Here is a 55,454-nt window from a genome sequence, read left to right as displayed (position 1 = left end):
CGCCCGCGCGCTGCACGTGGGCCGCAGCACCCAGCTGTGGGAGATCCGCATCGAGGACGAGCAGGGGCGGCTGGTGTGCATCTCGCGGCTGACCCTGGCGGTGGTGGCCGCCGGCCACGGTTGAGCCCCACGAGGGCGTGTTGACGGCAGCGGAACCCAGCGTTCCCCGCCGATTGCCCCGGCCAATGGCTGTTATGGCCTAAATCGGCTGGCAGCTGCTGCGGCGCTCCGGTATCGTGCGCGGATGACTTCCCCCACTCCGGCCCCCCGTGGCGGCGTGGCGCGTGTGTGCCGTTACCTGTACCGCGTACCGCTGCTGTTGGTCCACATCACCGTGTTCCTGCCGCTGATCCTGATCGGCATGCTGCCGCCGTGGGGCGAGCTGCGGGTGGGCGAGGATACGTTCGGAGCCAAAGTGGTGAACTGGTGGCAGGGCGGGCTGATGTGGATCTTCGGCTTCCGCCTGTCGCAGGTCGGCAGGCCGCTGCCGGGCGCGGTGCTGTTCGTTGCCAACCACGTCAGCTGGGTCGACATCTCCATCCTGCACAGCCAGCGCATGATGGGCTTCGTTGCCAAGCGCGAGATCGCCAGCTGGCCGCTGGTCGGTTGGCTGGCCGCGCGTGGGCAGACCATCTTCCACCAGCGTGGCAACACCGAATCGCTCGGTGGGGTGATGCAGGTGATGGCCGACCGGCTGCGTGCCGGCAAGGCGGTGGGCGTGTTCCCTGAAGGGCGCACCCGCGGAGGCCACGAGGTGGGCCCGTTCCATGCCCGCATCTTCCAGGCTGCCGTTGAAACCGGCGTGCCGGTGCAGCCGGTGGCGCTGGTGTACGGGCTGAAGGGCGACGCGCAGACCATTGTCGCGTTCGGTCCAGGCGAGAGTTTCTTCGCCAATTTCCTGCGCCTGCTCGGTGAGCCGGCGCGGCATACCGAAGTGCATTTCCTGGAGCCGATCGGTGCCCATGACCTGGAAGGCCGTCGGCGCATCGCGGAAACCTCGCGCGCGCGCATCGTGGCGGCCATGAGCACGCAGTGAGGGTGCGGTGGCTCTGATCCCGCCACCTGTCCTGGACGCCGGTACGCCGACGCTGCATGCGGCCGACTACCAGCCGCCACGCTGGCTGCGCAATCCGCACCTGCAGTCGATGCTCAGCTCCAGCCGCATGCGCCTGCAGCGCGGCCTGCTGCTGCTGGCGGCCACCGGTGCGGTCAGCGAAGAACTGATCCTGGATGGCGGCGACGGCGTGCGCCTGCAGGGCTGGCACAGCCATGTCGAAGGTCGCGAGCCCAAGGGCATCGCGCTGCTGCTGCACGGCTGGGAGGGCAGTGCCGAATCCAGCTACATGCGCATGGCGGCTGCGCGCATGATCGAACAGGGTTTCGATGTGGTGCGCCTGAACTTCCGCGATCACGGCAACACCCATCACCTCAACCCCGGCATCTTCCATTCCAACCTGATCGACGAAGTGGTGCATGCCGCAGGCGATATCGCCCAGCGCTGGCCGCAGCTGCCGCTGGTGGCTGCCGGCTATTCGCTGGGTGGCAACTTCGTGCTGCGGCTGGCCCTGCGCGCGCCGGCCGCCGGCGTGCCGCTGCTGCGGGTGGCGTCGGTGTGCCCGGTGCTGGACCCGGCGCTGACCATGGACAGCATCGAGAGCGGCCCGGCGATGTACGACTGGTACTTCCGCCGCAAGTGGGCCGGTTCGCTGCGGCGCAAGCGCGACCTGTTCCCCGAGCTGAGCGACTGCGACGACCGCGTGCTGAAGCTGGACATCCGCGCGCTGACCGCATGGCTGGTCGAACGGCATACCAGCTTCGGCTCGTTGCAGGCCTATTTCGACGGTTATTCGATTGCCGGTGACCGCCTGGCCACGCTGCAGGTGCCGGCCGACATCCTGATGGCGAAGGATGACCCGGTGATCCCGTACGTGACTTTCAGCGACTGGCAGCTGCCGCGCCAGGCGCACCTGGAAACGGCCTGCTGGGGAGGCCACTGCGGCTTCCTCGAAAACTGGCGGGGTGATGGCTTCTCCGAGCGCTGGGTGGCGCAGCGCCTGCAGCGGGTGCTGCAGGCCTGAACCGGCACCGGTGCGCAGGCCGCTACAATGCGGGTTTGCACTTGAACCGGACTGTCATGCAAGACCAGATCATCCAAGCGTTGCGCCAGAACCAGGCCGACCAGGCCGTGCAGCTGGCCCAGGCGTGGACCCGTGATGAACCCGGCCAGGCCGAGGCCCACCGCTGGCTGGCGCTTGCGCTGCAGCAGCAGGGCAACGCCGGGGCCGCGATGGAGGCCCTGCAGCAGGCGCTGCAGCTGGCTCCGGACGATGCCCAGCTGCACCTGCAGCACGCCGGCCTGCTGCTGGCGCTGCGCCAGTTCGAAGGTGCTGACGAAGCGCTGGCGCGTACTACCGGCCTCGATCCCAATTCCTTCTCCGCCTACCTGATGCAGGCGCACCTGGCGATCGGCCGCAACGATTTCGACGAAGCCCAGCGCCTGTCCACTCTTGCCTCGCGCGTCGAGCCGGACCATCCGGAACTGCTGACCATCGACGGCATGATCGCGCTGCGCCGTGACGACCCGGATCGTGCACTGACGCTGCTGTCGGCCGCCAACCAGGCACAGCCCAACGATACCCGCGTGCTCTACGCACTGGGCTTCGCCTATCTGGGCAAGGACATGCTGGCCTTCGCCGAACAGGCCTTCCGCCGTGTGCTGGAGCTGAACCCGGCGATCACCTCGCTGCACGGCCTGGTGGTGCAGCTGGCGCTGCGCCAGGGCAACCTGGAGGCGGCGGCCGAAGCAATGCAGATCGCCCTGCAGCAGGAAGGCCTGGATACACCGTCGATGCGCCGCCTGGCCGGTGAGCTGGCCCTGCGCAGCGGGCAGCCGCTGCAGGCGCTGGAGCATCTGCTGCCGTTGCTGGAATCGCTGCCCGACGACCGTCAGGTACTGCAGCTGCTGCTGATGTCCTGGCAGCGCCTGGGCCGCGAGGACGAGGCGCGCGCACGCCTCGACGCCGCGCTGGAACAGTATCCGCAGCTGCACGACCTGTGGCTGGCACGGCTGGCCGTGGAAGACGTGGGAAGCCCCACCGCCGCCGCGACGGTCGAGCGCTGGATGGACACGATGCCGGGCCACCTGCCGGCGCTGGAAGCACGCCTTCGCCTTCATGACATGCTGGGCGAGCATGCGCAGGCCGAAGCAATCGCCGAGCGCATCGTCAGCCTCGAGCCGGGCCGCGTAAGCGGCGAAACCCGCCTGGTCGAAGGCCTGCTGCAGCGCGACCCGGCCGCCGCCGTCGCCCGCGTGCAGGCGCTGATCGACATGGCACCGGAAGGCCATCGCGCCGACCTGCGCACCTGGCTGGGTGAAATCCAGGATCGCGCCGGCCAGCCGGAAGAAGCACTGAACACGTGGCTGGCGCTGCAGGCCGAGCAGGCACCACAGCGCCTGCCGCTGCCGCCGCAGGCCAAGGCACCGCCGAGCTGGCCGGACAAGGGCGAGATCGACGGTGATGCCACCTCTGCGCCGATTTTCCTGTGGGGCGCACCGGGTTCGGGCGTGGAACGCGTGGCGACCGGCCTGGCCGCCGCCAGCCCGGTGCTGCGCAGCGACCGCTATACCTCCAATGCGCCTGACGATGCCTTCCAGAACTACCACACGCTGCAGGACCTCGCGTCCGGCGTGCTGACCCCGGAGCGGCTGGTGCAGCGCTGGCGCGAGCAGTTGCCGTCGCGTGGGATCCAGGACGACGCCGTCATCGACTGGCTGCTGTGGTGGGACAACGCGCTGCTGTGGGCGCTGCGCCCGCAGTTGCCGCAGGGCCGCCTGCTGGTGGTGGTGCGCGATCCGCGCGACATGCTGCTGGACTGGGTGGCCTATGGCGCCGCCGCACCGCTGGCGATGACCTCGCTGGCCGAAGCCAGCGAATGGCTGGCACGCGCACTGGCCCAGGTCGCCACCCTGCACGAGGAAGACCTGTATCCGCAGGTGCTGCTGCGCATCGACCAGATCGGCAACGATCCGCAGGCGATGGCCGATCTGCTGGGCCGCCTGTTCGAGCGGCCGATGCCGCCGGCCGCCCAGCTGGGTGCACCGCGCTTCCCGCCGGGCCACTGGCGCACCTACCGCGACGTGATGAGCGCCGCCTTCGCCAAGCTCACCCCGATCGCGGTGCGCCTGGGTTACCCGGAAGAGTGAGGAGACACCGATGCAACTGAGCAGCCACAGCCTGACCAACGGTGCACCGATCGGCCGCGAGTTCGCCGCCGGCGATGCCGCCGGCTTCGCGCCGGACCGCAATCCGCACCTGGCCTGGAGCGGCGTGCCGGAAGGCACCCGTTCGTACCTGCTGGTATGCGTGGACCCGGACGTGCCGACCGTGCCGGAAACGGTCGGCCGCGCGGACATGACCGTGCCGCGCGACCAGCCGCGCTGCGATTTCGTGCATTGGGTGATGGCCGATATCCCGGCCTCGGTGCAGGAGATCGCCGCAGGCAGCTGCAGCGACGGGTTCGTGGTGAAGGGCAGGACCGCGCCGGCTGGCCCGGCCGGCAGCCGCCAGGGCCTGAACGATTTCACCGGCTGGTTCGCCGGCAACCCGGACATGGCCGGTGATTACCTTGGCTACGACGGCCCGTATCCGCCGTTCAACGACGAGCGTATGCATCGCTACTTCTTCCGCGTGTTCGCGCTGGACGTGGCTTCGTTGGATCTGCCGGTGCGCTTCACCGCCGCCGATGCGTACCGCGCCATGCACGGCCACGTACTGGCCGAAGCGGCGCTGCACGGCACCTACACGCTGAACCCGGCGCTGGGCTGAGGCTGTATATCGGGTAGTGCCGGCCGCTGGCCGGCATGTCCCATGTCCGCCGGCGGTGCCTGTGGCAGCCGGCCAGCGGCCGGCTCTACCGCCAACGAAGAAGGGCGGCCTTTCGGCCGCCCTTCCATCGTTTTATTTCTTCTCGATGGCCGACTCGACCACCATGTCCAGCACGTACGCCTGCGACGGCGCATCGGCCGGCGGGTTCTTCACCTCGTAGCGCTTCACGCGCACCACGTTGCGCACGCCGTCTTCGTGGGTGTAACCCTCGATGCTGCCGTAGAAGTTCTCGAACTTGCCCGGCTCGCCCTGCTTCAGGCCCTTGTCGTCGAACTTGACCTCACGCACCTGCAGGCACTGGTAGTCCGGGATCAGCGGGTGCGAGCACTTCTGGGTCTTGGCGGCCACTTCCAGGAACACGGTTTCGCCGGCGCCGCCGTAGCGGGTTTCAGCGGTCGGCTCCGGGTTGAAGACCAGCACATCGCCCTTGGCGGTGGTCAGGGTCAGCTTGCCGTCGGCATCCTGTTCGGCCTTCAGCTCGCCCTGCAGGCGGCTCGACACGGCTTCGTCCAGCGCCATCAGCGCCTTGTCGGTGCAGGCCATCATGGTCGAGGCCATCGCGCTGACGCTCAGCTTGCCGTCGGCCAGGGTGTAACCGCCACCCATGTGGTTGCAGGCGTTGCTGACCGACAGGCGGCCATCAGCGAAGTCCAGGGTGACCGGCTTGTCTTCGCGGGCGAACAGCGCGTCGATGCGCTTGCCGTCGGCGGCGGTGGCCTGCTGCAGCAGCCAGTGCTGGCTCTGCAGTCGCTGCGCATCCAGGTGCGCCAGCGTCTGCTGGTCTGCTGCCTTGGCCGCCGCCGGGGCAACGTCGTCGCCGCCGGTGCCGGCCGGTGCCGGGGTCTGGCTGCAGGCGGCCATCAGGGCCAGCGGGAGGAGCAGTGTGAGCTTGCGGTTCATGGTGATTCTCCTTGGGGAACCGTGGGGGAAACGGGGTGGGGCCGGCAACGGGGTTACCCTGCCCCGGCGCTGTTCAGCTGCCGGAGGGCAACCACAGCAGCAGCGCGGCGCCCAGCGCGATGCGGTAAAGCGCGAACGCGGTGAACCTGTGCGACTTGATGTAGCCCATCAGCCACTTCACTACGACGAAGCCGGTGATGGCCGCGGCAATGAAGGCCACACCCACCTCGGTCCAGTTCTCGCTGGCCAGGTTTCCTTCCTTGGCCAGTTCCAGGAAGGTGTACGCACTGGCCGCGAACATGGTCGGAATGCCGACCAGGAACACGAATTCGGCGGCCGCCGCGCGACGGCTCAGGCCCAGCAGCATGGCCAGGAAGATCGCCGAGGCCGAGCGCGAGGTGCCGGGAAACACACCGGCCACCACCTGTGCCAGGCCGACACCAATGGCCACCGTCCAGGTCACCTGGTCGCGGTCGGGCAGGCGTGCGGTATAGGCCTCCACCAGCAGCATCCAGATGCCGCCGATGATCAATGCCCAGGCCACCGGGCTGACCGTTTCCGGTAGGGACCAGCCGGCCTTGCGCACCACCAGGCCAACCACCGCGGTTACCAGGAAGGCGGCACCGAGCTTGAACACGTACTCGCGGTTCTCGCGCTGGCCGAAGCCGGTGGCCAGCTGCAGCAGGCGCTGGCGGAACACCAGCACCACGGCCAGGATCGCACCGGCCTGGATGATGATGTTGAAGAAGTCCGATCGCGCGCCCAGCCAGTGCTGGGCGATCAGCAGGTGGCCGGTGCTGGAGATCGGCAGGAATTCGGTCAAGCCTTCGAGGATGCCCAGCAGCAGGGCGGAGAGCAGGTCGGACATGGACAGTGCGGGTGTGGGCGGCAGAAGAAGGTCGAAAGAATAGACGATCCATGCCGCACCAAACGGGTGCGTCTGGTTCCAGTTGCACCCGTTTGGTGCGCGCTGTTCTGCACCGATCCGGAGCGCCCTTTTTGAAATCAATGACTTGCGGGCGGCCAAAAGTTGGCACGGTCGTTGCTGTACCTCAGCAGGCATTCATCCCCATCCGAGGTCGTACCGATGTCCGTGGAAAACGTAGAAAAGCTGATCAAGGACAACCAGATCGAGTTCGTCGACCTGCGTTTCGTCGACATGCGCGGTGTCGAGCAGCACGTGACCTTCCCGGTCAGCATCGTCGAGCCGTCGCTGTTTGAAGAAGGCAAGATGTTCGATGGCAGCTCGATCGCTGGCTGGAAGGGCATCGCCGAATCGGACATGGTGCTGCTGCCGGACACCGCCAGCGCCTACGTTGATCCGTTCTACGCCGATCCGACCATCGTGATCAGCTGCGACATCCTCGACCCGGCCACCATGCAGCCCTACGGCCGTTGCCCGCGCGGCATCGCCAAGCGCGCCGAGTCGTACCTGAAGTCCTCGGGCATTGCCGAAACCGCCTTCTTCGGCCCGGAGCCGGAATTCTTCATCTTCGATTCGGTCCGCTTCGCCAATGAAATGGGCCACACCTTCTTCCAGGTCGATTCGGAAGAAGCGGCGTGGAACAGCGGCGCCAAGTACGACGGCGCCAACAGCGGCTACCGTCCGGGCGTGAAGGGCGGTTACTTCCCGGTGCCGCCGACCGACACCCTGCACGACCTGCGCGCCGAAATGTGCAAGACCCTGGAACAGGTCGGCATCGAAGTGGAAGTGCAGCACCACGAAGTGGCCACCGCCGGCCAGTGCGAGATCGGCACCAAGTTCAGCACCCTGGTGCAGAAGGCCGACGAACTGCTGCGCATGAAGTACGTGATCAAGAACGTGGCGCACCGCAACGGCAAGACCGTTACCTTCATGCCCAAGCCGATCGTCGGCGACAACGGCAGCGGCATGCACGTGCACCAGTCGCTGTCCAAGGGCGGCACCAACCTGTTCTCCGGTGACGGCTACGGCGGCCTGAGCCAGATGGCGCTGTGGTACATCGGCGGCATCTTCAAGCACGCCAAGGCCATCAACGCCTTCGCCAACTCGGGCACCAACAGCTACAAGCGCCTGGTGCCGGGCTACGAAGCGCCGGTGATGCTGGCCTACTCGGCCCGCAACCGTTCGGCATCGTGCCGCATTCCGTGGGTGTCCAACCCGAAGGCACGCCGCATCGAAATGCGTTTCCCGGATCCGATCCAGTCCGGCTACCTGACCTTCACCGCGCTGATGATGGCCGGCCTGGACGGCATCAAGAACCAGATCGACCCGGGCGCACCGAGCGACAAGGACCTGTACGACCTGCCGCCGGAAGAAGAGAAGCTGATCCCGCAGGTCTGCTCCTCGCTGGACCAGGCGCTGGAAGCACTGGACAAGGACCGCGAGTTCCTGAAGGCCGGTGGCGTGATGAGCGATGACTTCATCGACGGCTACATCGCGCTGAAGATGCAGGAAGTGACCAAGTTCCGCGCGGCCACCCACCCGCTGGAATACCAGCTGTACTACGCCAGCTGATCGGTGGCGATGGCGGTGGGCTTCCCCCTCCCACCCGCCGCCATCGCTTCCGTCTTCGCGGCTGGGGAGCCGCAGGGCGGGCCCCGGCCCGCCGTGGTAGAGCGGACCATTGGTCCGCTGCATTGGAAACGCGGGCCCTTGGCCCGCTGATCCAGGGGTAAGAGAGACCGGATACGCGACATGGGCCGCCCTCCCTCCCGCGTCGGCCGTGCAAGGAGAGAGGCACGGCTGTCCCGGCCCGGTTCGTGTCCGGTGCAACAGCCACGGCCATCAACACGATGGCCCGTGGTTGCCTGATGCCATCGCGCGCTGGCGCGCTGGCCCCATCCACCATCGGGACATGCGCATGAAACTGATCTCCGCCATCATCCGACCGTTCAAGCTCGACGAGGTCCGCGAGGCCTTGTCCGATGCCGGCGTGTCGGGCATCACCGTGACCGAAGTGAAAGGCTTCGGTCGCCAGAAGGGCCACACCGAGCTGTATCGCGGTGCCGAGTACGTGGTCGACTTCCTGCCCAAGATCAAGATCGAAACCGTGGTCACCGACGAACGTGCCGACGCAGTGATCGAAGCGATCCAGTCGTCTGCAGGCACCGGCAAGATCGGTGACGGCAAGATCTTCGTCACCGCCGTCGAACAGGTCATCCGCATCCGCACCGGCGAAATCGGTGCCGACGCGCTGTAACCCCCTTCCGGAGACTCCCCCATGAAGATGCGCCTTCTCACCGGGTGGCAAGCCCGGTTCCATCTGGTGTGCCTGTTGATGCTGCTCAGTGCGCTGGCTGCTGGCGCCTGGCCGGGAACTGCCCATGCGCAGGCCCAGGTGTCGCCGCTGCCAAGCGAAACCGTAGCGGTCGAACCGCTGCAGGACCCGGTCGCCGCGGCTGCCGCACCTGCCGTCGCCGAAGCCGCCGCGGCCTACGACCATGGCGACGTGGCGTGGATGCTGACCTCCACCCTGCTGGTGCTGCTGATGGTGGTGCCGGGCCTGGCGTTGTTCTACGGCGGCCTGGTGCGTTCGAAGAACGTGCTGTCGGTGCTCAGCCAGATCCTGGTCGTGTTCTCGCTGGTGCTGCTGCTGTGGGTGGCCTATGGCTACAGCGCGGTGTTCAGCGCCGGTAATCCGTTCTTCGGTTCGTTCACCGAGTTCGCCTTCCTCAAGGGGTTCACGCCGGAGTCGGTGGGCAACACCCCGATCAAGGGCCTGCCGGACTACCTGTTCGTCGCCTTCCAGTCGACCTTCGCCGGCATCACCACCGCACTGATCGTCGGCGCCTTCGCCGAGCGCATCAAGTTCCGCGCGGTGCTGCTGTTCTCGGCGTTGTGGTTCACCCTCAGCTACATCCCGATGGCGCACATCGTGTGGGGTGGCGGTTACCTCGGTGAAATGGGTGCGATCGATTTCGCCGGCGGCACCGTGGTCCACATCAATGCCGGTGTTGCCGGCCTGGTCGCCGCGTGGTTCGTCGGCAAGCGCCTGGGCTACGGACAGACCGCGCTGAAGCCGCACAACGTCCCGTTCACCTACATCGGCGCGATGCTGTTGTGGGTCGGCTGGTTCGGCTTCAATGCCGGGTCCGCCGCCGCCGCCGATACCGTCGCCTCGCTGGCCTTCCTCAACACGGTGCTGGCCACCGCTGCTGCCGTGCAGGGCTGGACGCTGGTCGAAGCGATCAGCAAGGGCAAGCCGTCGGCACTGGGCGCCGCCTCGGGTGCGGTGGCCGGTCTGGTCGGCATCACCCCGGCCTGCGGCACAGTCGGCCCGCTCGGCGCGATCGTCATCGGCTTCGTCGCCGGTGTGGTCTGCGTGTGGGGTGTGACCGGTCTCAAGCGCCTGCTGAAGGTGGACGACACCGCCGACGTGTTCGGCGTACACGGTGTCGGCGGTATCGTCGGCGCGATCCTCACCGGCGTGTTCAGTGCGCAGTCGCTGGGCGGCACCAAGGCCGATCTGGATATCGCGCACCAAGTGTGGGTGCAGGTGGTCAGTGTTGGCCTGACGGTGGTCTGGTCGGCGGTGGTGACCACGCTGATCCTGCTGGTGGTGCGCAGCGTGGTCGGCCTGCGCGTGACCGAGGAAGCAGAGCGTACTGGCCTGGATGTGACCTCGCACGGCGAATCGGCCTACGAGGCCTGATGCGTGGCGGGCGGCCCTGCGGGGCCGCCTTTGCGTTTGGTGGGTGCCAAGCTTGCTTGGCACTGCTCCTGCTCTGGTGGGTGCCGACCGTTGGTCGGCACCGTGGCATGCATCATCCGGCCTGATCGCGCACAATCGGGCCATGCACCCGATCCGCACCGCTCTGATGCTCTCGGCCTGTCTGTTGCTGGCCGCCTGCGCTTCCGCGCCACAGGAAGCCCGCAATCCGCTCGCCACCTGGGTGCCGTCGCCGAACCAGAACGCGCGCACGCCGGTCATCATCGTCATCCATCACACCGAGCAGAAGTCGGTGCAGCAGAGCCTGCACACGCTGCGTACCGCCAACAGCGGCGGACGGGTCAGCGCGCACTACCTGATCGGCGCCGATGGCCATCGCTACCAGCTGGTGGCCGATGAACGCCGCGCCTGGCATGCCGGTGCCGGGCGCTGGGGCACCATCACCGATCTCAATTCAGCCTCGATCGGCATCGAACTCGACAACGACGGTCGCAGTCCCTTCAGCCCGGCGCAGATCGAGTCATTGATCGTGCTGCTGCGCGATCTCACTGAACGGCTGAACATCCCGCCGCGGCAGGTCATCGGCCATGCCGACCTGGCGCCGACCCGCAAGCAGGACCCAAGCCGCTTCTTCCCCTGGCAGCAGCTGGCCGACGCCGGGTTCGGCGTGTGGCCGCGCGCCGCCGATGGTGCGGCACCCGAAGGCTTCGATGCATGGAATGCGCTGGCCCGCTTTGGCTACCCGCTGGACAACCGCGAGGCCACCGTCGCCGCCTTCCACCGTCGCTTCCGTGGCCGCGACGACCTGCCGAAGACGCTGGATGCCGAAGATGCCCGCATCCTGCATTCCTTGCTGCTGCAGACCCCGTAGATGCTCGCGCGGCGCAGAACACCCGGAAGTGGGTAGCGCCGGGCCATGCCCGGCGAGCGCGCAGCGCGGCCACCACCACGAAGTGCAGTAGTGCCAGCCCATGGCTGGCAGCTTCCACACCTCACTCCATCCCCAGCTCTCCGCGTATTGCCGCCACATGCGCGCGGCCCACGGCCAGCTCGCTGCCATCGCTCAACACCAGCCAGTAACGGCTGCCCGATCCTGCATGCAGCATGCGCACATGCTGCAGATTGACCAGATAGGAACGATGGCAACGCACGAAGTCGCCAGGCAGCACGCTGCCCAGTCCGGCCAGGGACTTGTCGTGCAGCTCGCTGCGGCCATCGCGCATGCGCACCTGGCTGTAGTCGCCGTCGGCGCGGATCCAGAGCACGTCAGCAAGTTCTACGGTCGCCGTGCCCTGCGCCCGCCAGACACCCAGATAGCGCGCGCGGCCAGGGCGGGAGCCGCCGGTGTCGAGCAGGCGTTCCAGTGCCTGGCCAAGGCGCTCACGCGAGAACGGCTTGGGTACGAAGTCGAGCACACCATGCTCGAATGCCTGCAGCGCGCGATCGCGATGGGCCGACACCACCACGCACTGATAGCGTCCGGCCACCGCGCGCCGAAGCAGCTCGAAACCATCGTCGCCGCCCAGGTTGAGGTCCAGCAGCAGGCCATCGTAGACGCTGCGTTGCAGTCGATCTCCGGCCGACTCCAGATCAGCAACGGCGTCGAAGCGCGCGCGCGCGCCTGCCAGTTCACTGCACAGGCGCAGCAGGCGCTGGCGTACCAGCGGCTCATCCTCGACGATCAGGATGCGCATGTCAGTTCGATCCGGCTGCACCAGTGGTCGCCTTCGGCGCCCTGCACGAAGGCCCATCCGCCAGGACAGGCGGCGGCCAGGCTGGCCTCGATATAGCGCGTGCCGGTGCCGCGGCCACGGTGTGGGGCGGAACCCCGCGCACTGCGCAGCTCCAGTATCCAGCGCGCGTTGGTGCGTTGCACGTGCAGGTGGAACGGATGCTTTGCGCAGGCCAGCGCACCTGCGTGGGTCAATGCATTCTCCACCTGGGCATGCAGGATGCCGGGCGGCAACGACAGCATCGCGTCTTCGCCATCGACCTCCAGCCGCATGCGCTGGTCCAATGCCATGCCAACGATATCCAGATGGCTGCGACAGAGCGCCAGTTCGTCCTGCAGGGGAACGCTGCGCCGGCTGCTGCTGTCGCGCAGGCGATCAAACTGGTCGGCCAGTGATTCCACCAGGCGGCTGGCACGCGCTGGTGCCTGTTCGATCAACTCCTGCAGGCAAGTCAGGGTGTTCATCAGCCAATGCGGCTGGATGCCCCGTTGCAGCAGCTGCAGCGAAAGCTGCGCGCGTTCTTCGCTCAGCCAAGCGTTGTGCCGGTCCAGTGCCTGCAACTGGGCAGCGTGGCGCAGCAGCAGGAACACCATCAGCACCGCCAGCAGCAGGAAAAAGGGCCCATCGAGGAAGGCGCCGCCTGCGACCAGCAGCGCCAGCAGTCCGGCCAGCAGCAAGGCCAGGATCGGCCAGCGGTCCTCGGACTCGCCATGCGCGCGCAACAGTACCCCTGCCGAGGCGATCAGGCTCGACAGCAGCACTGCCGCTGAGCGCGTATCGAAGCCGGGCAGCGCGACAGCGGCGGCAATGATCACGGCCAGATAGCCAAGGTAGGCGGCCCGCGGCATGGCTACCGCGAAGCGGCGTGCAAGATAGGCCGGCAGCAACGCCGCTGCCGCCACATGCAGGCACAACAGTGCCACCAGGCGTGGGCCATGCCATGGATAGGGATACCCCAGCAGGGAGCGCCAGGCCTCGACCACGGGCAGTGCCAGCCCCACTGCGCCCAGTGCCAGCAGCAGACGGGCCCCGGGTGCCTGCGTCTGGCCGCGCAACACGGTGAGGAAGTACAGACAGGCCGCCGCCAGTGCACCGGTGGCGAAGGCGGCGATCAACCACGGCAGGATGATCTGGCCGTACAGCACGGCCGCGGGTGCGATCAGCACCATCGCATCGGCACCATGCAGATGGAAGTGCTGCTGCTGGCTCGACGCAAGCACGATCAGTTCGTCGCTGCGGTTGCCCGAAGCAGGAGGCAGCACACGCACAAGGTCGATGCGTCCAGGGTGCTCTTCCGCAGCGCTGCGGCCGACCACGCCATTGCCGACCCACGGGTTGCCGTTCCAGTACAGCTGGCTGGCGGCACGCAGCGACAGCCGCATCGTGCGGCCATGCACGTCCGCGGTGGTCGGCGCTGGCACCTGCCAGCGCAGCCAGTAGGGGCCGCGCCAACCTGCCAGCTCGCGCTGGTCCAGTGGCTGCCAGTCCAGATCCTGCGGCGGTCGCGCGGGCACGGCGCCGGCGGCCCCGATGTTCGCAAGCGCCATCTGCGCGCCCGGCACCTGCACCAGACCGGGTGGCGGCGTCGACACGAGCAGCCAGACGGCCACGGCCGCAAGCAGCACAGCAAGGACAGCCAGGGTTCGTGGGATCTGCATGGAGGCCATCCTATCGGTTGCGTGGAGACAGTGGACGGCCGCCTGGAGACGTTCGGCAGGTGCGCACGCCCCGTGTGCTGCGGAAGGGCAGACGCTGGTGGCGCACGTCCTTCCATCGGAGCCCGACATGACCCGCAGCGCCCGCACGCTTCCCCGCAGTTCCCATCGTTGCCGCACTGCCATCGCCGCCGCGCTGGCTGCAATCGGCCTGGCGCTGGCCGTGGCCACCCCCGCGCAGGCCAGTCCGGCTGCACTGGCGTTCGAGCCCTACACACTGCAGACCAAGGCACATGGCAGCATCCCTGCGGAAATCGCCGTGCTTGCGGTGCCACGACGGCACAGCGAGCCGGATGGACCACGCATGCAGCTGAAAGTGGTACGCCTGCGTGCAACCGGCGGCAATGGTCGCAGCGCTCCCGTGGTCTACCTGGCCGGTGGCCCGGGCGGCTCCGGCATCGACACTGCGCGCGGCCCACGCTGGCCGGTGTTCGACCTGGTCCGCCGCGAGACCGATGTGCTGCTGCTCGACCAGCGCGGCGCCGGCCTGTCCGAACCGCCGCCGGAATGCCCGCACCAGACCCGATTCGATGATGCGCAGCCATTGCAGCGCGATACGGCGCTGGTCGCGCTGCAGGCAACGGCAGCGAAGTGCGTGGCGTTCTGGCGGCAGGCTGGCGTTGATCTGGGTGCCTACACCACGGCCGAGAGCGCCGCCGACCTTGACGACCTGCGCCGCGCGCTGGGTGTGCCGAAGATCAGCCTGTGGGGCATGAGCTACGGCACGCATCTGGCCCTGGCTGCGGTGCGACTGCACGGTGAAGGCCTCGAGCGCGTGGTGTTGATGGGCACCGAAGGTCCTGATGACACACTGAAGCTGCCGCTGAGCAGCGACGCGCTGCTGCAGGAGCTTGCGCAGTTGGCGCGCAAGGATGGCTTCGACGATCTGGTCGGATCGGCCTCACGCGTGCTGCAGGCGCTGCGTGAGCAGCCACGGCAGGGCCGCAGCCGCATGCACGAGGGTCGCCAGGTGACCATCGGTGAATTCGATGCGCAGATCCTGATCGCCAATGCGCTCGGCCAGCGGCACACCCAGCAGTGGCTGCCGCTGGTGCTGCGCGAGGCCGAGCGCGGCAACTACGATCCGCTGGCAGACCTGGTGCTGATCGTGCGTGCGCAGTTCGCCGAGTACCCGGCAATGGGGCTGGCGATGGATGTGGCGTCCGGGCAGAGCCCGCAGCGCTTGGCACGGGTGGAGGCGCAGGCGCGCGAAAGCCTGTTCGGCGACGCCTTGAACTTCCCGTTCCCCGCCATCGGCAACGGCCTGGGCCTGGCCGATCTGGGCGAATCCTTCCGTGGCCCGCTGCGCAGCGAGGTGCCGGTGCTGTTCATCAGCGGCACGCTGGATGGACGCACGCCACCAGCCAACGCCGATGCACTGCGTCCAGGCTTCCGCAACGGCCGCTCGCTGCTGGTACGCAACGCCAGCCATCACAACGAGTTGTGGACGGGCAACCCCGCCATCGCCCGCAGCATCGTCGAGTTCCTGGCCGGTCGCACCGTGAGCGATGCCATGCTGGACGTGCCGCCGCCGGTGTTCGCCACCAGCAACAGTGGCCTGCTGGGTAGCGGCGGACGCTGAAGGGAGAGCGCGGCGCCGGGCACCCGACGGGTCCGGTGCCGTGCCATTTCCTCTACATTGGGGCAATGAAAGACATCATCGCCCCCCTGAGCCGCACGAGCTTGAGCCTTCTTGCGCTGGCCGTGCTTGCGGCCTGCAGCACCACCGGCACCCGTCCCGAAGCACCGCCAGCACCAATCAAGCCTGCCGCCACCTACGCCAAGGTTGAATGGAGTGCGCTGCCGCCGGTTTCCGATACCGATCTGCAGGCCGGCTTCGTTGCCTGGCGCAGCAGCTGCACCCGCCTGAAGAACGACGCTGTCTGGGCCAAGCCCTGCACTACGGCTGCAGCAGTGAACGACAAGGACCCTGCCGCGATCCGCCAGTTCCTGCAGCGCGACCTCGATGCCTACGCGCTGCGTGCCGGGGGGCACCAGGCTGATGGGCTGATCACCGGCTACTACGAGCCGATCTACCCCGGCAGCCTGACCCGCACCGACAAGGCCACCGTGCCGGTGTACGGCACGCCGGATGACCTGATCGTGGTGCAGCTGGACAGCGTCTACCCGGAACTGAAGGGCAAGCGCCTGCGCGGCCGTGTCGATGGCAAGGTGCTCAAGCCCTATGACGATGCAGGCACCATCGCGGCCAAGGGCGCCAAGGCCCCGGTGCTGGCCTGGCTGACCGATCCGATGGACCTGCAGCTGCTGCAGATCCAGGGCTCGGGCCGGGTTCGCCTGGCCGATGGCACGCAGGTGCGCCTGGCCTATGCCGAACAGAACGGGCATCCCTATCGCGCGATCGGCCGTTGGCTGGTGGACCAGGGCCAGCTGAAGAAGGAGGACGTGACCATGGACGCGATCCGCGCCTGGGCCAGGGCCAACCCTTCCCGTGTGCCGGAACTGCTGCGCAGCAACCCCAGCTACGTGTTCTTCGTACGCAGCGCGGACAGCCCGGAAGGCCCGCGCGGTTCGCTGAACGTGCCGCTGACGGCGGGTTACAGCGTGGCGGTAGACCGCACCGTGGTGCCGCTGGGCAGCCTGCTGTGGCTGTCCACCACGCGCCCGGACGGCAGCCCGGTGGTGCGCCCGGTGGCCGCGCAGGACACCGGCGGCGCGATTGCCGGCGAAGTGCGCGCGGACCTGTACTGGGGCAGCGGCGATGCCGCGGGCAAGCTGGCCGGTGACATGAAGCAGAAGGGCAGCATCTGGATGCTGTGGCCGAAGGGCGCCCCCTTGCCGAAGTAGTTTGGCAGGGGTCAGATCCCTCTCCGCAGGAAAGGGATCTGCGCGCGAATGCCTGATAATGGCGCCATTCCGAACTTTCCGGTCGCACCTGCGGCCAGGACCAATGCAATGAAATACGCAAAACCCAACGCAAAGACCAACAGCAAGAAGTACTACAAGCACTGGGCCGAATCGAGCCTGGGCAAGGGCAACGTGTTGATGGAAGCCCGTGGTGAAAAAATCGTGCGCCAGGTGGAGATCTACGGGGCCAAGGTGGTCTGGGCCGATGAAACCGGGCAGAGCGATGACCGCTTCGTGCTGGCCGACCAGCCGGTGTCGTTCATGGATTTCGATGAAGACGACGAAATCAGTGCGCGCGAGTTCGACATCGCCTGGAAGAAGGCCCGCGAGGCGACCGGCTACCCGGTGTAACCGTCGCAGGCCCCGCAGGGTAGGATCCCTTTCCATACGGAAAGGACTCTGACCCCGGATCCGGTTTTTGCACTACATTGGTGCAATGTCCGACCCCACACCGCCGCCATCCCTCGACGCCCTGGGCACGCCGCTGGCCTGGGCTGGGGCTGATGGCCGCATCATCGGCTGCAACCCGGCCTTCGCGCGTTGGCTGGGTGTCAGCATCCGCCGCCTGCTCGGCCAGCCCCTGGCCGCGCTGGAAGTGCAGGGTGAGGCGCTGGCCCATTTCCTGGCCCGCGATGAGCGCGACAGCCTGCGCCTGAACCGGCTGGCGCTGGCGGTGCCCGGTGAGGCACCGCGCTTCGCCGAGGGCTGGATGAGCCGCCGCGACGATGGTGGCTGGTTGCTGGAGGCGCACCCGGTCGATGAGTTCCCCGGGCTCGACCCGACCCAGGCCCTGCCCAGCGCGCTCAGCGCGGCGCTGAAGGGGCTGGCCCATGAACTGCGCAATCCGTTGGCTGGCTTGAAGGGCGCGGCCCAGTTGCTGGCCCGGCGCGCCGCCCAGCGTGACGCCAGCGAACGTGAGCTGATCGAGCTGATCGGTTCGGAGATCGAACGCCTCAACGGCCTGCTCGACCAGCTGCTGTCACCGGCCCCGGCCGCGCCTCACGCCGAACTGAACATCCACGCCGCGCTGGAACGCGTGCTGCGCCTGGCCGAGAACGAGGCCGGCTGGGCGGTACGCCTGCAGCGCGACTACGACCCCAGCATTCCCGAATTCCATGGCGATGCCGACCGCCTCACCCAGGCAGTGTGGAACCTGGTGCGCAACGCGATCCAGGCCGGTGCCGGCAACATCACCCTGCGCACCCGCGTCGAGCACGGCGTACGCATCGCCGAGCAGCTGCACACGCTGGCGCTGCGCTTGGAGATTGCCGACGACGGCCGTGGCGTGCCCGAGGAGCTGGCCGAGCATCTGTTCCTGCCGCTGGTCAGTGGTCGCGCCGAAGGCACTGGCCTGGGCCTGGCGCTGGCGCAGCAGGTCGCACGCGAACATCGCGGCACGCTGACCTACCGCTCGCGCCCGGGACATACCGTGTTCACTCTGCTGCTGCCGATCGGCAACGGCGCCGCCCCGGCCGAGGAAGCCCCGCGCGATGTCTGACGCCTCCACTCCCGCACAACGCATCTGGGTGGTCGACGACGACCGTGCCGTGCGCTTCGTGCTGTGCACCGCGCTGCGCGAGGCGGGCTACCAGGTGGTCGATTTCGACAGCGCCGCTCCGGCCCTGCAGGCCCTGAGCGAGGGCCCGCCACCGGCGTTGCTGTTCACCGATGTACGCATGCCGGGCGACGGTGGCCTGGTGTTGCTGGACAAGCTGAAGGCCGCGCTGCCGCAGCTGCCGGTGGTGGTGATGTCGGCCTATACCGATGTTGCCAGTACCGCCGGTGCATTCCGCGGCGGCGCGCATGAATTCCTGTCCAAGCCGTTTGATCTGGATGATGCAGTGGCGCTGGCGCAGCGCGTGCTGCCGGCGGTGGCGCCGGCAATGGCTGCGCCCACAACCGCAGCCGAAACCCGCAGCGATCAGCCACCGCAGCTGGTGGGTGACACCCCGCCGATGCGTGCCCTGTTCCGCGCCATCGGCCGCCTGGCGCAGGCACCGCTGGCGGTGTTGATCACCGGCGAGACCGGCACCGGCAAGGAGCTGGTGGCGCATGCCCTGCACCGCGAATCGCCGCGCGCACAGGCGCCCTTCGTTGCGCTCAATACCGCCGCCATCCCGGCCGAGCTGCTGGAGAGCGAACTGTTCGGCCACGAAGCCGGCGCCTTCACCGGTGCCCAGCGCCGCCATATCGGTCGCTTCGAGCAGGCCAACGGTGGCACCCTGTTCCTGGATGAGATCGGCGACATGCCGCTGCCGCTGCAGACCCGTCTGTTGCGCGTGCTGGCACAGGGCGAGTTCTTCCGCGTCGGTGGCCGCGAGTTGATTCGCGTCGATGTGCGAGTGGTGGCCGCCACCCACCAGGACCTGGAAGGCCTGGTCGCGCAGGGCAAGTTCCGCGCCGATCTGCTGCACCGCTTGGACGTGGTGCGCCTGCAGCTGCCGCCGCTGCGCGAGCGCCGCGAGGACATCGCGCAGTTGGCCAGCACCTTCCTGGCTGCCGCTGCACACAGGCTGGATACGCCGCCGAAGCGGTTGACCGCCGCCGCCCTGCAGGCGCTGCGCGAGCACGACTGGCCGGGCAACGTACGCGAGCTGGAGAACGTGTGCTGGCGGATGGCGGCGCTGGCCGCCGCCGATACCATCGGCGTGGCCGACGTTGATACCGCGCTGAATCGCACGCGGGGCCGCCGCAGCAGCGCCAGTGGCGCCGATCCGGGGCAGTGGGAGGCGCTGCTGGCCGAATGGGCACGCCGGCAGCTGGGCGAGGGCGTGGAAGGACTGCACGCACAGGTGCGCGAGCGGGTCGATCATGCCTTGCTGGAGGCGGCGCTGCAGATCACCCATGGCCGCCGTGCCGAAGCCGCTGCCCGCCTGGGCCTCGGCCGCAATACCCTCACCCGCAAGCTGGGCGCCGGGCGCCGCCGCGGGGGCCATTGAACGGTCCCTGCACGCGATCCTCGCACCCGCTTGCCGAACTGTTGATCGTTCATGGACGATGCCGTCCGTAGTGTCACCTGCAAGGAGTCTTCGATGCGTCTGTCCTTTGCCATCCTGCCGTTGTCCGCCGCCGTGCTGCTGTCTGCCTGTGGCAGTGCGCCGAAGAAGGCCGAGCCCACCCCGCCACCGCCGGTGGCCGTCAGCGCCGCCAAGCAGGCCGAGGCCAACCTCTCGCCGGCCTCGGCCAGCATCGTCAGCGGCCGCATCGCGCTGATGGTGGAGCCCGGTGGCATCCACATCACCGGCCTGGTCGGTGGACTGCAGCCCCTGCAGCAGGCCGGCTTCCACATCCACGAGCGCGGCGACTGCAGCGCGGTGGATGCCAGTAGCGCCGGCAACCATTTCAACCCCGGTGGCACCGCGCATGGCCGCGCAGGCACCGGCAAGCACCATCTGGGCGACATGGACAATCTGCGTGCCGACGCCCAGGGCCGCGCCAACGTCGATATCCACCTCAAGGGGGTTACCCTTGGCGGAGGCGCCGCCACCGATATCGCCGGACGTGCACTGGTCGTGCATGCAAATGCCGACGACTATCGCAGCCAGCCCGCCGGCAATGCCGGCGTCCGCATCGCCTGTGGCGTGATCCGGGTTGTCCGTTGATCGTTGCCGGCATCATCCAGGGAGAGATTCCATGCGTCTGATCCACACTTCGCTGTTCGCGGCCATTGCCGCACTGGGCCTGGCGGCCTGCAACCAGCAGCCCGCCGCGCCGCAGACTGAAACCCCGCCGGCCGCCCCGGCCGAGGGCGCCACCACCGAACCGGCCGCAGCGCCGGCAGCAGCTCCGGCTGCCGACGCCTCGGCCACGGCCGAACTGGCACCGACCCAGGGCAACGAGACCAAGGGCAGCGTCACCTTCAAGGTGGTCGACGGCAAGGTCCACGTGACCGGCCAGATCAGCGGCCTGAAGCCGGGCAGCGAGCACGGCTTCCACATCCACGAGAAGGGCGACTGCAGCGCGCCGGACGGCATGAGCGCCGGCGGCCACTTCAACCCGGGCAAGCAGGACCACGGCAGCGTGGCCGTCGATCCGCACCACGGCGGCGACATGCCCAACATCAAGGCCGACGACAAGGGCGTGGCCACCATCGACGGCCCGGTGTCGAGCAACGTCAACATCGGCAAGGGTGATGACTTCGACATCATCGGCCGAGGCCTGATCGTCCACGCCGATGCGGACGACTACAAGACCCAGCCGACCGGCAATGCCGGCGCACGCCTGGCGTGTGCTGTGATCCAGAAGGCGCCGTAAGGACGGCCTTGCCGGAAATGGAAAACGCCGGCACAAGCCGGCGTTTTTCTTGATCGGTAGTGCCGGCCAGCGGCGGGCACTACCTGCTCTTCGGTGGACCTGAGCCGAGCATGGGCTCGGCTCTACAACACGCGGCGGTCGCTGTTTCCGATCAGCGCGCCAGCAGCTCGCGCGCGTCCTGCCCGGCTTCGCAGTGCACGAACAGCACCGGCACGCCGTGCGCTTCCAGCACCGCAGCCATCTGCCGCTGGCGCATCAGGAACTGCTCGTAGATACCCTGCAGGCGGTCGCAGTCGTTGTTGCCGTGGTCGTAATGCGCGCACCAGCCGGCCGGATCGAACAGCGCCATGCGTGCTTCGCCATGGGTATAGCGCAGCAGCGGCTCGGGCGCGGCATTGAGCCACTCGTCTTCGCCCGGCGCCATGATCGCGGTCTCGATCAGCGGCCACAGCGCGGCCAGGCCCTGGTTGTCGTACTGCATCGACATCATCGCGGCCAGGTCGTTCACGGTGAAATAGCGCGCGTGCTCGATGCGGGCACCGAAGGTGTTCTGCGCCATCAACGCGGTGTCGGCATGCGCCATGCCGTTGGCCAGCAGTGTTTCTTCCAGCGCTTCGGCCACCGCATTGGTGGTGGCCACGTCGCTGCCGGTCAGCAGGAACGGCACCACGCGCAGGCCACCGCCCACCAGGCTGGCATCGGCCTGGAACGGCAGCGGCACATCACCAGCGGCGTCGGTACCGAAGGCCAGCAGGCGCGGCCCCTGGTTGCGGCCCGGTGCGCGCATCTGCAGCTCTTCCAGGCGGCGGTGGATCGGCCAGCCCGGGCGCAGCACTTCGGCCGGGTCGAAATGGGCGGCGGCGAACACCAGGTCCAGCTCGGCCACCTGCGGCACTTGCTTGGCCAGGTCACGGCCGACGCGTTCGGCCAGTTCACCGGCCTGTTCGGCGCTGAGCACCGCCTGGCGGGGGATTTCGCCGCCGGCCAGTTCCAGGGCCAGCACGCCAAGGGCATTCATCGCGGGGTCGGGTTTGCTCATGGTTCCACGGTTGGCCCATCACAGGGCGGCAGCTACACTTGGCTCCATTATGCCTGCTCCGTCGTGCAGGCCATGTTGCAGACACCCTCATCCATGCCAGGTATCTCCATGCCCAACGCTCGTCCCGTCGCCATCCTCGGTGGCGTCCGCATTCCGTTCTGCCGCCAGAACACCGCGTATTCGGATGTCGGCAACCTCGGCATGTCGGTCCGTACGCTGGGCGCGCTGGTCGAACGTTTCGGCCTGCACGGCCAGCAGCTGGGTGAAGTGGCGATGGGTGCGGTGATCAAGCACTCCAGCGACTGGAACCTCGGCCGCGAAGCCACGCTGTCCTCCGGCCTGTCGCCGTTGACCCCCGGCATCACCCTGCAGCGCGCCTGCGGCACTTCGCTGGACAGCATCATCACTGTCGCCAACAAGATCGCGCTGGGCCAGATCGAATCGGGCATCGGCGGCGGTTCGGACACCACCTCCGACGTGCCGATCGTGTACGGCAAGAAGCTGCGCGCGCGCCTGCTGGCTGCCAACCGTGCCAAGAGCACCGGTGACAAGATCCGTGCACTGACCTCCGGCTTCAAGTTCTCCGAGCTCAAGCCCGAATTCCCGGGCGTGGCTGAGCCGCGTACCGGCAAGAGCATGGGCGACCACTGCGAGGACATGGCCAAGGAATGGAACATCTCGCGCGACTCGCAGGACGAGTGGGCAGTGTCATCGCACAAGAAGCTGGCCGCGGCCTATGAGCGCGGTTTCTTCAGCGATCTGATCGCACCGTTCCGCGGCGTCGAGCGCGACAACATCCTGCGCGCCGACACCTCGCTGGAAAAGCTGGCGACGTTGAAGCCGGCGTTCGACAAGGTCTCCGGCCGTGGCACGCTGACCGCCGCCAACTCGACCCCGCTCACCGATGGCGCCGCCGCCGTGCTGCTGGCCAGCGAAGAGTGGGCACGTGCGCACGGCCATGAGCCGCAGGCCTACCTGCGCGACGCGCATGTCTCTGCCGTGGACTTCGTGCACGGCGAAGGCCTGTTGATGGCGCCGACCGTGGCCGTGCCGGAGATGCTCAAGCGCAACGGCCTGACCCTGCAGGACTTCGACATCTACGAGATCCACGAAGCCTTCGCCGCACAGGTGCTGTGCACCCTGCGTGCGTGGGAGAGCGAGGATTACTGCCGCAACCGCCTCGGCCTGGATGCGCCGATGGGCCGCATCGACCCGGACAAGATCAACCTGCTGGGCTCGTCGCTGGCCACCGGCCACCCGTTCGCCGCCACTGGCGCACGCGTGATCGCCACCGCGGCCAAGCAGCTGGCCGAACGCGGCGGTGGCCGCGCGCTGGTGTCGATCTGCACCGCCGGCGGCATGGGTGTGGTCGCGATCGTCGAACGCTGATCGTTGCGACCGCGCGCCAACCAAGGTTGGTGACTACCGGGAATGCGCGCTGGATCTGCTGTGGTAGATGCCGACCTTGGTCGGCCATGCGATGTCATCGTTCGGAAGATGTCAGAGCGCCAACCAGGGTTGGCGACTACCGGGTTCCACAGATGAAAACGCCGCCCAGTGGGCGGCGTTTTTTCTTGCTCCGGTGGGTGCGGACCGTTGGCCGGCACGCTTCGGCAGGGATCACGGCAACCGCGGGTTGCCGAATTCGTCGCGCTCTTCGTTGGCGTCGTACACCGGCGGTTGCATCGCGATCGGCTGCTCTTCCACCGTGGCACGCAGCGGCGCCTCGGTGCCGCGCACCAGTTCCACGCTGTCCTCGCCACGCTGCAGGCGCAGCGCATTGGCAAGGCACTGCGCGGCCAGCGCGTGGTCGCCACGCTGTGCGAACAGTTCACCCAGTGCTTCCCAGGCCGTGGCACCGGCACCGGCGGCAATCGCCTCGTGCAGGAACGTATCGGCGGCATCCCACTGCTGCTGGGCCAGGGCCACGCGGCCCTGCGCCAGGCGAAGCGCGGCCGAGCTGTCATGCACGTTGCGCCAGCGCGCCAGATTGGCCTGGCGGGTGGCCAGGCGCTCGGCTGGGAGGCGGCCGTACAGCGCCACCAGCTCATCGTCCCAGCGCTGGTCCAGGGCGTGTTCCAACGCCAGCAGCGCCGGTTCGTCCCAGCTCAACGCAACCGCACGGCTGGCATACGCACCGACCACGTCCGGGGTCGGGCGCAGCGCCTTCGGCGTGGCTTCCCACTGCGCGGCCAGCGCATTGACATCGGCCGCTTCCAGCAGTGCCTGCGCGGCCAGGCGTGCTTCCAGTTCGCTGTTCGATTCGGCCGGCAGCACCTTGCTCTGGCGCAGCGCGCCGAGCTGGCCGTAAGCCTCGTGCGCGCGGCCGGCACGTGCCAGTGCCTCGGTACGCAGCCACAGGCCACGCGGCGGCAGCGGCTGGATCGCTGCCACGTCCAGCGCGTTGATCGCATCCACCGGCAGGTCGCGCGCCAGCAGCTGCTCGGCGCGCAGCAGCGCCTGCAGGGTGGCATCGCTTTCGCCCAGGCGCTGCAGCAGTGCTTCACCGGCGGGACCATCGGCACGCGCCTGCGCACTGCGCACGGCGTTGGCCAGCGCCACCGCGCTCACTTCCGGATCCTTCGCCGCGCCATCCAGCAGTTTTTCCGCGCGCTGCCACTGGCCATGCTCATAGGCCTGCAGGCCGTCGATCAGGCGCACCCGGCCCTGCTTGCGGCGGTAGCGGCCCCAGGCACGGAACGGTGCGGCGATCAGGCTCCACAGCAGCCACAGCACCAGCACGGCGACCACGGTCAGCAGGGCAACCTTCGGCAGGTTGCTGTGATAGTCGTAGCCGCCATAGCGCAGGGTCACTTCGCCGAAGCGGTTGAGGTCATCGGCGCCGAGCCATTGCGCGGCGACCACGCCGATGGCCACGGCCAGCAACAGCACGACCAGGGATTGCAGGGGTTTCATGCGGGATTACCTCCGGTCGGTCTGGGTGCGCAGTTGCTGCAGGGTGCTGCCAAGAACGGTGTTGCTGGCCTGCAGCGGAAGCTCGCGCAAGGCCTTCAGTTCAGCACGTTGCGCGCGCAGGGCCGGTGAATCCGGCCAACGCCGCTGTGCCCAGTGTTCCACGCGCGTCAACGCGGTATCGCGTCCGCTGCGGTCGCCACGTTCAATGGCCGCACGCGCCAGGGTCAGTTCCAGCTGCAGCGCATCGTCGGCGTTGTGCCGCTCGGCGGCGGTCAGTGGGCCGTTCTGCCGGCTCGGGGTGATATCCACGAACGGTGCCAGCGTGGCCTGCCACCAGGGCCTGGCGTTAGCGGTGGCGCTGCCCGTCACCTGCGAAGGCAGGCCCTGCAATGCCTTGGCCAATGCATCCAGGCGCTGCAGCGACTGCACACGTGGTCCGGCGCCGAGCGTGTCCAGCGCCTCGCGCTCCTGCACCAGTGCCTGGCGCAGGTTCAGGCCATCACTGTCGGGCAGATCGGCCAGCGCGGTGGCAGCCTGCGCGTACAGACGACGCGCACCTTCCACATCGTCGGCGTAGTTCAGGCGCTGCGCGGCCTGGGTCAGCAGCAGCTCGGCCTCGTCGCGCTGCACCGCCTGCCGGCCCTGGTTGGCGCTGTCGACCAGCTTGGCCAGATTTTCTTCCAGCAGCGCACTACGCTGCGAAAGGCCAAGCATCTCGTCGCGCAGCACGCGGTTGGTGGCGGCGGCATCCTGCAGGCGTTGGCTGGTCGCGCGCTGGTCGCGGCGCAGGGCATCCAGCGTGGCTTCCAGGCCCTGCAGCTGCACGGCGGTGGTCTGTGCCTGTGCGTCCTGTGCGTCCTGTTGCTCATGCCAGAAGCGCCAGCCGGCATAGCCACCCACGCCAAGCACGACCACGCCGGCCAGCGGCAGCAGCCAGCGCACCGGTCGACGGGGCGGGGAAACGGGCGGGGTCTCGTTCATCGGGCTTCCTTGTCGGCAAGTCGCCGGTGGGGTTCCGGCAGGCCGCGTTGTGCACAGCATCACTGTTGCCGACGACAGCGGCAAGCGTGATCCACGTCCCTGTTCAGGTCGCTGCCGGGACGGTGAGCGTGGCGTGTGCAGCGCTCACCAGCTGTGCACCGGCAGGGCCGGCGCTACGGCTGATGCGCTGCAGGCCCAGTGCCTGCGCCTGCTCGCCAAGCCGATCGCTGGCGACCACCACGCTGGCGTGGGCCTGCAGGCGTTGTTGCAACGCACGTGGAAGCTGTTGCCAGAAATGCTGCAGCGCTTCGCCACTGCTGACTGCCAGCACCCACGGATACGCTGAATGCGCCAATCGAGCCAGTGCGCGTGGCGACAGGCGCAGCAGGCGACGCTGGTAGACGTCGGCACGTTCGATGCTGGCGCCGGCCGCCTGCAACTGCGCAGCGATCAGGCCGCGCCCGCCGGGGGCGGTCACCAGCCCGATGCGCAGGCCGCGTACGTCGGCCAGCACTGGCAGCGCCAGCAGCCCCTCGCTGTCCATCCGCTGCGGCGCATGTACCTCGTTGACCCCCTGCGCCTGCAGCGCACGCGCGGTGCCGTCGCCCACGGTCAGCCACGGGCTGCGCTGCGCGTCGGCCAGCGGCAGCAGGGACGCGGCCGCTGCCACTGCGGCCGGGCTGGTGAACACCACCCGATCGCAGTTCAGCGCGCGTTGCAGCTGGCGCACCACTGGCGTGCCATGCAGGCGCTGCAGCCGCCAGGGCGACAGCGCCAGCAGATGCCCGTCCAGCCCAGCAACGGCGCGGCGCAGCGCCGCATGCTGGCCCTGCGGTCGCAGCGAAATGAAGGTCCAGTCCGCGTCGGAACCGGCGGCGCCAGTGGGTATCGTATGGTCGGCCATTGCCTGCATTATGCGGGCCCTTCGTTGTCGTGGTCTCTGCTCCGATGTCCGTTGATGCTCTGACTTCCTCGTTGGCCGCCCTGCAGGACGTGCTGGACTGCATGCCGGCGGTCCGCGCCATGCAGATCCAGCTCGACGGTTATGCCGATGGCGTGCTGCGCATCACCGCGCCGCTGGCCGCCAACGTCAACGACAAGGGCAATGCCTTCGGTGGCAGCCTGGCCTCGGTGCTGACCCTGTCCGGCTGGGCGCTGGTCAGCCTGCGCCTGCGCCTGGCCGGCCACGATGCGGAGGTCTACGTGGCCGACAGCAACCTGCGCTACCTGGCGCCGGTCTACGAAGACCTGCACGCCCATGCCGAAGCGGCCGAGGCCACCGGCTGGGACGCCTTCCTGAACACCTTCCGCCAGCGCCGCAAGGCCCGTATCAGCATCGTCGCCATCCAGCCCGGCGCCGACGGCAAGCCCGCCGCCGAGTTCAGTGGTCGCTTCGTAGCCTTCGCCAAAGGGTAGGATGGCAGGCTGACGTTCTGGGGAAACCACCGATGCGCCGCCTCATCCAGTTCCTGATGCTCTCCCTGCTGCTGGTCAGCGCCGTGGCTTCGGCCGACGATCTGAGCCGCAAGCAGCGCAAGCTGCTGGAAGAGACCCAGATCGCCTACGGCGCCACCATCCGCTGGGGCAGCATGGACGATGCCATTGGCTATCTGGACCCCAAGCTGCGCAAGGAAAAGCCGCCCACCGAGTTCGAGCTCAACCGCTACGCGCAGCTGCGCGTGTCGTCCTACCGCGAGCGCAGCAGCGCCGCGCTGGAAGGGGGCCTGGTCGAGCGCCGGGTCGAAATCGGGGTGATCAACCAGAACACCCAGGCCGAGCGCACCGTGGTGGTGGTCGAGCGCTGGCGCTGGGATGCCGAGGCCAAGCGCTGGTGGCAGACCGCCGGCCTGCCGGACCTGTGGAAGGGGCAGTGACGGGCCGCGTCCGGCTTGTGCGACAATCGGCGCCCGCTTAATCGACCCGTGACCTGAGTGAATTACGAAGAGTTGCTGGCCTTTGCAGGCCGAAACCCGATGCTGTCCGCGGCCCTGGTCGGCCTGACCGTGGCCATCATCGTCACCGAGATCCGCCGCCTGTTCCGGGGCTTCAAGGGCATCAAGCCCGCCGAACTGACCCAGCTGATCAATGCAGGTGGCACGGTGGTGGTCGACCTGTCGGCCAGCGGTGACTTCGAGAAGGGCCACATCGCCGGCAGCCGCAATGCCCAGGCCAGTGCCTTCGGCCCGGACAACAAGTTGGTGGCCAACGCCAAGCAGTCGCCGGTGGTGCTGGTGTGCCGCAGTGGCAACGCCTCGGAAACCGCCGCCAAGGCGCTGAAGAAGGCCGGCTTCGAGAAGGTCTACGTGCTCGACGGCGGCATTCCCGCCTGGCAGCAGGCCGAGCTGCCGCTGGTCAAGGGCCGCAACTGATTGTCGCAGGTGGCGGATCCGGCCTTGTATGGGCCTGGAACCGCCCCCATCGCAGTAGTTCGACCATCGTTTTCATTGCATTCACCTGGAGTTACTGGAAATGTCCGAAGAGACCACCAACGGCGCCGTTGCGCCGGCCGATGCCGCCACCGGCCCCGCTTTCACCGTCGAGAAGATCTACGTCAAGGACGTTTCCTTCGAGTCGCCGAATGCTCCGACCATCTTCAATGACCAGGTGCAGCCGGAACTGCAGCTCAACCTGAACCAGCAGGTGCAGCGCCTGGGCGAGAACGCCTTCGAAGTGGTGCTGGCCGTGACCCTGACCTGCCAGGCCGGTGAGCGCACCGCCTATGTGGCCGAAGTGAAGCAGGCCGGCGTGTTCGGCCTGGTCGGCCTGGACCCGCAGTCGATCGACGTGCTGCTCGGTACCCAGTGCCCGAACATCCTGTTCCCGTACGTGCGCCAGCTGGTCAGCGACCTGATCCAGGCCGGCGGCTTCCCGCCGTTCTTCCTGCAGCCGATCAACTTCGAAGGCCTGTACGCAGAAACCCTGCGCCAGCGCCAGGAGCAGGGCGACGCACCGTCGCTGGCTGACTCCGAGCCGGCCGGCAACGCCTGATTCCGGCCGCGACGTCACGGATGAGCACTACCGCTGACAAGATCGCCGTGCTCGGCGCCGGTTCCTGGGGAACCGCGCTGGCCAGCCTGCTCGCACGGCACGGTCACCCGACCGTGCTGTGGGGGCGCGACGCTGCCGTGGTCGAGGCCATCGACCAGCGCCACGAGAACCCGCGCTACCTGCCGGGCATCCCGCTGCCGGACAGCCTGCGTGCCACCACTGACCTGGCGTCGGCGGTGGAAGGCGCGGCCTGGATCCTGGTGGTGACCCCGTCGCACGCGTTCGGTGAAACCGTGCGCGCGCTGGCGCCGCTGCGTCCGGCCGGTGCCGGTGTGGCGTGGGCCACCAAGGGTTTTGAACCCGGTTCGGGCCGCTTCCTGCACGAAGTAGCGCGCGAAGTGCTGGGCGAGGACGTGCCGCTGGCCGTCGTCACCGGGCCGTCGTTCGCCAAGGAAGTGACCCAGGGCCTGCCGACCGCGATCACCGTGCACGGCGACGTGCCCGAGTTCGCGCAGACGGTGGCTGAGGCAATGCATGGCCCGGCGTTCCGCGCCTACACCGGCGACGACATGGTCGGTGCCGAGCTGGGCGGTGCGATGAAGAACGTGCTGGCCGTGGCCACCGGCGTGGCCGATGGCATGCAGCTGGGCCTGAACGCCCGTGCCGGCCTGATCACCCGCGGTCTCAACGAGATGCTGCGCCTGGCCGCTGCGATCGGCGCCAAGCCGGAAACGCTGATGGGCCTGGCGGGGCTGGGCGACCTGGTGCTGACCTGCACCGGCGACCTGTCGCGCAACCGCCGCCTGGGCCTGGCCCTGGGCCGCGGGCAGACGCTGCAGGACGCCATCCGCGAAATCGGCCAGGTGGTCGAGTCGGTGCAGACCGCAGACGAAGTGATGCGACAGGCGCGCCGTCATGGCATCGACCTGCCGATCTCCGACCGCGTGCGTGCCGTGCTGCACGGCGAGCAGACGCCTGAAGAAGGCCTGCGCGCATTGCTGGCACGGGAACAGAAACCGGAGTATCCGGACACGCTGTTCAAGTGAATCGAAAAACCCCGGCCACGCGCCGGGTTTTTTTTGCGCGCTGCATCCACGCATGGCGTGGATCTACTCCGGAACCTGCTTCTGGTAGCTGCCAACCTTGGTTGGCGTCCGGTAGCGCGGGGCCATGCCTGGCGGAAAACCCTCACCGCGCCCGTGGCGGCGCGTTGCCGTTGTCCATGTCCGAGAAGATCATCCACGGGCCGTCACCCACGCGCTTCAGCGTCAGCGTGAACTTGCCGATGTCGCCCACGTTGTTGCCGTAGCTGTACGCACCGATGATGTAACCCGTATTCCCCTCCACCGCATACGCCAAGGCACGCAGCCGCAACGGACTGCTGCCCTGGCCGGCATACGCGGCTTCGATCGCGCTGCGGCCGCGCACCGGCGGCTGGTTGCTCTGCAGCACAATGCCATCCTCGGTGAACAGCCCGGCCAGCGCCTTGGCATCACCGGTGCGCCACGCCTGCTCGTAGTCGCGCAGCACGCGCTCCAGCGGCGCGGGCAGGGCTGCATCCGGGAGAGGCTGCGCGCCTTCTGCATCGTGGGCGATTGCCGGCGATGCCAGCAGCAGGGCACTGCAGAACATCATGGCGAGTCGTGTGCGGCGCATGCGTCCAGGCCCTGGCGATGATGGGAAGGCTTCAGACGCATCCTAGCGCGGCGCTGGTTAGAATCACGCAGCTGCCCGCGTGGCGCATGCAGCGCAGATCAGACAAGGACACGGAATGAAGATTCGAATCACAGGGATGGCGATGATGGCCGCGCTGCTGGCCGCCTGCGGACAGGCACCGGCGCCGGATGCAGCACCGGCCGCACCGGCACCGACCACCGAAGCACCGGCTGCCACGGCGACGGTGGTCGAAAAGGAACCGTCCATCGAAGACGGTGTGGACCCTTCGGTGTGGGACAACGAAGGCGAACCGGAAGACCCGAGTGCCGGCGGCGAACTCACCTGCGCAGACAACCCGCTGGCGACCCATTTCTTCACCCTGGTGGGCGGCAATACCGTGGACGACTGCGGCCGCAAGGACCGGAAGGTGCTGACCGCGTTCAACGCCCTGATGAAGAACACGGCCGCGGCCGAATCCGCCGACAAAGAGATTCCGTCGCTGCGCGAGCGGCTGTTGAGCGGGCCCAGCGGGCCTGGCGAACTGGTGGTGCTGCAGGGCGAGCCGTGGTGGTTCTACACCGCCTGCCAGGCCCACGACTGCCCCGGCACCGCATTGGCGATGCTGTATTCGCCCGATCAGGCGAAGATGGTCGGCCGTCTTACCGCGCGCTGCCGTGTGTGGTGGCTGGGCGAGCCGACGGCGGAACAACGTGCGCAGATCGAACAGCGCCAGCCACTGCAGGATGCCGCGTTGAAGGAAGACAGCGCGCTCTGCGAGTGACACGGCGCCCGCCGCGGCGCCGGGCCGTGCCCGGCGCTGCAGTGAGCGTTGCTCCCCGTATCACCCTTCCGGCCGCATGCGTGCGCTGACCTGTGCGGTCAGCGACAGACTGGCCATCATCAGGCCCTCCATCACGCGGTCGCCCACGTACTCGTGGTCGGGACCGTTCTGGCGCACGCGCTCGGCCGCCAGCATCATTTCCAGTGCCACGCGCAGCCCGGCCAACGCGCAGTCCGCGTCGGCCAGCGCCATGCGGCGGCCGGGCATCTGATGACGTTCGGGCCAGGGCTGGCCGTCGGCGGCCGCGCCCTTGCCGATGCGGTTGAGGGTGGCGATGAAGGTGTTCGGATCGGCCGCAGGGGTGTGATCTGGCGACTCACCGGCATTGGCGGGCGAGTGATGCGGATGCAGGCGCGGGAAGTCCGGTGAGGTCATGGCAATGCTCCGTGCAGGACAGACGGTAGCCGCCACACAAGGGTGGCGGGCGGAGACGTGGCTCGAAAACCGGGAGATCACGAACAAGACCGGCAGGCGCAAGGCCTCCACGCTCCGCCCGCCATAGTCGGCAGACGGAATGCCAGCCGGCGCCACGCGGGGTGACGCCGGCTGGCAAGCGCAAACAACGTTCGTGATCTAACGGGTTTTCGAGGCCCGGCCACCCATTTTCCGGTGGCCCACCATCTGTACCGCCGTCGCTGCGCAACGCCAATCAGAAGAGTTGTATTCAACGCTGGATCAAAGACGCTTTCGGCATTTTTGCATGCTGTTAAGCCGTCGCAGACGCAGACGGCGCAACGTCCGTAGCGGCATGGGGAATATGCGACATCGGTCGAAGTTGATGACGTGGCGTACGGGTACCCCACCAAGCCGATGACGACAGTGCGGAGTGAAGAGCGTAGATCGACTTCGACGCACTCCGGTATGTCAGTGCTCTTCGCGTCTCTCGTACCAGGCTTGAGTACGATTCACGATCCGCACAACAGAAAGCATGACCGGCACCTCGATCAGCACGCCCACCACCGTCGCCAGCGCCGCCCCCGAATGCACGCCGAACAGCCCCACCGCTGTCGCCACCGCCAGTTCGAAGAAGTTGCTGGCACCAATCAACGCCGAAGGACCGGCCACGCAATGCGCCACGCCCAGCCGACGGTTGAGCAGATAGGCCAGGCCTGAAGTGAAGTAGACCTGGATCAGGATCGGCACTGCAATCAGTGCAATCACCAGCGGTTGCTTCACGATCTGCTGGCCCTGGAACCCGAACAGCAGCACCAGCGTGAGCAGCAGGGCGGACAGGGAAAGCGGCCCCAGCCTTCGAAGCGCACGTTGCAGGCCCGCCTCGCCGCTGAGCAACAGGATCCAGCGCCGCAGCAGCGCGGCCACCAGCACGGGCGCCACAATGTAGAGGCTCACCGACAACAGCAAGGTGTCCCACGGCACGCTGATCGCCGACAGGCCGAGCAGCAGCGCAACTACCGGCGCATACGCGACCACCATGATCGCGTCGTTCAGGGCCACTTGGCTCAGCGAGAAGTTGGCATCGCCGCGGCACAGGTTGCTCCACACGAACACCATGGCGGTGCAGGGCGCGGCTGCCAGCAGGATCAACCCGGCGACGTAGCTGTCGATCTGCCCTGGCGGCAACCAGTCGGCGAAGGCATGGCGTAGGAACAGCCAGCCCAGCAGCGCCATCGAGAACGGCTTGACCGCCCAGTTGATGAACAGCGTCACCCCGATGCCCTTCCAGTGCTGCTGCAACTGACGCATCGCGCCGAAGTCGACCTTCAGCAGCATCGGGATGATCATCAGCCAGATCAGCACTGCAACCGGCAGGTTGACCTTGGCCACTTCGGCGGCGGCCAGCACCGCGAAGGCATCGGGCAGGACGTGGCCCAGCAGCGTGCCCATCGCAATGCACAGCACAACCCACAGGGTCAGGTGTCGCTCGAACAGGCTCATGGCAGTGGCACCGTCACTGCGTGCCGTCGATCGGCAGCAGCTGGCCGATCCGGTCCAGCGCGTGCTGCAGCGCTTCGCGTTCGGACCACACCGATTCGGGCAGTGCGAGCAGCGCACGCAGGCGGGTTTTCACGATGGCATGAGCCAGCGCGAAGGCTGCGGTCTTGTCGGCATCGCTGCCTGCTACGGCGGCCGGATCGGGCAGGCCCCAATGGCTGCGGATGAAGTCCCCGAACACCACAGGGCAGGCTTCGGCAGCAGCGGAGTCACACACGGCAATCACCAGATCCATCGGAGCCGCATCCACGAACTCATCCCACGATTTGCTGCGCAGCCCTTCAATGGGCATTCCTTCGGCCTGCAACTGGGCCAGCGCGAATGGATTGACCTGACCGGTGGGCTGGCTGCCGGCGCTGAAGGCGGTGAAGCGGTCGCCGCCCCAGGCGCGCAGGGTGGCTTCGGCAAGCACGCTGCGGGCGCTGTTGCCGGTACAGAGGAACAGGACAGAACGGGTCATGGGGCAATCGCCTCGATGGGGCAGGTCGTGTGCGGTATCAGCACTTGCAGGCGGGTGCTGCGGACGAGCACTCATCGCTGGGTGAGCCCGCGCAGCAGTTGTGCGTCAGGTACTCGATCAAGCCGTTCATGGCATCGAAGTTGGCCCGATAGCACACATGGCGGCCCTGGCTTTCGCTCTCTACCAGGCCGGCCTGCACCAGCTCCTTCAGGTGGAAACTGAGCGTAGCCGGTGGCACCAGCAGGGCCGTGGCGATGTCGCCAGCCATGCGTCCTGCCGGGCCGGCCTCCACCAGCAGGCGGAAGGCAGCCAGGCGGGTGGCATGACCCAAGGCAGTCAGGGCAGTGATTGCATTCGACGTTTCCATATTTCTAGAATAGTCGAATGAATAAGCCAATCACAAGTGCCCACCTGCCGAACCTGGTAGAAGCCTCGCTGCCCCAGCCCGATCACCACCAGCTCGCCGCCGCCGATCTGGGGCCACCACGCATCCTCCTGCTCTACGGCTCGCTTCGGCCGCAGTCGTTCAGTCGCAAGCTGGCGCTGGAAGCCGAGCGGCTGCTGCATTACCTGGGGTGCGAGACCCGCGTGTTCGATCCGCATGCGCTGCCCATGCTGGACAGCGTGGACAAGAGCCACCCCGAAGTGCAGCGGTTGCGTGCGTGGTCGCAGTGGTCGGAAGGCCAGGTCTGGGTCAGCCCCGAGCGGCACGGGACGATCACCGGTGTGCTCAAGAACCAGATCGACTGGTTGCCACTGGAAGACGGCAGCGTGCGCCCCACACAGGGCAGGACGCTGGCGGTGATGCAGGTGAGCGGCGGTTCGCAGTCGTTCAACACGGTCAACACGCTGCGCGTACTTGGTCGTTGGATGCGCATGCTGACCATCCCCAACCAGTCATCGGTGGCCAAGGCCTGGCAGGAGTTCGATGACGATGGACGAATGAAGCCCTCGCCGTACTACGACCGCGTGGTGGATGTGATGGAGGAACTGGTGAAGTTCACGCTGCTGACGCGAGGGCGGTCGGACTACCTGGTGGACCGCTACAGCGAACGCAAGGGCGATGCGCATGCCGCTGCATTGGCGCGGGCCGCGGGCGCTGCGGCTTCCTGAATTCCTGATCCGCCGATGGGCGCATTACTTGCTTGCGCGCCGCGCGCCCTTCTCGTCTTCGTCCTTGGCATCCCCACGGCTCTGCGCGAACTCCGGGAATGTCTTCGCGATCGAATCCTTGTCCGGCAGGATGTAGAACACGCCGCCCTTCTCGAACGTGGATTGCACAATCTGCTCGTAGAACGCGGGCGTGACGTTGATGCAGCCGTGCGTAACGCGGTTGTCGTCCGGCGAAGGTGATGCCAGCCGTTCGGCGCGCTTCTCTTTCGGGGTGCCTGGCGGAAGCGGATGCATCGAGACGGCGGAATCGTAGTCCACCCACAGCACGCGTCCGGCATCGTCGGAGGGGCCGTAGCCACCAATGAAACGGCCCGCTGGGGTGGTGCGGTCATGGCCTGGAATCGCACTCAGCGCGAGCTTGGCAACGCCGGGTGCAGAGTGATCGCCGATGGCCGAACCGAACAGCGCCGGTGCCGCGCCGCGCAGCTTGCCGTCGCCGCCGAAGACCAGTACCTGCGCAGCCGCCTTGTCCATGATCGCGAACGGATAACCCTGGTTGTCCTTGCTGGCGACCACCCAGCCGGCCAGTTCGATCACCGTCTCGGAGACGCTCTGGTCAGCGGGAAGTTCATCAACGGCGGCACTCCGCTGTTCAGGCGCTTCCTTGTCCTTGCCCTTGGCGCTGGCTGCGCCGCTGCACGCTACGGCCAGTGCCAACATCAACACAGGGAGGGCACGACGTGCAGGGGAGGAGGAGGTACGAATGGGACGGCTCCTTGCATTGAGACCGCGGGTGGAAGGACGCCAGTGGCCGGCGAAGGCCACTGGTTCCCGATACAGAGGTGGATCAATTCAAACGGTGAGGGAGCGATCAGCCGCGCGGCTTGCGGCCGGCAGGTGCCCTTTCAAGCTGCTGCACGCGGCCTTCGATCTGGTCCAGACGCTGGTTGGCCTGCTGCGCCGACTGGTTGGCGGACTCGGCACTCTGGGCGGCGCCCTGCACCTTTACATCGAGCTGGTCGAGACGCGAGTTGATCGTTGCAAACTCGTTCTTGTAAGAGGCGCAAGCGCCAAGGCTCACGGTGGCGATGAGCGCCACGCTGAGTGCACGGGCCATCTTCATGTGTTGCGAGGTCAGTTTCATTCCACTCCCTCCTTCGTCTGGGGAAGCTGGAATATAGCGGCGTTTGTTCCCGGCGCTACCAAGCGCTTTCAGCTGCAGTTGGAAGACGTGGATGGGCTGTGAAGGTCGGTAAATCAACAAACCTTAACAAGCGGGATCAAGCGAGCTGATCTGCACCGGCGGATCGCCTTGTGCCTGTTCAATATCACCCATTCACCAGCATGAAGCCGGCATCACGGCATCTGCGCCTGCGTGCTTCCGCCTGCTCCGCACGCAGGTTGCCATCCACTTGCTTCCAGCAGCGCTGCAGCGTTTCCAGGCTGGACATTTCCAGTAGCCGAGGTCTCCGCGGCGCGTGTCGTCGCCGGGGCCGTTGTACAGCCACTTCGAAAGATCGGTACCCATGCTGTCCTGCAGGAACGCGCGCTCCAGCGCTCACTCGCGACCCTGCGTCCAACGCTGCAGATGCGCGTTGGACGGTTGCCCGGAGATCCGTTCTCCCACGTATTCGGCGCCGCCTTCCACCAGCGTCTGATAGAGCAGGGTGGGCTGCTCGACTTCCACGCGTGCACCGGGCTGTTGCACGTGCACATACTCATGGGCGATCAGATGCACGAAGCGGTCACTTACATCGGCCTGCATCCAGTCGGCGTTGCACAGCGCTTCCAGTCCGATGACCACACCTGCTTCGGTGGTAACGCAACCACTGTTGCCGCGGCCCACCAGTACGGTGACCGAGGGAAAGCGCGCAGACGGCAACAGGGCGCCCAGCTGATCGACGGCAGCGGCGACGCGCGTGCGGATCGATGGCAATGCTGTGGTTCTCGCTTTCGCAAACAGTGACGGCTTGTCCTGGATGGCCCTGGCCAGCCGCTCCATCGAGCCGATACGGCTGTCGGTGAAGCTGCGCAGGGCATCCGTACCCGCATCCAGGTAGCCGTGCTGCAGATCATCGGCGCTTGGGCGCCCGTGGTTGGCGTCCAGCACCTTGAAGAAGCACGTGACATCGTCTGTCTGTACGACGATGCGCCCGGCAGGAACGACGCGCTCAGCCGCCTGTGCCTGCAGCAGCGCGACCGGCGAGGCGATCAGGATCAGCGCCCGCATCAAGCATCGAGCGTGGTGCGCGTAAGAAGCCGCCGGCAATGCCATGCGGAGTTCCCTGAACGGGAACCATATTTATACACCAGTCAGTTCAATATTCAGGGTCGATTAGACCCTCTAACGGATAATTCACACCTGTCGACCGCCTCTTCTCTCTCCCCCTCCCGGGAGGCGGTCGACGAAACCAAAATAATTAAAGGTGTGTCCCGATGAACAAGAATTCGCTGCTTGCCCTGGGTCTTCTGGCTGCTCTGCCGTTCGCTGCATCGGCGACCGATGGCCTGTCGTACAACTACGTTGAAGGCGGCTACGTGAACACCGATGCCAAGGGCGGCGACGCCGATGGCTGGAAGGTGAAGGGTTCCGTTGCGGTGCACCCGAACTTCCACGTCTTCGGCGACTACAGCGCCCAGGAGACCGACAAGTTCAAGAATGACGTCGACCAGTGGCGCCTGGGTGTCGGTTACAACTACGGCATCGCACCGAACACCGACCTGGTGGCCCGTGTTGCCTACCAGAAGTACGACGAGAAGCGCGGCCTGGACTTCAACGGCTACTCCACCGAAGTGGGCGTGCGCACTGCGTTCAACCCGTACGTGGAAGGCTACGTGATGGCCGGCTACGAAGATTTCACCAAGAAGCACGGCATCAACCCGGACGGCGAGTTCTACGGCCGCGTCGGCGCCACCGCCAAGTTCAACCAGAACTGGGGCCTGAGTGGCGAAGTGAAGCTGGCCAAGGCCGGCGACCGCGAGTGGTTCGTGGGCCCGCGCTTCACCTGGTAACAAACGCCTGTCGTTAGTGCGTGTTGTGCTGGCGTGTGACTCTCTCTCTCTCCCACACGCCAACCGAAGCCCGGCCTCGCGCCGGGCTTCACTTTTATGGGCTTCTGGGCGCCACAATGCGGCATGGGCGACCCTTCCTCCCTCGCAGGTACCGACACGGCCTATCAGGAGCACCGGGCGCCAGCGCCGCTGCGTGGCCATTTCGGCCAGCTATGGCAGAGCCAGCTCGCTGCGGATGCCGATGGCCATATCACCGTGCTGCCCGATGGCTGCGTGGACATCCTCTGGCGTGACGGCGCGTTGTTCGTGGTCGGCCCGGATCGTGTGGCTGCGCATCCGGCGCTTGCACCCGGTGCGCAGGTGCTGGGTGCGCGCTTTCGTCCCGGCCAGGCGTTGGCCGCGTTGGGATTGCCATTGGCCGGCATCATTGGACAGGCGGTGCCGTTGGCCGATCTGAAGGGCGGATGGGCCACAGCAGCCGCTGCATCCATTGGCGATACCGCGCCGGCCCAACGATTGCAGCGGATGGCGCAGTGCCTGCAGCAGCACATGGGCGCGGCGGCCCTCGACGTGCAGGCGCAACGGGCGCATGTGTTGTTCCACGCGCTTGGCCGTGGCCAAGCTACGTTGGACGAGCTGGCGGCAGGCTTGAACCTGAGCCCGCGCAGCCTGCGCCGTATCAGCCAGGCGCAGTTCGGCTACGGCGCCAAGACGCTGGAGCGGATCCTGCGCCTGCAACGCTTCCTGCGCCACAGCCGTGGGTTGCCGCAGCATTCGTTGGCGATGCTGGCCGTCGATGCCGGCTATGCCGACCAGGCCCATCTCAGCCGCGAGGCCCGCGAACTGGCTGGCATGACCGCACGCGAACTTCGCGGGGAGTGGGGACAATGATGGCCGTTTCGTTCAAGACAGGCAGACCACGCTGATCGATGCTGCAGGCTCCAACCACGGAGTCCACCATGAGCCACGCCACCCCCGGTGCCGAACGCCGCATCGACAACATCGAATTCAACGTCGCCGACATCGCCCGCAGCAAACGCTTCTACGGCGAGGTATTCGGGTGGTGCTTCATCGACTACGGCCCCGCCTACACCGAGTTCGACGATGGTCGCCTGAAAGGTGGTTTCGTTTCCGACGCGCCGGTGCGTGCGCACGGTGGTCCGCTGGTCATTCTCTACTGCGCGGACCTGGCGGATGCGCAGCAGCGTGTGGTCGCTGCCGGTGGCGAGGTGGTGCAGGCGGTATTCGCCTTCCCCGGTGGCCGTCGCTTCCACTTCCGCGATCTGGATGGCTACGAGCTGGCGGTCTGGAGTGATGTGGATTGAGGTCTTCGTACCTTCGCCGGTGGACGGAACGAGAACCGCTCCGTCCCCGGTCAGGTGGTTCCGCTATGATCGCCCGCACATCGCTACACGCGATGCGCCCGCCTCAAGCCAGCAGGAACCGTCGTGAACTCCCAGCCCGCACCGATCACCGCCCTCAACCACACGCTCGACAACGAGCCGCAGCAGATCACCGCGCCACTGACCCATTCGGCGGCGTTCCTGGTGCTGAAGGTGAAGGATGACGAGGCATCGATCGCAAAGGCGCGCGAGGTACTGGCCAGCACCGACGACCTGATCAAGAACACCGCCATCCGCGAGATCGAGCGCACCTTCACCTGCAACGTGGCCATTGGCCACCGCGTGTGGCAGCCGCTGGTGGGTACCACGCCGCCGCGTGAGCTGGCGCCGTTCCGCGAGATCAAGGGCACGACCCACACCGCGGTGTCCACGCCGGGCGACCTGCTGTACCACATCCGTGCGCGCACCATGGACCTGATCGTGGCGTTCGAGCGCAACCTGCTGATGGCGTTCGGTGATGCGGTGGAAACGGTTGATGACGTGGCCGGCTTCCGCTATTTCGATGGCCGCGACCTGCTCGATTTCGTCGATGGCACCGCCAACCCGGAAGGGCTGTCGCTGCCGGAAGCCACCATCGTGGGCGAGGAAGACCCGGAGCACGCCGGTGGCAGCTACGTGGTGGTGCAGAAGTACCTGCACAACCTCGATGCCTGGCGCGCACAGAAGACCGAAGCGCAGGAAGCGATCATCGGCCGCACCAAGCACGACAACATCGAGCTGGATGATGCGCCGGCCGATGCGCAGAAATCGCACAAGACGCTGTGCACCATCGAGGATGCCGACGGCGAGCACGAGATCCTGCGCGACAACATGCCCTTCGCGAACCCGGGCCGTGGCGAGTACGGCACCTACTTCATCGGCTACACGCGCCACCTGTGGGTGATCGAGAAGATGCTCGAGCGCATGTTCATCGGCAATCCCGCGCCGCTGCATGACCGCATCCTGGACTTCTCCACCGCCACCACCGGCGTGACCTTCTTCGCGCCGTCGCGCAAGGTGCTGGCCGACCTGGGCGACTGATAGCGCCAGGCCTGCGGTCTACGCGCTGGCCATTACCGCCCGCCATCTGCCTGTCATCTATCGCGCCGACCATCAGAGGTTGGATGGAAGCGCAGGAGGCTGGCGATGGTCATGGCAGGAAACAGGGCCGGCGTGCGCCGCTGGTGGCGGCCGTTGGCCGCGCTGTTCGGTGCGCTCGCACTTGGAAGTGCCAGCGTTTCCGCGCAGGAGGCTCCCGCACACTGGATGGCCTATGCCGCCGCCGTGGGCGGCCAGCTGCAGCAGCGCCTGCAGCAGGAGCAGGATCCGCGGGCGCAGCGCGTGCTGGAATGGATGCAGGCACACCCGGATACGCCGACGCCGTTGCCGGTGAGCGTGTGGATCGCGGCGGATGGCCGCATTTCGGAACTCGAATTCGGCAGCCTGGGCGACGCCCAGATCGACGCCGACCTGCGCGCGACATTGCAGTCCGCGCCGTTGCAGGCCGCCCCACCGGCTGACATGCGCCAGCCGCTGCGGCTGGGCCTGCTGCTTACCCAGTAGATCCACGCCATGCGTGGATGGGCCTGGTAGATGCCGACCTTGATCGGCAGGCGTGCGCCAACCAAGGTTGGCGACAACCGGTAAACCCCGGCCACGCACGGCGTGGCTCTACTGCGTTGCCACCTGCGGTTCACGCGCAGCTGCGCTCCATGCGCGCAGCCCGAACACGGCCAGGCCGAGGAAGAACACGTACAGCGCGGCGGTCACATGCAGCGACTTGAACAGGTACGCACCCACGTACACCACGTCCACCGCGATCCACACCCACCAGCAGGCCACGTGGCGGCGTGCCTGCCACCACTGGCCGACCAGGCTCAGCGCGGTCAGCATCGCGTCCAGCCACGGCAGCGCGGCATCGGTGAAGGTGTGCATGGCCGCACCCAGCGCCACGCCACCGCAGAGGCCGATGGCCAGGTCGCGCAGCAGCTTGTCGCGCGCCAGTGGCACGATGCGGACGCTGCCCTCGTCGGCGGCGTGCTGCCGCCAGTTGAGCCAGCCGTAGACCAGGAAGCCACCGAAGGCGACCTGCAGCAGGGTGTCCGAGTACAGCTTGGCCTCGGCGAACACCAGGCCATACAGCATCACCGACAGCAGGCCCACCGGCCACGCCACCAGCCGGCGCTTGGCCATCAGCCAGACGCCGAGGATGCTGCACAGCGCGGCGGCCCACTCCAGCATCAGGCCGCTCACAGCGCGAACGTCACCGACAGGCGGGCCTGTCGCGGTGCGCCGGGGAACAGGTAGTAGTCACCGCCGCTGCTGCCGGTATCGCGCCAGTAGAAGCGGTTGAACACGTTGTCCACCGACAGGTTCCAGGTCACCGCACGCTCGTGCAGGCGATGCTGGAAGCGCAGGCCGGCATCGAACACCGAGTAGTCCGGTGCGCGCACACCACCATCGGCGCGGGCGACATTGGCACCGGCATAGCGCCAGCCGCCGGTCACGTCCAGGCCCTGTACGAACGGCAGCGCATAGGCCACGTGCACGCTGGCGCGCACCTTCGGCACGTTCACCAGCTGATGGCCTTCATAGGCGGGCGTGCCGGTGTCGCGCGCGCGTGCCCGCAGCACGCTGGCGCTGGCCACGATCTGCAGCGCATCGGTCAGCTGGCCATTGGCGGTCAGCTCCAGGCCGGTGTGGGTCTGCTTGCCTTCCTCGACGAAGGTGTAGCCGACATCGCTGCCGTCCGGCTTGGCGTACTGGTACGGCTGCGAAATGCGGAACAGCGCCGCGCCCAGGGTCAGCGCCTCGACCGGCATGTACTTCACACCCACTTCCAGCTGCCGCGACTGCACCGATGGCAGGAAGGTATCGGCGTTGCTGGTCCAGAACGGCGCTTCCTGGCCCAGCGAGATGCCGCGCACATAGCTGGCATAGGCATTGAGCTGGTCGGTGGCCTTCCACACCACGGCGGTCTGCGGCAGGAAACGCGACAGGCGGCTGTGCCGCTGCGGGGTACCACGCTTGTCGTAGGCACGCTCGTCCAGGCGCACGAAGCGGCCGCCGGCCAGCCACTGCCAGTCATCACCGAAGCTCATCCGGTCCAGCGCGAAGAACGCGGTCTGGCGGCTGTCCAGGCGTCGTGCGGACGGCCCTGGCATCTTCGGCGACGGTTCGAACACCGGCACCTGCGCATCGTGGATGTTGCTGGTGCCCACGTACTCGTTGACGCTCGGGCGCTTGTCCACGGTGCGGCGGAAGTAGTCGGCACCGATGGTCAGCTCATGGCCGACGCTGCCGGTCTCGAAGCGGCCGCGCAGCTCGGCACGGGCCTGCTGGTTGCGGCGGGTGTCATCCGGGCTGCGGTAGTCGTAGACGTCGTAGTCGCCATTGGGCGCGAAGTAGTTGCCCGGCACACTGCCATCGGCGCACTGCGCGGCGTAGTAGCAACCGTAGGCGAAGGCGACGTTGTCATCGATGACCGAGCGGCTGTGGCCGACCGAGACGCGCGACTGCCAGGCATCGTTGAATTCGTAGGTATGCAGCGCGGTGATGTTGGTGCTGGCAATGTCGACCGGACGCTGCCACGGCTGGTAGCCCAGCAGGAATTCGCGATCCACGCCGTGTGGCAGCTCGCGCGCGCCCAGCAGCTGGTAGCCGGACACCGAGCGCTGAGAACTGGTCTGGTAGTTGGCATCCACTTCCAGCTTGCCGCGTTCGCCGATCAGCCAGTCGGCGGCCAGCGAATAGAAGTTGCGACGGCCATCGGCGTGCTCGACATAGGAATTGCTGGAGTCCCATGCGGCATTCAGACGCAGGCCGAAACGCGGAGTGATCCAGTGGCCGACATCGACGGCGACGTAGCGCGAGCCTTCCGAATCGGTGCCGAGCGTGGCGCTGCGCACTTCGGCCGGGCGCTTGCCGATGTAATTGATGATGCCGCCGGGCGCCATCACGCCTGCGGCCAAGCCGGCTTCACCCTTGAGGATCTCCACCGACTGCACGTTCTCCAGCGCAAGGCGCTGTTCGCCGGCGATGGACAGGCCGTTGAAGCGGTAGCCGGTGGCGGCGTCCAGCGCGAAACCGCGGATGGCGATGTTCTGGTAGTAGCCCACCGGCGCATACGCATCGCCCAGCGAGGCATCGTTGCTGGCCAGCTCGGACAGCGAACGCACCTGGCGGCGGTCGAGGTAGTCGCGCTCAAGCACGTTCACCGACGCCGGCGTGTCCTTCCAGGAACCACCACCAAAGGCGTTCACGCGCGAGGTATCGGCCTTCGGCTTGCCGGCCTGCACGCGCACCGCCGCCAGTTCGGTCGGCGAACGCTCGGCGCCGGTGGCAGCCGCATCGGGGGACGCCTCGGCTTCGCTGGCGTGCAGCGGCAGCGCGGCGCAAAGGGCGAGGGAGAGCAGGGTGGGGTGCAGGCAGCGGTTCATTCGGTTCGTCTTCGGACAACAAGGGAGACGAAGCGACGGCGCGCAGGTGCACCGGCCCATGACGGGGGTGTGGCTGCGGCTCAAAGCTCCCTACGCCGGTGCAAACCGGATCAGGTTCCAAGGGACTCTCTCAGCCTGGCAGATCCAGGCACCCCCGCTTCAGGTCACCATTTCACTACAAATGGTACGGATTTGCGAGCTGGTGCCCTTCAGGCAGCGGGGTCAGAGCCCTTTCCGCAGGAAAGGGCTCTGACCCCAACGGTGCGCCAACCGGGTCACGCCGCTGCGTGCAACGCCTGCAGCAGTGCCTGTCCCGGCGCGCTGTGGAACCACGCCGGATGCCCCAGCATGAACGGCTGCCACGCCACATCCGCGTTTGCGGTGGAGCCGGTGATGCCTTCGAAGTACTCCACTTCGGACAGTGCGAAGTCGAAATGCACCATCGGCAGCAGGTCGGCCAGCAGCTGCACGCGTGCTGCCGACAGTGGCTGTACCTCGCGGTAGCCGTCGAGCAACGCCAGTGCGATGTCGATGCGCACCGCCTCCAGGCCGCGCTCCAGTTCCAGCCAGGCCACCGCGTTGCGCTCGATCGCGGTGGCGAGGTCGAACAGTGCGCTGGTGGGCGAGGCCAGGCCGAAATCCAGCACGGTGCTGACCTGCCCATCGCGCCACAGCAGGTTGGAAACATGCCAGTCGTTGTGCGCCCACAGCCGCGGTTCGTCGCGCAGGCGCTGGGCCAGGCCGGCGTGCCACGGCAGCACGTCGCGGCGAAGCTGGGTTTCCCACGGAATGCGCGCGAGGTAGCGGGCCAGACCCGGTCGTGTGGGCAGTTCGGCTTTGATCGCGGCGATCGGATCGTCGGCGCGGATCAGGTCGTCGCGCGCCACCAGCAGATGGGTACTGCGTTGTGGCGCGTGATAGCTGGCGGCGGCACAGTGCAGCCGGGCCAGCATGCGGCCGGCTTCGCGGGCCTGCGCGACATCGGTCAGCAACGACCACGACACGGCATCGCGGTACAGGTCCTCGCCCACGCCCACGGCATGCAGCTCGAAGGTCCATTCGCCGTGCTCGACTGCGGTGCGGCCATCGGCTGCCGCAAGCACCTGCACCACCGGTACGCCGGCGGCAGCGAGATGGAGGATGAAGTGGTGTTCTTCTTCCAGGCAGGCGGCGCTGCGCACGCTGTGGTGGTGGCGCTTGATGAACACCGGTCCGCGCGTGCCATTGACGATGGCGGCGGCCGACAACGGCCGAGGACTGTGCCAGTGCGGCTGGCTGTCCGCATCCAGCTGCGGAAAGCGCTGGCGCAGCCACGCGAGGTCTGCGGTGCTGATCGGCGGCCAGTCGGCAGCGACCTCGTCGTTGTTGAGGCCCTGCACCCGGTGGGAAGAAGAAGTCATGCCGCAGCCCCAAGGGGGAAAATCACATCCAAGGCTGCGCATTCAACGCCATGGCCGCCCGCAACGCAAACGGGCGGGTCATCGACCCGCCCGTAGTCACATGGTCATCGGCGGTACCGCCGCGCCGGGTTACCAGCCGCGATGGCGGCCGCGGTCGTGGTAGTAGCGGTTGTCGTAGTAGCGCTCGCGCTGCCAGCGACGGTCGTCACCGCGGTCGTAGTAGCCGCTGCGGTAGTAGCCACGGTCGTAACGGCGATCGTAGCGGTCGTCGTAACGGCGATTGTCGTAGTAACGACGGTCGCGGCGGTCGGAGGTGGTCAGGTTGCCGATCGCGCCGCCGGCCACGGCACCGCCGACAGTGGCAGCGGGATCACCGTTGGAGAGCAGGTTACCGGCCACGCCACCGACCACGGCGCCGACCAGGGTGCGCTTGTCCTTCCTCGACATCGCGCTGGCATCGCTGACCACGGCCACACCGGCCACCAGTGCCAGAGCCATCGCCAGACCACGGAAGCTGAGTGCGGAAGTACTGAGCATGTTCGTTCTCCTGTGAGGTGCATGCCACGCTGGGCAGGGAGGGCGCGGGGCGCCCCGGCTGCCGTGATGTCCACGCTGGCGTTCCAACATTGCCGGAACATTGCCTGGTCCACCGTGCGGCTTGCGCATTCATCTAGCGGCAGGCGGCATGAAGCAAGGCTGAAAGCGGCCTCGGCCGCTCAGCTGGCAGAAAGGGAAAAGGCCACGCGGACGTGGCCCTCCCTTCTCTCCCAAGGCGCCGCGGGCTTAGACGCCCATCGCCTTCTGGGCCTGCCGGGCCTGCTCCTGCTGGGCATCCTGCTGCTGGTGCAGCACGTTCGGGGCGCCCTGGACGGCACCGCTGCTGAGTGCCAGGCTCTGCTCGCTGGCCGTACGGGTGTCCACCGCCGCGCGAATGGCGGCCGGGTCGCCGATGGTGCCCTGCACGGCGAACAAGCGCTCACCGTTCGGACTGGGTACCACCGAATCGATGCGCTGCAGGCCGGCGGCATGCGCCTCCTTGGTCAGTGCCGCGGCGGCGCTTTCCAGCGCACGCCGATCCTTGAAGGTGCCGGCCGGCATCAGCTCCAGGCCCTTGCTGGCCTGGATGAACAGCGGATTGCGCGGGTGCCGCTCGTCGTTCAGCAGCGGCCGCTCGCGAGCCTCCCTGATCGCCTCCAGGGTCTTCGCGCCGACGACGCCGTCAGCGACCAGGCCGTTGTCCTTCTGCAGCTGGCGCACCGCCGCGTCGGTGTTGCGGCCGAAGCGACCGTCTTCGACCAGCGGCTTGCCATCGGCCCCGACATAGCCGAGGTGGCCCAGCTGTTCCTGTACCTTGCGCACGCCCTCGCTGTGTGCGCCCTGCTTGTACAGTTCGGCGTGCGGCGTGGCAGCTGCCTTGTGCTCGGCCGCGGGCCTGCCCTGGGTCTGCTCGTGCGACTGGGTACGGTTCTCCAGCAGATCGCGGGCCCTGGACAGCGGGTCGGAGGCGTACAGCTTCCAGTTCGGATGGTCCTTCACCTGCTTCAGGTAGTCCTCGACCGGCATGGTGTGCACGCCCTTGCTGCCGGTGGACTGGCTGATCAGCAGCTTGTCGGTGTTGGGATCGCGCACCACCATCACGATGTGGTCGATGCCGTTCCAGTGCTCGTGGCGGGTCTTGGCCGTATCCAGGCCGATGATCATGCCTTCCTTCAACGCATCGGGCTTGAGGATCGCGTCGCGGTCAAGCAGCACGCCGGACTGGTCGAACGCCTTGCGCACGATGCCGCCGGAACCGAGGTTGCCCAGGTCGATGCGATCAGCCTTGCCGAACACCGCGTGCCCGGCCTTCTGGTTGATCTCGTCCATGGTCCGGTTCTGCAGCGTGCCGACCCAGCCGGAACAGTCGATGTAACCCTGCTCGACGTTCTTGCCGGTCTTGCCCGGTACGTACAGCGCGTGGCCCGGAATGTTGATGGCGTACCTGACATCGTCGTACTTCACGCCGGCCTCGTAGGCGGCCTGCAGTTCAATGCCCGGCTTCGGCGTGGCAGCCGCCGTTGCGGTTGCCGCCAGCGTGGCTGCACCAGCCGCCACGGCTGCGCTGGCCTGTGCAGGCGCTGCCGGGGTCTGGCCCTGGCCCTGCGCCACCGCCTGCGGTTCGATGTTCTTTTCCGGAATGCTGATCGCCGCGTACTTGTGGATGTAGTAGCTGGAGAACGTCCGCGCCAGGTCGCCATCGTCCATGCCGCGCATCTCGGCCAGGGTGTGGCCGGTCAGCGCCTTCGCGTCGGAGCCGATCTGGTTGAGTACGTTGCGGCGCATGTTGATTTCTTCGCCGTGGCTGTTGCGGACCACGCCGAAGGTGCCGGTGGCAATGGCGGTCTGTACCGAGCCATAGCCGGCGCTGCCCTGCTGGTGGGCCAGGTACAGGTCCAAGCCGGTGGGCGTGTTGCCCCCGGACAGGTAGGGATTGCCGGTGCGCTCGTTGCGGCGCGCCATCGAGTCCAGGTTGTCCTGGTACATCTGTGCGGCCGCTTCGGTGTTGCGGGTCGGATCGAACTCGTGGCCGGTCAGGTGGTACTGGCGCGCGGAACCGGGCACGAACTGGAACAGGCCCTTGGCACCGGACGAGGTGTTGTGCGCGCGCTCGTTGAAGCTGCCGCCGGTCTCGATATGCGCGAAGCGCATGAAGTCATCCACGGGGATGCCCTTCTGCCTGGCGACCTGCTCGACGATGTCCAGGACTTCCTTTCTGCTGTAGTCATGCTGTGCCATGACGTTTTCCTCGGGGTTGATGGAGCGGCGGAAGCCGCGAATCGCCAACCGGACTCATCCGTGAGTCAAGAACATGTCGGTCAACAGGTAACCCGCGTGTGCGGGTGGGAATCAGCGCGCCAGGTACTTCTGGGTCACGCTGTCGAAGCGGTAGTGCACGGCGTCGCCGACACCCAGTGCGCGGGTCTTGCCCGGGCTATCGATGGTGGTGCCCTTGAAGCTCACGGTCAGCTGCGGCAGGCCGTTGCCGTCGGCAATGAAGGCCAGTTCGCCATCGCTGTCGGTGCACGGCATCACGTTGCCGTCGTCGCAGGCGGCGCTGTTGTCTTCGCCGGTGCGTACCGAACCGACATAGCGCCAGACCTTGCTGTCCACGTCGTCTTCGCTGCGCTTCGGGTTGAACAGCAGCAGGGCATAGCCGCTGCCGCTGATGCCGCGGTCGAAACTGCTGGTCGGCACCGCCAGCAGCAGGCGGCCATCGGCCGTGCGATGTTCGAGCGGCTTGCGCCGGGTGTCGATGTCGTCGGCCTTGTCGTAGGCGCCGAGCGCGCCGATGGTCCACTCCTGGCCACGGAACTTCCACGGCTTCTTCGCATCGCCGCCGGCCAGCACGAAGGTGGCCTCGGCCAGGTTGGCGCGGTCATCCGGGCCGGCCGGTTGCTGCTCGCCGGGCTTGCCGTAGTGCTCGCGGGTATCCCACGAGAAACCGGTGTAGTAGGTGGTGCCGTCGAGCGTGAACTGATGGCCGAACCAGAAGGTCGCCACGCTGCCGTTCTGGACCTCATAGGAGGTCGCGCCATCGCCGTCCTGCTGGTAGGTGAAATACATCACGGTCGGCGCATCTGGCGGGGTGACGGCGGTATCGGGGGAAGTGTTCTGCATCGGGGCAACATCCTGTCGGGGCGCATTGGCAGCCTGCGCGTGCGCGCCGGGCTGGGAGGACGAGGGGGCCGGGTCGGCGGCGCTGCAGGCGGCAGCGGAAAGAGAGACGAGCAGGCACGCCGCGAATGCGCGCAGGGGCGGCAATGGCAGGGTCCAACGTGGTTTTGGGGGGTGATGCATGCGCCTCTCCATGGTCAGCGTTGCCGGGCCAGACGGCCGGCAGGAAACCGCACCCCATCCACCGGGGACAGGAGCGAGGACATGAGCCGGTCGATTCCTTCGACCTCGCATTGAGAACCCATGCCCGGCAATCTTTGCACAGAATCGCGACGCATCAAAGAGGGCAGCACGCCGCGCCCTCTTATGTGAACGGCATCTCAGATATTGCCATCGCGCAGGTAGTCGAACAGCTCGGCGTCGCCCTTCAGACCCAGTTTGAGCATGGCGTCACCCTTCTGCCGGCTGATGGTGCTGACGCTCTTGTGCAGCTGCAGCGAGATCTCCTTCACCGTCATGCCAGTGCCAAGCAGCCGCAGCACCTCCACCTCGCGCGGCGACAGTGGCTTGCCGTCGCCCTCGCGCATGCGCCAGCTGCCCGCCGCCTCGACCCGCTCGCGCAGGCTGCGGCTGATATAGGGCTGGCCGCGATAGACCGCCTGGATGGCCTGCGGCAGTTCGTCCATCGACGAGCTCTTGTCGACCAGGCCGAGCACACCGCTGTCGAGCACCATGCGCAGGATCGCCAGGTTGTTGGAGACGCTGAGCATGAGTACCGGCAGGTCGGGATGGCGGCGGCGGATCATGCCGATCATGGCGAAGCCGTCGGCCTGTGGGCTGCCCGGCATGGAGTAGTCGGTGACCAGCAGGTCACAGGGCTGGCTGCCCAGCAGGGTCATCAGCGCCTGCGCGCTGTCCGCCTCGCCGACCACGCGGCCCACCCCGCTCGACTCGATGACGGCGCGGGTACCGATACGGACCACCGGGTGGTCGTCTGCGATGATGATGCGCAAGCTCATGCTCTAGTATGGCCACCGGGCACGCCGGACCGCGACCATCGCGGTTCCTGGCAGGATTCTAGGAGATCGACGCCGATGCGTAGCTGGGCTGTTCGCGGGCTGGTCCTGCTGCTGGCCGTGCTGGTGCTGCCTGCCGCACCGGCACAGGCCGTGCCAGGACCGCTGCCGCTCACTCCCCTGCAGCGCGAGTACCTGGCCGCGCATCCAAGCATCGTCGTGGGCCAGTATGACAGCGGCTGGCCGCCGTTCGAGTCCCTCCGTGATGGTCGGCAGATCGGGCTGGGGCCGGATTATCTGTCGCTTCTTGCCCGTCAGCTGGGTGTGAAGGTCGAAGCCCGTCGTTATCCAGATTGGACTTCCGTGCTGGATGCGGCGTGCCGTGGCGAAATCGACGTGGTGATGAATGTCGGTCTCAGTGCCGACCGTACCCGCTGCATGGTCTACACCGCCGCCTATGGCGAGGCGCCGCTGGCTCTGGTCGGACGCCCGGGCGACCTGCGTGCCTCCGACAATCCCGACCTGGATGGGCTGCGGGTAGTGATCGAGCAGGATTTCCTGACCGGCCCGCAGGTACGCGCGCGTTTCCCGCGCGCCCGGCAGCTTGTCGCAAACAGCTCGATTGCGGCGCTGCAGATGGTCAGAGACGACAAAGCCGATGTCTATATCGGCAATGCCTATGTCGCCACCGAGCTGATCGCCAGCCAGCGTCTGCAGGGTGTGGTGCTGCTGCGGCCCAGTGACCTGCCTCCCGAGCGCCTGCACTTCGGCGTTCCCAACAGCAAGCAGCCGCTGGCCGAAGCACTGGACCTGGCCCTGGCTGCGACCAGCCAGGCCCAGCGCGACGCGTTGGTGCAACGCTGGCTGCCGTTGCCGCAGTGGTCGGCATCGGCACGGCTGGCGCTGAGCCAGGCCGAGAAGCGGGTGCTGGAGCAGCCGCTGAAGATCGGCTTCGCGCCGAACGCGGCGCCGTTGTCGTTCGCCGACAAGGAAGGCAAGCCCAGTGGCCTGGCCGGCGAGTATCTGCGACGGCTGCTGCAGGCCGGTGCCAATCTTCAGCCGGAGAACAGCCACGACTGGTATGAGGTGCGCGAGAAGGCGCGCCGCGGCGAGCTGCAGGCAGTAATGGGCATTCCCGCCGATTCACGCTATCTGGGGCCGGACTGGGTGTTCAGCCAGCCCTTCATCAGCGTACCGAACGTGATCGTCAGCCGCGTCGACAGCCCGGCGCTGCTGGGCCTGTCGGACCTGCAGGGCAAGCGCGTACTGCTGTCCGATCCCGAGCGCATACGTGGCTACGTGCTGCAGCAGGCCCCCAGCGCGCGGATCATCGCCGCGCGCAGTACCGAGCAGGCACTGCAGCGCCTTGCCGCTGGCGAAGCCGATGCCTACGTGGGCAACCTGGCACTGGTCGATCACCTGCTGCGCAGCAGCTTCCCGGGGCGCCTGCAGGTGGCCGCCCCTGCGGGCTTCAACGATCAGCTGGTGCTGGCCGTGGAACGCCGCCATGCCGCCCTGGCGACCACCTTCGACCGCCTGCTGCTGCAGATGACGCCGCGCAAGCGCGAGGCGTTGCGGGGCGACTGGCTGGCCGTGGAGTATCGCAATGGCATCGACTGGAGGGACGCGCTGCGCTGGGGGGTGCCGCTGCTGCTGGTGCTGCTGACCGCGCTGCTGGTACATGGCATCGGGTACTGGCGCCTGCGTCGCGAGGTGGCCGGGCGGCGTCATCTGGAGCAGCGCCTGGCCGAGGTCACCGACAACCTTCCCGCCGTGGTCTACCAGGCACGGCGCGATGCCGATGGCACTCTCGGTTTTCCGTTCATTGCCGGTGACCTGCAGGCGTTGTTCGGCATTACCCGGCAGCAGGCCGAGCAGGACGCGAAACTGCTGCTGGAACGCATCGAGGAGGAGGATCGCGAACGCATCCTGCAGGCGGTCGAACAGGCCGCACGCCAGTTCGCGCCATTGATCCTCGAGTTCCGCCTGCGTGCCGATGCGGGCGGCGCGCGCTGGGTCCGCAGCCAGGCCCATCCCTATGCGGCAGAGGCAGGGGCGGTGACCTGGAGTGGCTACTGGGTGGACGTCAGCGAGGCACGTGCGCAGGCCGAGGCCCTGACCGCGGCCAAAGCCGAGGCCGAGCAGGCGGCGGAAGCGAAGTCACGTTTCCTGGCCACGATGAGCCATGAGATCCGTACTCCTATGAGTGGCGTGCTGGGCATGCTGGAAGTGCTGGCGCATTCGCCGCTGGATGCCGAGCAGCAGCGCATCCTCGGCGTGATCGAGGATTCGGCGCAGATGCTGCGGCAGATCCTGGATGACATCCTCGATTATTCGCGGCTGGAGGCCGGTGCGCTGCGCCTGGAACCGGTGCCGCAACCGCTGCGGCCGCTGCTGGAAAGCGTGTGCCGGTTGTTGTCGGCGCAGGCCAGTGCACGTGGGTTGGCGTTGCTGGTGGAGATCGATCCACAGCTGGCACCGGCACACGAAGTGGATGGCGTGCGCCTGCGCCAGATCGTGTTCAACCTGCTCAGCAACGCCATCAAGTTCACGGCGCGCGGCGAAGTGCGGCTGCAGCTGGAGGTGCTGGGGCCTACCGCGGAGGATGGCAGCCAGCCGTTGTGCCTGAGCGTGACCGACACCGGCATGGGCATCGCGCCGGAGCAGCTGCAGCATCTGTTCGCGCCGTTCACCCAGGCCGGTGCCTACATCCAGCGCGACCATGGTGGCACCGGTCTTGGCCTGAGCATCAGCCAGCGCCTGGTGCAGATGATGGACGGCGAACTGACCCTGCACAGCACGCTGGGCGAAGGCACTCGTGCCGAGGTGCGGTTGTCGCTGGTGGAGGCCGGCAGCGGTGATGTCGAAGCGCTGGTGGCTGAGCAGGAACAGGCTTCGCTGCTGCCGCAGGCGCTGCGCCAGGCGCGGGTGCTGGTGATCGAGGACCACCCGACCAACCAGGCGATGATGGCCTGGCGCCTGCAGCAGCTGGGCGTGCCGCACGTGATGGTCGGTGATGGCCAGCAGGGGCTGGATCGGCTGTTGTCGGAAAGCTTCGACCTGGTGATCACCGATTGCCGGATGCCGGTGCTCGATGGCTTCGGCTTCACCCGGCTGCTGCGCGAGCGCGAGGGCCGCAATGGCCAGCCGCGCCTGACCGTGCTGGCGCTGACCGCCAGTGTGTTGGACGACGATGCGCGCCGTTGCCGCGAGGCCGGCATGGACGAAGTGCTGGCCAAGCCGTTGTCACTGGCCACATTGCGCGCGGCGCTGCTGCGTTGGTTGCCGCAGGCACAGGGCCAGTCGTTCGCCGAACCGGTGACGGAGGTGGTTGCCGACGACGGCATGGCGCTGCCGGATCTGTCCACGTTGCAGCAGCGCTTCGGCTCACGCGCAGTGGCAATCCAGCTGCGCGACAGCCTGCTGCAGGCCAGCGAAGGCGATCTTGCCGCCGTGCAGCGCGCGCTGCAGGCCGGAGATCGCGAGGCAGCCGCGCTGCACCTGCACCGGCAGGCCGGTGGCCTGGGCGCAATAGGCGCGACGGTGCTGGCCGGGCAGGCCAATACGCTGGTGGAGCGCCTGCAGGATGCGGCCGACACCGATCCGACCGCGGTGTTCGCAAGCGTGGCGGAATTCGTGGCGCGGCTGCAGCAGCAACTGCAGCGCCTGGCTCACTGAGTCGACTGCTGCTGCAGGTAGGCGATCACCAGCGCACGGCGTTCGGCACTGGGGAAGGCGTTGTACATGCGCGTACCCGGCACCACGTGGGTGGGCGACTGCAGGAAGGCATCCAGGGTCTGCGCGCTCCAGGTGATGTCGGCGCGGCGCATGCCGTCGGAGTAGCCGTAATCGGGCAGGCTGCCGGCACGGCGGCCGATCACTCCATGCAGGTTCGGCCCGAAGCGATGGATGCCGCCGGGCTGCACGGTGTGGCAGCCCGCACACAGTTCAAACGCGCGCTGCATGGCCTGCTGGCGCGCCTGTTCGGGCGTGGCGGGTGCTGACGGCGGGCGCTGGCAGGCCGTGGCCGCAAGGGCCACGACGACGGCAATGAGCAGGCAGGCAGCGCGCATGGGCGGGCAGGATAGCGATGCAACGGGGCAGGTGGGCTGCGACACGCAGTCGCAGCCCGTGGCGATCACATGCCCGAGTAGTTCGGGCCGCCGCCGCCCTGCGGGGTCACCCAGACGATGTTCTGGGTGGGGTCCTTGATGTCGCAGGTCTTGCAGTGCACGCAGTTCTGCGCATTGATCTGCAGGCGCGCGTCGTTACCGTCGCCGACGAACTCGTACACGCCTGCCGGGCAGTAACGCGCTTCCGGGCCGGCGTACTCGGCCAGGTTCACCTTCACCGGAATGCTCGCATCCTTCAGCGTCAGGTGGCTGGGCTGGTCTTCGGCATGGTTGGTGCTGCTCAGGAACACCGAGCTGAGGCGATCGAAGGTCAGCACGCCATCCGGCTTCGGGTAGGCGATGCGGGTGTGCTTGGACGCCGGCTCCAGGCAGGCGTGGTCCGGGATGCTGTGGCGCAGGGTCCACGGCGGGTTGCGCACGCCCAGCTTCGGCAGCAGCCACTGCTCGATGCCGGTCATCAGCGTGGCCACGGTCTGGCCCTTCTTGAACCACTGCTTGAAGTTCTTCGACAGCTTCAGCTCGTCATGCAGCCAGCTGGCTTCGAAGGCCTGTGGGTAGGCGCTCAGTTCGTCGTGCTGGCGATCGGCGGCCAGCGCATCGAACGCGGCATCGGCGCACAGCATGCCGGTCTTGATCGCGGCATGGCTGCCCTTGATGCGGCTGACGTTGAGGTAGCCGGCTTCGCAGCCGACCAGCGCACCGCCCGGGAACACCGTCTTCGGCAGCGACATCAGGCCGCCGGCGGTGATCGCGCGCGCGCCGTAGCCGATGCGGGTGCCGCCTTCCAGATGCTTGCGGATGGACGGGTGGGTCTTGAAGCGCTGGAACTCTTCGAACGGGCTCAGCCACGGGTTCTTGTAGTCCAGGCCGACCACGTAGCCGATGGCGACCTTGCCGCCATCTGCGTGGTACAGGAAGGCACCGCCGTAGGTGTCGCTGTCCAGTGGCCAGCCGGCGGCGTGCACGACCAGGCCCGGCTCATGCTTGGCTGGGTCGATCTGCCACAGCTCCTTGATGCCGATGCCGTAGGCCTGCGGGTCCTTGCCGTCATCCAGCTTGAAACGGCTGATCAGCTGGCGGCCGAGATGACCGCGCGCGCCTTCGGCGAACACGGTGTACTTCGCCTGCAGGGCCATGCCGCGTTCGAAGGCGGGGCCGCGCGTGCCGTCCTTCTCGATGCCCATGTCGCCTGTGGCCACGCCGATGACTGCGCCGTCGTCGCCGTACAGCACCTCGGCGGCAGCGAAGCCGGGGAAGATCGCTACTTCCAGCGCCTCGGCCTGCTGCGCCAGCCAGCGGGTCACTTCACCCAGGCTGATGATGTAGTTGCCTTCGTTGTGGAAGCACTCCGGCAGCAGCGCATGGGGCGTGCTGCGTGCGCCGGTTTCGCTGAGGAACAGGAATTCGTCGCGGGTGACCTTCTGCTTCAGCGGTGCGCCGCGCTCGGCCCAGTCCGGGAACAG

The 55,454-nt window shown here is 67.4% G+C and carries 54 protein-coding genes, 1 pseudogene and 1 riboswitch (2 of these 56 only partly in view); of the genes and pseudogenes, 30 read left to right on the top strand and 25 right to left on the bottom strand.

Annotation, left to right across the window (positions count from 1 at the left end; translation table 11 throughout):
* From V9K93_RS17860 to V9K93_RS17840, 5 genes are all read left to right on the top strand, one after another.
* Positions 1-124, top strand: partial view of a hotdog fold thioesterase gene (locus V9K93_RS17860; RefSeq protein ID WP_046986728.1) — the 3' end only. It extends 311 nt beyond the left edge of the window; 124 of the gene's 435 nt are visible here — the last part of the coding sequence; the start codon falls outside the window, past its left edge; the stop codon is at positions 122-124.
* Positions 125-244: 120 nt separating this feature from the next.
* Positions 245-1,036 (top strand): lysophospholipid acyltransferase family protein, encoded by a 792-nt coding sequence (locus tag V9K93_RS17855; protein WP_337302962.1) that lies wholly within the window; start codon positions 245-247, stop codon positions 1,034-1,036.
* A gap of 52 nt (positions 1,037-1,088) precedes the next feature.
* Positions 1,089-2,078 (top strand): YheT family hydrolase, encoded by a 990-nt coding sequence (locus tag V9K93_RS17850; RefSeq protein WP_211195188.1) that lies wholly within the window; start codon positions 1,089-1,091, stop codon positions 2,076-2,078.
* A gap of 56 nt (positions 2,079-2,134) precedes the next feature.
* Positions 2,135-4,204, top strand: a complete 2,070-nt coding sequence (locus V9K93_RS17845; protein WP_136638467.1) for a tetratricopeptide repeat protein — start codon at positions 2,135-2,137, stop codon at positions 4,202-4,204.
* Between the two features lie 10 nt (positions 4,205-4,214).
* Positions 4,215-4,826: a YbhB/YbcL family Raf kinase inhibitor-like protein gene (locus V9K93_RS17840; RefSeq protein ID WP_337302961.1), complete on the top strand. Its 612-nt coding sequence runs from the start codon at positions 4,215-4,217 to the stop codon at positions 4,824-4,826.
* A gap of 132 nt (positions 4,827-4,958) precedes the next feature.
* On the opposite strand, the gene V9K93_RS17835 is transcribed toward V9K93_RS17840, so the two are convergent.
* Together V9K93_RS17835 and V9K93_RS17830 are read right to left on the bottom strand one after the other, a co-directional pair.
* Positions 4,959-5,786 (bottom strand): META domain-containing protein, encoded by an 828-nt coding sequence (locus V9K93_RS17835; RefSeq protein WP_337302960.1) that lies wholly within the window; start codon positions 5,784-5,786, stop codon positions 4,959-4,961.
* 73 nt (positions 5,787-5,859) lie between these two features.
* Positions 5,860-6,654: an undecaprenyl-diphosphate phosphatase gene (locus V9K93_RS17830; protein ID WP_136638470.1), complete on the bottom strand. Its 795-nt coding sequence runs from the start codon at positions 6,652-6,654 to the stop codon at positions 5,860-5,862.
* Between the two features lie 219 nt (positions 6,655-6,873).
* Between V9K93_RS17830 and glnA the strand changes: the two genes are divergently transcribed.
* From glnA to V9K93_RS17810, 4 genes are all read left to right on the top strand, one after another.
* Positions 6,874-8,283, top strand: a complete 1,410-nt coding sequence (gene glnA / locus V9K93_RS17825; protein WP_004134320.1) for a type I glutamate--ammonia ligase — start codon at positions 6,874-6,876, stop codon at positions 8,281-8,283.
* Positions 8,284-8,629: 346 nt separating this feature from the next.
* Positions 8,630-8,968, top strand: a complete 339-nt coding sequence (locus V9K93_RS17820; protein WP_004134334.1) for a P-II family nitrogen regulator — start codon at positions 8,630-8,632, stop codon at positions 8,966-8,968.
* A gap of 21 nt (positions 8,969-8,989) precedes the next feature.
* Entirely contained in the window at positions 8,990-10,420 is a 1,431-nt protein-coding gene (locus tag V9K93_RS17815) for an ammonium transporter (protein ID WP_337302959.1), read from the top strand.
* A 142-nt stretch (positions 10,421-10,562) separates the two neighbouring features.
* Complete coding sequence (locus V9K93_RS17810) at positions 10,563-11,309, top strand: N-acetylmuramoyl-L-alanine amidase (RefSeq protein ID WP_136638471.1); 747 nt, start codon at positions 10,563-10,565, stop codon at positions 11,307-11,309.
* Between the two features lie 121 nt (positions 11,310-11,430).
* Here the strand turns inward: V9K93_RS17810 and V9K93_RS17805 are convergent, their stop codons facing one another.
* The gene (locus tag V9K93_RS17805; RefSeq protein WP_046985383.1) at positions 11,431-12,132 is read right to left on the bottom strand and encodes a LytR/AlgR family response regulator transcription factor; all 702 of its coding nucleotides are present in this window, start codon (positions 12,130-12,132) and stop codon (positions 11,431-11,433) included.
* The gene (locus V9K93_RS17800) at positions 12,120-13,829 is read right to left on the bottom strand and encodes a histidine kinase (protein WP_136638472.1); all 1,710 of its coding nucleotides are present in this window, start codon (positions 13,827-13,829) and stop codon (positions 12,120-12,122) included. Before V9K93_RS17800 ends, V9K93_RS17805 begins: the two co-directional genes overlap by 13 nt.
* A 127-nt stretch (positions 13,830-13,956) precedes the next feature.
* Here V9K93_RS17800 and V9K93_RS17795 point away from each other — a divergent pair, with 127 nt between their 5' ends.
* The 7 genes from V9K93_RS17795 to V9K93_RS17765 all read left to right on the top strand — a co-directional run bounded on the left by V9K93_RS17795 (position 13,957) and on the right by V9K93_RS17765 (position 21,008).
* Positions 13,957-15,468, top strand: a complete 1,512-nt coding sequence (locus tag V9K93_RS17795; protein WP_136638473.1) for an alpha/beta fold hydrolase — start codon at positions 13,957-13,959, stop codon at positions 15,466-15,468.
* A 65-nt stretch (positions 15,469-15,533) separates the two neighbouring features.
* Positions 15,534-16,694 (top strand): murein transglycosylase A, encoded by a 1,161-nt coding sequence (mltA, locus tag V9K93_RS17790; protein ID WP_136638474.1) that lies wholly within the window; start codon positions 15,534-15,536, stop codon positions 16,692-16,694.
* A 108-nt stretch (positions 16,695-16,802) separates the two neighbouring features.
* Positions 16,803-17,105, top strand: a complete 303-nt coding sequence (locus V9K93_RS17785) for a hypothetical protein (protein WP_046985380.1) — start codon at positions 16,803-16,805, stop codon at positions 17,103-17,105.
* Positions 17,106-17,190: 85 nt separating this feature from the next.
* The gene (locus tag V9K93_RS17780; RefSeq protein WP_046985391.1) at positions 17,191-18,252 is read left to right on the top strand and encodes a two-component system sensor histidine kinase NtrB; all 1,062 of its coding nucleotides are present in this window, start codon (positions 17,191-17,193) and stop codon (positions 18,250-18,252) included.
* Positions 18,245-19,693: a nitrogen regulation protein NR(I) gene (gene ntrC / locus V9K93_RS17775; protein WP_136638475.1), complete on the top strand. Its 1,449-nt coding sequence runs from the start codon at positions 18,245-18,247 to the stop codon at positions 19,691-19,693. The genes V9K93_RS17780 and ntrC overlap by 8 nt, the downstream gene beginning before the upstream one ends.
* Positions 19,694-19,786: 93 nt before the next feature.
* Positions 19,787-20,356, top strand: coding sequence for a superoxide dismutase family protein (locus V9K93_RS17770; protein WP_136638476.1), 570 nt, complete (start codon positions 19,787-19,789; stop codon positions 20,354-20,356).
* A 31-nt stretch (positions 20,357-20,387) separates the two neighbouring features.
* On the top strand, positions 20,388-21,008 hold the full coding sequence (locus V9K93_RS17765) for a superoxide dismutase family protein (RefSeq protein ID WP_136638477.1): 621 nt from the start codon (positions 20,388-20,390) through the stop codon (positions 21,006-21,008).
* A gap of 151 nt (positions 21,009-21,159) precedes the next feature.
* Here the strand turns inward: V9K93_RS17765 and V9K93_RS17760 are convergent, their stop codons facing one another.
* The gene (locus V9K93_RS17760; RefSeq protein WP_046985376.1) at positions 21,160-22,047 is read right to left on the bottom strand and encodes a hypothetical protein; all 888 of its coding nucleotides are present in this window, start codon (positions 22,045-22,047) and stop codon (positions 21,160-21,162) included.
* 93 nt (positions 22,048-22,140) lie between these two features.
* Between V9K93_RS17760 and V9K93_RS17755 the strand changes: the two genes are divergently transcribed.
* Positions 22,141-23,436, top strand: coding sequence for an acetyl-CoA C-acetyltransferase (locus V9K93_RS17755; RefSeq protein ID WP_136638478.1), 1,296 nt, complete (start codon positions 22,141-22,143; stop codon positions 23,434-23,436).
* Between the two features lie 231 nt (positions 23,437-23,667).
* Here the strand turns inward: V9K93_RS17755 and V9K93_RS17750 are convergent, their stop codons facing one another.
* The 3 genes from V9K93_RS17750 to V9K93_RS17740 form a co-directional block, all read right to left on the bottom strand.
* A complete protein-coding gene (locus V9K93_RS17750) occupies positions 23,668-24,963 on the bottom strand; it encodes a heme biosynthesis protein HemY (RefSeq protein WP_337302958.1) in 1,296 nt (431 codons plus the stop codon).
* Between the two features lie 6 nt (positions 24,964-24,969).
* On the bottom strand, positions 24,970-25,944 hold the full coding sequence (locus V9K93_RS17745; RefSeq protein WP_337302957.1) for a uroporphyrinogen-III C-methyltransferase: 975 nt from the start codon (positions 25,942-25,944) through the stop codon (positions 24,970-24,972).
* Between the two features lie 103 nt (positions 25,945-26,047).
* Complete coding sequence (locus V9K93_RS17740; RefSeq protein WP_046985373.1) at positions 26,048-26,857, bottom strand: uroporphyrinogen-III synthase; 810 nt, start codon at positions 26,855-26,857, stop codon at positions 26,048-26,050.
* Positions 26,858-26,892: 35 nt separating this feature from the next.
* Between V9K93_RS17740 and V9K93_RS17735 the strand changes: the two genes are divergently transcribed.
* The 5 genes from V9K93_RS17735 (at position 26,893) to V9K93_RS17715 (ending at position 29,978) form a co-directional block, all read left to right on the top strand.
* Positions 26,893-27,360, top strand: a complete 468-nt coding sequence (locus V9K93_RS17735) for a YiiD C-terminal domain-containing protein (protein ID WP_046985372.1) — start codon at positions 26,893-26,895, stop codon at positions 27,358-27,360.
* A 32-nt stretch (positions 27,361-27,392) separates the two neighbouring features.
* Entirely contained in the window at positions 27,393-27,818 is a 426-nt protein-coding gene (locus V9K93_RS17730; RefSeq protein ID WP_046985371.1) for a hypothetical protein, read from the top strand.
* Between the two features lie 57 nt (positions 27,819-27,875).
* Positions 27,876-28,313, top strand: coding sequence for a rhodanese-like domain-containing protein (locus V9K93_RS17725; protein ID WP_004134671.1), 438 nt, complete (start codon positions 27,876-27,878; stop codon positions 28,311-28,313).
* Between the two features lie 100 nt (positions 28,314-28,413).
* Positions 28,414-28,932 (top strand): protein-export chaperone SecB, encoded by a 519-nt coding sequence (secB, locus tag V9K93_RS17720; RefSeq protein ID WP_046985370.1) that lies wholly within the window; start codon positions 28,414-28,416, stop codon positions 28,930-28,932.
* A gap of 20 nt (positions 28,933-28,952) precedes the next feature.
* Complete coding sequence (locus tag V9K93_RS17715; RefSeq protein ID WP_046985369.1) at positions 28,953-29,978, top strand: NAD(P)H-dependent glycerol-3-phosphate dehydrogenase; 1,026 nt, start codon at positions 28,953-28,955, stop codon at positions 29,976-29,978.
* Positions 29,979-30,120: 142 nt separating this feature from the next.
* Here V9K93_RS17715 and V9K93_RS17710 read toward each other — a convergent pair whose 3' ends face one another.
* Positions 30,121-30,567, bottom strand: a complete 447-nt coding sequence (locus V9K93_RS17710) for a YybH family protein (RefSeq protein WP_046985368.1) — start codon at positions 30,565-30,567, stop codon at positions 30,121-30,123.
* Positions 30,568-30,703: 136 nt separating this feature from the next.
* Between V9K93_RS17710 and V9K93_RS17705 the strand changes: the two genes are divergently transcribed.
* The gene (locus V9K93_RS17705) at positions 30,704-31,369 is read left to right on the top strand and encodes an Ivy family c-type lysozyme inhibitor (protein WP_295378543.1); all 666 of its coding nucleotides are present in this window, start codon (positions 30,704-30,706) and stop codon (positions 31,367-31,369) included.
* Between the two features lie 60 nt (positions 31,370-31,429).
* Here the strand turns inward: V9K93_RS17705 and V9K93_RS17700 are convergent, their stop codons facing one another.
* From V9K93_RS17700 to V9K93_RS17685, 4 genes are all read right to left on the bottom strand, one after another.
* A complete protein-coding gene (locus V9K93_RS17700; RefSeq protein ID WP_136638482.1) occupies positions 31,430-31,804 on the bottom strand; it encodes a hypothetical protein in 375 nt (124 codons plus the stop codon).
* A gap of 489 nt (positions 31,805-32,293) precedes the next feature.
* On the bottom strand, positions 32,294-33,325 hold the full coding sequence (gene arsB / locus V9K93_RS17695; protein ID WP_337302956.1) for an ACR3 family arsenite efflux transporter: 1,032 nt from the start codon (positions 33,323-33,325) through the stop codon (positions 32,294-32,296).
* A gap of 13 nt (positions 33,326-33,338) precedes the next feature.
* The gene (locus V9K93_RS17690; protein WP_337302955.1) at positions 33,339-33,842 is read right to left on the bottom strand and encodes an arsenate reductase ArsC; all 504 of its coding nucleotides are present in this window, start codon (positions 33,840-33,842) and stop codon (positions 33,339-33,341) included.
* 37 nt (positions 33,843-33,879) lie between these two features.
* A complete protein-coding gene (locus V9K93_RS17685; protein ID WP_136638483.1) occupies positions 33,880-34,209 on the bottom strand; it encodes an ArsR/SmtB family transcription factor in 330 nt (109 codons plus the stop codon).
* A gap of 17 nt (positions 34,210-34,226) precedes the next feature.
* Between V9K93_RS17685 and arsH the strand changes: the two genes are divergently transcribed.
* The gene (arsH, locus tag V9K93_RS17680) at positions 34,227-34,955 is read left to right on the top strand and encodes an arsenical resistance protein ArsH (RefSeq protein WP_136638484.1); all 729 of its coding nucleotides are present in this window, start codon (positions 34,227-34,229) and stop codon (positions 34,953-34,955) included.
* Between the two features lie 24 nt (positions 34,956-34,979).
* Here arsH and V9K93_RS17675 read toward each other — a convergent pair whose 3' ends face one another.
* The 3 genes and pseudogenes from V9K93_RS17675 to V9K93_RS17665 form a co-directional block, all read right to left on the bottom strand.
* Entirely contained in the window at positions 34,980-35,672 is a 693-nt protein-coding gene (locus V9K93_RS17675) for a murein L,D-transpeptidase (protein WP_136638498.1), read from the bottom strand.
* A 154-nt stretch (positions 35,673-35,826) separates the two neighbouring features.
* Complete coding sequence (locus V9K93_RS17670; protein WP_012509703.1) at positions 35,827-36,099, bottom strand: hypothetical protein; 273 nt, start codon at positions 36,097-36,099, stop codon at positions 35,827-35,829.
* Between the two features lie 212 nt (positions 36,100-36,311).
* Positions 36,312-37,185 (bottom strand): annotated as a pseudogene (locus V9K93_RS17665) (DUF2268 domain-containing putative Zn-dependent protease).
* Between the two features lie 206 nt (positions 37,186-37,391).
* On the opposite strand from V9K93_RS17665, the gene V9K93_RS17660 reads away from it, so the two are divergent.
* The 5 genes from V9K93_RS17660 (at position 37,392) to V9K93_RS17640 (ending at position 40,912) form a co-directional block, all read left to right on the top strand.
* Entirely contained in the window at positions 37,392-37,967 is a 576-nt protein-coding gene (locus V9K93_RS17660; protein WP_046985361.1) for an OmpO family porin, read from the top strand.
* Positions 37,968-38,090: 123 nt separating this feature from the next.
* Complete coding sequence (locus V9K93_RS17655) at positions 38,091-38,858, top strand: helix-turn-helix transcriptional regulator (RefSeq protein ID WP_046985360.1); 768 nt, start codon at positions 38,091-38,093, stop codon at positions 38,856-38,858.
* A gap of 68 nt (positions 38,859-38,926) precedes the next feature.
* Positions 38,927-39,292 (top strand): VOC family protein, encoded by a 366-nt coding sequence (locus V9K93_RS17650; RefSeq protein ID WP_136638485.1) that lies wholly within the window; start codon positions 38,927-38,929, stop codon positions 39,290-39,292.
* Positions 39,293-39,415: 123 nt separating this feature from the next.
* Positions 39,416-40,390: a Dyp-type peroxidase gene (locus V9K93_RS17645; RefSeq protein WP_337302954.1), complete on the top strand. Its 975-nt coding sequence runs from the start codon at positions 39,416-39,418 to the stop codon at positions 40,388-40,390.
* 105 nt (positions 40,391-40,495) lie between these two features.
* Positions 40,496-40,912 carry a hypothetical protein gene (locus tag V9K93_RS17640; protein ID WP_295378586.1) on the top strand — a complete coding sequence of 139 codons (417 nt, stop codon included), beginning with the start codon at positions 40,496-40,498 and terminating at the stop codon, positions 40,910-40,912.
* Positions 40,913-41,020: 108 nt separating this feature from the next.
* Here V9K93_RS17640 and pnuC read toward each other — a convergent pair whose 3' ends face one another.
* The 7 genes from pnuC to V9K93_RS17605 all read right to left on the bottom strand — a co-directional run bounded on the left by pnuC (position 41,021) and on the right by V9K93_RS17605 (position 49,861).
* Entirely contained in the window at positions 41,021-41,590 is a 570-nt protein-coding gene (gene pnuC / locus V9K93_RS17635) for a nicotinamide riboside transporter PnuC (protein ID WP_337302953.1), read from the bottom strand.
* Between the two features lie 8 nt (positions 41,591-41,598).
* Positions 41,599-43,788: a TonB-dependent siderophore receptor gene (locus V9K93_RS17630; protein WP_337302952.1), complete on the bottom strand. Its 2,190-nt coding sequence runs from the start codon at positions 43,786-43,788 to the stop codon at positions 41,599-41,601.
* A gap of 70 nt (positions 43,789-43,858) precedes the next feature.
* A riboswitch (TPP riboswitch) is annotated at positions 43,859-43,954 on the bottom strand.
* Between the two features lie 109 nt (positions 43,955-44,063).
* Complete coding sequence (locus V9K93_RS17625; RefSeq protein WP_337302951.1) at positions 44,064-45,188, bottom strand: phosphotransferase enzyme family protein; 1,125 nt, start codon at positions 45,186-45,188, stop codon at positions 44,064-44,066.
* Positions 45,189-45,317: 129 nt separating this feature from the next.
* The gene (locus V9K93_RS17620) at positions 45,318-45,725 is read right to left on the bottom strand and encodes a glycine zipper 2TM domain-containing protein (protein WP_005411889.1); all 408 of its coding nucleotides are present in this window, start codon (positions 45,723-45,725) and stop codon (positions 45,318-45,320) included.
* A gap of 246 nt (positions 45,726-45,971) precedes the next feature.
* Positions 45,972-47,963, bottom strand: coding sequence for an XVIPCD domain-containing protein (locus V9K93_RS17615; protein WP_337302950.1), 1,992 nt, complete (start codon positions 47,961-47,963; stop codon positions 45,972-45,974).
* A 111-nt stretch (positions 47,964-48,074) separates the two neighbouring features.
* On the bottom strand, positions 48,075-48,845 hold the full coding sequence (locus V9K93_RS17610; protein ID WP_295378597.1) for a hypothetical protein: 771 nt from the start codon (positions 48,843-48,845) through the stop codon (positions 48,075-48,077).
* Positions 48,846-49,222: 377 nt separating this feature from the next.
* Entirely contained in the window at positions 49,223-49,861 is a 639-nt protein-coding gene (locus V9K93_RS17605) for a response regulator (protein WP_046985354.1), read from the bottom strand.
* Positions 49,862-49,936: 75 nt separating this feature from the next.
* Here V9K93_RS17605 and V9K93_RS17600 point away from each other — a divergent pair, with 75 nt between their 5' ends.
* A complete protein-coding gene (locus V9K93_RS17600; protein ID WP_337302949.1) occupies positions 49,937-53,536 on the top strand; it encodes an ATP-binding protein in 3,600 nt (1,199 codons plus the stop codon).
* Here the strand turns inward: V9K93_RS17600 and V9K93_RS17595 are convergent.
* A complete protein-coding gene (locus V9K93_RS17595) occupies positions 53,530-53,931 on the bottom strand; it encodes a c-type cytochrome (RefSeq protein ID WP_136638491.1) in 402 nt (133 codons plus the stop codon). The genes V9K93_RS17600 and V9K93_RS17595 overlap by 7 nt on opposite strands.
* Positions 53,932-53,996: 65 nt before the next feature.
* Positions 53,997-55,454: the 3' portion of an electron transfer flavoprotein-ubiquinone oxidoreductase gene (locus tag V9K93_RS17590; protein ID WP_046985351.1), read on the bottom strand. 219 nt of this gene lie beyond the right edge of the window; the window shows 1,458 of its 1,677 coding nt (coding positions 220-1,677); the start codon falls outside the window, past its right edge; it ends in the stop codon at positions 53,997-53,999.

It is taken from the genome of Stenotrophomonas sp. CCNWLW162 (genome assembly GCF_037203745.1).
Lineage (GTDB): Bacteria > Pseudomonadota > Gammaproteobacteria > Xanthomonadales > Xanthomonadaceae > Stenotrophomonas > Stenotrophomonas maltophilia_AQ.
This window is presented reverse-complemented; position numbering and strand designations above follow the sequence as displayed.

Bases quoted from the DNA above. Each gene is read 5' to 3' on its own strand.
- V9K93_RS17855 (WP_337302962.1), top strand. From the start codon at position 245: ATGACTTCCCCCACTCCGGCCCCCCGTGGCGGCGTGGCGCGTGTGTGC.
- V9K93_RS17830 (WP_136638470.1), bottom strand. From the start codon at position 6,654: ATGTCCGACCTGCTCTCCGCCCTGCTGCTGGGCATCCTCGAAGGCTTG.
- V9K93_RS17760 (WP_046985376.1), bottom strand. From the start codon at position 22,047: ATGAGCAAACCCGACCCCGCGATGAATGCCCTTGGCGTGCTGGCCCTG.
- arsB (WP_337302956.1), bottom strand. From the start codon at position 33,325: ATGAGCCTGTTCGAGCGACACCTGACCCTGTGGGTTGTGCTGTGCATT.
- V9K93_RS17735 (WP_046985372.1), top strand. From the start codon at position 26,893: ATGTCCGTTGATGCTCTGACTTCCTCGTTGGCCGCCCTGCAGGACGTG.
- V9K93_RS17715 (WP_046985369.1), top strand. From the start codon at position 28,953: ATGAGCACTACCGCTGACAAGATCGCCGTGCTCGGCGCCGGTTCCTGG.
- V9K93_RS17805 (WP_046985383.1), bottom strand. From the start codon at position 12,132: ATGCGCATCCTGATCGTCGAGGATGAGCCGCTGGTACGCCAGCGCCTG.
- glnA (WP_004134320.1), top strand. From the start codon at position 6,874: ATGTCCGTGGAAAACGTAGAAAAGCTGATCAAGGACAACCAGATCGAG.
- V9K93_RS17655 (WP_046985360.1), top strand. From the start codon at position 38,091: ATGGGCGACCCTTCCTCCCTCGCAGGTACCGACACGGCCTATCAGGAG.
- V9K93_RS17820 (WP_004134334.1), top strand. From the start codon at position 8,630: ATGAAACTGATCTCCGCCATCATCCGACCGTTCAAGCTCGACGAGGTC.
- V9K93_RS17660 (WP_046985361.1), top strand. From the start codon at position 37,392: ATGAACAAGAATTCGCTGCTTGCCCTGGGTCTTCTGGCTGCTCTGCCG.
- V9K93_RS17845 (WP_136638467.1), top strand. From the start codon at position 2,135: ATGCAAGACCAGATCATCCAAGCGTTGCGCCAGAACCAGGCCGACCAG.
- V9K93_RS17685 (WP_136638483.1), bottom strand. From the start codon at position 34,209: ATGGAAACGTCGAATGCAATCACTGCCCTGACTGCCTTGGGTCATGCC.
- V9K93_RS17630 (WP_337302952.1), bottom strand. From the start codon at position 43,788: ATGAACCGCTGCCTGCACCCCACCCTGCTCTCCCTCGCCCTTTGCGCC.
- ntrC (WP_136638475.1), top strand. From the start codon at position 18,245: ATGTCTGACGCCTCCACTCCCGCACAACGCATCTGGGTGGTCGACGAC.
- V9K93_RS17745 (WP_337302957.1), bottom strand. From the start codon at position 25,944: ATGAACGAGACCCCGCCCGTTTCCCCGCCCCGTCGACCGGTGCGCTGG.
- V9K93_RS17800 (WP_136638472.1), bottom strand. From the start codon at position 13,829: ATGCAGATCCCACGAACCCTGGCTGTCCTTGCTGTGCTGCTTGCGGCC.
- V9K93_RS17700 (WP_136638482.1), bottom strand. From the start codon at position 31,804: ATGACCTCACCGGACTTCCCGCGCCTGCATCCGCATCACTCGCCCGCC.
- V9K93_RS17815 (WP_337302959.1), top strand. From the start codon at position 8,990: ATGAAGATGCGCCTTCTCACCGGGTGGCAAGCCCGGTTCCATCTGGTG.
- V9K93_RS17730 (WP_046985371.1), top strand. From the start codon at position 27,393: ATGCGCCGCCTCATCCAGTTCCTGATGCTCTCCCTGCTGCTGGTCAGC.
- V9K93_RS17600 (WP_337302949.1), top strand. From the start codon at position 49,937: ATGCGTAGCTGGGCTGTTCGCGGGCTGGTCCTGCTGCTGGCCGTGCTG.
- V9K93_RS17810 (WP_136638471.1), top strand. From the start codon at position 10,563: ATGCACCCGATCCGCACCGCTCTGATGCTCTCGGCCTGTCTGTTGCTG.
- V9K93_RS17795 (WP_136638473.1), top strand. From the start codon at position 13,957: ATGACCCGCAGCGCCCGCACGCTTCCCCGCAGTTCCCATCGTTGCCGC.
- V9K93_RS17765 (WP_136638477.1), top strand. From the start codon at position 20,388: ATGCGTCTGATCCACACTTCGCTGTTCGCGGCCATTGCCGCACTGGGC.
- V9K93_RS17650 (WP_136638485.1), top strand. From the start codon at position 38,927: ATGAGCCACGCCACCCCCGGTGCCGAACGCCGCATCGACAACATCGAA.
- V9K93_RS17610 (WP_295378597.1), bottom strand. From the start codon at position 48,845: ATGCAGAACACTTCCCCCGATACCGCCGTCACCCCGCCAGATGCGCCG.
- V9K93_RS17690 (WP_337302955.1), bottom strand. From the start codon at position 33,842: ATGACCCGTTCTGTCCTGTTCCTCTGTACCGGCAACAGCGCCCGCAGC.
- V9K93_RS17840 (WP_337302961.1), top strand. From the start codon at position 4,215: ATGCAACTGAGCAGCCACAGCCTGACCAACGGTGCACCGATCGGCCGC.
- V9K93_RS17705 (WP_295378543.1), top strand. From the start codon at position 30,704: ATGAAGATTCGAATCACAGGGATGGCGATGATGGCCGCGCTGCTGGCC.
- V9K93_RS17605 (WP_046985354.1), bottom strand. From the start codon at position 49,861: ATGAGCTTGCGCATCATCATCGCAGACGACCACCCGGTGGTCCGTATC.
- V9K93_RS17615 (WP_337302950.1), bottom strand. From the start codon at position 47,963: ATGGCACAGCATGACTACAGCAGAAAGGAAGTCCTGGACATCGTCGAG.
- mltA (WP_136638474.1), top strand. From the start codon at position 15,534: ATGAAAGACATCATCGCCCCCCTGAGCCGCACGAGCTTGAGCCTTCTT.
- V9K93_RS17770 (WP_136638476.1), top strand. From the start codon at position 19,787: ATGCGTCTGTCCTTTGCCATCCTGCCGTTGTCCGCCGCCGTGCTGCTG.
- secB (WP_046985370.1), top strand. From the start codon at position 28,414: ATGTCCGAAGAGACCACCAACGGCGCCGTTGCGCCGGCCGATGCCGCC.
- V9K93_RS17620 (WP_005411889.1), bottom strand. From the start codon at position 45,725: ATGCTCAGTACTTCCGCACTCAGCTTCCGTGGTCTGGCGATGGCTCTG.
- V9K93_RS17750 (WP_337302958.1), bottom strand. From the start codon at position 24,963: ATGAAACCCCTGCAATCCCTGGTCGTGCTGTTGCTGGCCGTGGCCATC.
- V9K93_RS17755 (WP_136638478.1), top strand. From the start codon at position 22,141: ATGCCAGGTATCTCCATGCCCAACGCTCGTCCCGTCGCCATCCTCGGT.
- pnuC (WP_337302953.1), bottom strand. From the start codon at position 41,590: ATGCTGGAGTGGGCCGCCGCGCTGTGCAGCATCCTCGGCGTCTGGCTG.
- arsH (WP_136638484.1), top strand. From the start codon at position 34,227: ATGAATAAGCCAATCACAAGTGCCCACCTGCCGAACCTGGTAGAAGCC.
- V9K93_RS17670 (WP_012509703.1), bottom strand. From the start codon at position 36,099: ATGAAACTGACCTCGCAACACATGAAGATGGCCCGTGCACTCAGCGTG.
- V9K93_RS17785 (WP_046985380.1), top strand. From the start codon at position 16,803: ATGAAATACGCAAAACCCAACGCAAAGACCAACAGCAAGAAGTACTAC.
- V9K93_RS17835 (WP_337302960.1), bottom strand. From the start codon at position 5,786: ATGAACCGCAAGCTCACACTGCTCCTCCCGCTGGCCCTGATGGCCGCC.
- V9K93_RS17640 (WP_295378586.1), top strand. From the start codon at position 40,496: ATGGTCATGGCAGGAAACAGGGCCGGCGTGCGCCGCTGGTGGCGGCCG.
- V9K93_RS17780 (WP_046985391.1), top strand. From the start codon at position 17,191: ATGTCCGACCCCACACCGCCGCCATCCCTCGACGCCCTGGGCACGCCG.
- V9K93_RS17740 (WP_046985373.1), bottom strand. From the start codon at position 26,857: ATGCAGGCAATGGCCGACCATACGATACCCACTGGCGCCGCCGGTTCC.
- V9K93_RS17595 (WP_136638491.1), bottom strand. From the start codon at position 53,931: ATGCGCGCTGCCTGCCTGCTCATTGCCGTCGTCGTGGCCCTTGCGGCC.
- V9K93_RS17625 (WP_337302951.1), bottom strand. From the start codon at position 45,188: ATGACTTCTTCTTCCCACCGGGTGCAGGGCCTCAACAACGACGAGGTC.
- V9K93_RS17710 (WP_046985368.1), bottom strand. From the start codon at position 30,567: ATGATGTTCTGCAGTGCCCTGCTGCTGGCATCGCCGGCAATCGCCCAC.